Here is a 57,671-nt window from a genome sequence, read left to right on the forward strand (position 1 = left end):
AGATCATCCTATGTGTCGAGGGAAATTATTTACGGAGCTAAATTTTCACCAATGTATTATCCTGACGAAGAAAAAGATTCAACGGTTCTGGATCTTGATAAAATAAATGAATATCAGAAAGTAGAACTTCCGGTTTTTGAGGCGGAAAAATCATAATGAATTTAGAATTATACAAAAAACAGGCTTTAGAAAAGCAGAAAGAGCATAAAAAATTCTTAGAAGGTTTGAAAAAAAAGCCTCCTAAAAATCTTGATTATGTTGTTCAGGGAACGCATGAAGAGGTTTTTGAAAAGATCGACTGTCTTCAATGTGCCAATTGCTGCAAAACAACAGGTCCGCTTTATACGGAAAAAGATATTGAAAGGATTTCAAAGCATCTTCGGATGAAACAGGCAGATTTTGAATCAAAATTTTTGCGTGTTGATGAAGATAATGACAAAGTTTTACAAAACCTACCTTGCTATTTTCTAAATGAAGATAATACCTGCTCAATCTACGAAGTTCGTCCGAAAGCATGCAGAGAATATCCTCATACAGACCGAAAAAAAATCTATCAGATTAATGATCTAATGATAAAAAATACGGTCATTTGCCCTGCTGCTTTTGAGTTTGTTGAAAGGATGATGAAGAATTTGAATAAATAGATCTCAATCTTAAAAATTTCTAAAGTCTTATAAAGTTTAGTTAAAACGAGTGTGAATTGTAATTTTATTGAAACAACTTCGTTTCATAATTAAATCAATCCCCAATTGATTTGCTATTAGAAGTAGTTTTTATATAAGTAAAAATGGAATCCTGAAATTGTAATGTTTCAGGATTTTTTCTGATCAATCTCCATCATTCTAAATTTTACCATTTTTTCAATCAGATCTAAAGGCAAGTCTTCCTTCATCGGAAACTGAACCGCACCTTTTGAAAATTTATATTTTCTTTTCTCAAAATCATTTTCAAAATGTTTGATGGCATCGGGAAGCGGATAAAATCCGATGTGATTTTTATAAGCAGCAAAATAGACTAACGGCTTCTCATTATGCTTAAAAGCCGGCATCTGATAGCCAATATATTCTTCCAAATCAGAAATTAAAGAGTGAATGAACTCCCGCAATTGCTCAAGTTTTTGCTGAGTTTCTTCTGGAAAAAGAAGAAAATATTCTTCAAAATTTTTAAATGTGTTTTTCATCAGATAAAAATAAAAAAAAGCATTGAACTGGACATTCAATGCTTTCACTTTCACTATTACTTTTTTTCCCATTTATAGTCCCGGGACAGGTTGTAAGAAAAAAGGTCGGGAAAACCTCCCGACCTTTATATTTTATACTACTCCCTGAGCAAGCATTGCTTCTGCTACTTTTACGAATCCGGCGATGTTTGCGCCTTTTACGTAGTTCACATAGCCGTCTTCCTCTTTACCGTAGTCTCTACAAGCTTTGTGGATTCCGATCATGATCTCTTTCAGTCTTGCATCAACTTCTTCTGAAGTCCAGTTCAATCTGATTGAGTTTTGAGTCATTTCAAGACCTGAAGTGGCAACACCACCTGCGTTAGAAGCTTTCCCAGGAGAGAACAAAACTTTATTTTCAAGGAAATAATTGATTGCGTCTAATGTAGAAGGCATGTTCGCTGCTTCGGTTACACAAAGACATCCGTTTTCTACCAACATTCTTGCATCTTCTAAGTGCAATTCGTTTTGAGTCGCAGAAGGGATGGCTACATCACACTTCACTTCCCAAGGACGTTTTCCGGCGTGGAATACCGCAGATGGATATTTTTTAGCATAATCTTCGGCTCTGTTGTTTCCTGAAGATCTTAATTCTAATAAATAATCGATTTTTTCTCCGTCGATACCGTCTTTATCATAAACATAACCGTCCGGACCAGAAAGGGTAACTACTTTTCCACCAAGTTCTGATATTTTTTTGATAACTCCCCAAGCTACGTTTCCGAAACCTGAAACAGTAACTGTTTTATCTTTAAAGGTTTGTCCGATAGTCTTTAACATCTGCTCAGCGAAGTAAACAACACCGTAACCTGTAGCTTCAGGACGGATTAATGAACCTCCGTAAGCAAGACCTTTTCCGGTAAGAACTCCTGTAAATTCGTTTCTGATCTTTTTGTACTGACCGAATAGATATCCGATTTCTCTTGCTCCAACACCGATGTCTCCCGCAGGAACGTCAGTCTCAGGGCCAATGTGCTTACATAATTCTGTCATGAAAGCCTGGCAGAAACGCATTACTTCCATATCAGTTTTTCCTTGTGGGTCAAAATCTGAACCTCCTTTTCCACCTCCCATTGGAAGAGTAGTCAATGAGTTTTTAAATACCTGCTCGAAAGCTAAGAATTTAAGTACAGAAAGGTTTACTGTAGGATGGAAACGAATTCCTCCTTTGTAAGGTCCGATGGCAGAGTTCATCTGAATTCTGAAACCTCTGTTTACTTGGATTTCTCCTTTATCATCAACCCATGGAACTCTGAAAATAATAATTCTTTCAGCTTCAGCCATTCTCTCAAGAAGCTTCATGCCGGTATATTCTTTTCTGGTTAGGATAAACGGAATTACAGTTACAGCAACTTCTTTAACTGCTTGTAAGAATTCCGGTTCGTTAGGATTTTTCGCCTCAATTTTGGAGATAAATTCCTGAATTTTCTGGTCAATATTATATTGTTCCATATTAGATAGGGTTGAATATTATGTCAACAAATTTAATTTTTTTTTCAAGATTCACAATAGCTTATTTAATATTTGCTGATAATTCAATAATAATGGGATGGAATATTATTAAATTGATAATTTTAAACTAAAGTTTGTTAAAAATTAAATGTTATATGTGAAATAATGAAATATTAAGAAATCGTTAATTCTTATATTGCTAAAAATTGTCTCCCGGAAAATGATTTTACTTTTCCCAAAAGCTCCAATTCTAATATTACCGGCAGTATTTTGTGTGAAGCCACTGAAATTTTTTCTGCTAAATCATCCAAAGAGACGTGTGGATTTGCTGCAATATTTTGATATATTAATTCTTGACTTTCAGATAATTGAACTGAAATTTCACTGCGTGGAAAAAGTTCTTCAATTTTCTCTTTTGGATCATTAAAACCAACCAAATCAAGTAAATCTTTAATCGTAGAAATGGCTGTCGCTTTATTCTGAAAAATAAGATGGTTGCAACCTTGGCTGTATTTGTCAGTAATCTTTCCGGGTAAAGCAAAAACGTCCCTGTTATAGGTGTTGGCAAATGTTGCGGTACTGATTGAGCCTCCGCCGAATGCTGTTTCTACCACAATCGTAGATGGAGAAATTCCGGCAACAATTCTGTTTCTTTGAATAAAGTTTTCCCGGTCGGGCTTTCTTGAAGAATTAAATTCGGTAAGCAATCCTCCGTTTTCTTCAATTATTTTTTCTGAAAGTTTTCTGTTTTTTGAAGGGTATAAAGTATGAAAACCATGCGCCAAAACTCCAATCGTGGGAATCTGAAGTTTTAATGATTGCTCGTGAACTTCCTTATCAACACCTAAAGCTAAACCGCTAACGGAAATAAATTGATGTGATTTTGCTTCTTCGAAAAAATCTTCGATAAACTTTTTGCCGTAAGCTGTAATATTTCTGGTTCCAACTAAACTTATCGTTTTCAAATTGTTGTCAAAATTTCCTTTCTGGTAGAGAATTGCGGGTGCATCATCACATTCTTTGAGCAGAAAAGGAAGTTCATTTTGATGCCGTAGATTGATTTTTATGGAATTTTTTTCGCAAAATAAAAGTTCTTTTTCAGCAAATTTCAAATGCTCAGGATTTCCAATGTCGGAAACTGTTTTTGTGCCGATTCCGTCGGTTTTGCTGAGTTCTTTTTTTGCTGACTGCCAAACATTTTTTGCGCTTCCGAAACTTCTGACAAGTTTGAAAAAATTAATATCACCTATAAAATTACACTCGCGGAGAGCAATAGAGTAGAGATGTTCTTCAGAATACATTTGTGTGTTATTTTATTCAAATGTAGCAAATTAGGATTTATTTTCGTCGTAATTCTTCCAAATGATCCCAAATATCTTCATTTTTTTTGTAGGGTAATTCTAAAAAGTCATCAGGATGGTTTTCTTTGTATTCCTGCCAAAGCTTGTCATCTTTTTCACTATAATAATTAGGAAATTCCCAAATGAATCTCTTCTTTTTATCACCTACATTTTTAAATATAAAGGCAAGGATAATTCCTACAACAGCTCCTGATAAGTGAGCCTGCCATGATATTTTACTTGGCTCCTGCATATTATAAAAAAGCTCTTCCGGAAACATTCCCCAGATCAAACTTCCGTAATATAAAACAACCAGAAGGGAAATCGTAAGTAACGTCATATTCCACTTAAAAACACCACTGAAAAATAAGAAAAATGCAAGAACATAAACAACTCCGCTCGCTCCGATGGTACAGGTGTATGTGTATTGACCAGTCATAATATCAATTGGTGGAAGAGCCCAAAGTAAAAGTCCTGTCGCAAGCCAGCCAATGATAAAAACTTTATTGGCGACCAAAGGATAAAACTGATATAAAAGGCACATTAAAACGGCAATAGGAATGGAGTTGCTTACGATATGATCAATACTTCCGTGAAGTAAAGGCGAGGTGATAATCCCAAGCAAACCTTCTGGTAACAAAGGAATAATCGCTCCGAAGCAACTTGTAAAAAAGCCCTGCATCTGTAGAAAATATCCCAACCACATGGCACCCAGCATGAGCAGAGGATTGATGATCGCGTTTTTGTGAATTACATTTTTAAACATACCTGAAAACTGTCAAATCAAAAGCCAAGTATAAATTTCGGAAAATTTGTCGATGATTTTTATTTTTTAAAAATATTTAAGACAGAAAGTAATGTTTTTGAAGTTTTACTGTTTTAAAATCATGACGTAAAGTGTTTGATTATAAACCTCTGAAAACGTGTAAACTTGGTGTTTCACATTATATTCCTATTTTTGCATTTGGAAAAATTGAGATTTATGAAAAAGATTTTCGTTTTACTTTTTATGTATCTGAGTGTACATTCATTTGCGCAGGTTGTCATCAGTGACTCTGCAGCCGTTGATACCATAAAAAAACCAAGACACTGGTCTGTCATTGCAAAAAACAGCGTCATGTTTAATCAGGCAGCATTCTCTAATTGGGTTGGTGGTGGAGCTAACAACGTAGGATGGTTAGCTAGTGCAAACTATAATCTTGTTTATGAAAAAGGCCGTCACCTTTGGGAAAATATCATTATCCTTAATTACGGACAAAATACAACCAAAGGTGTCGGGACAAGAAAAACTCAGGATGTTCTGAATATTTCCACCAACTACGGGCGACAGTTTTCAAAGAGTTGGTATGTTTCTACTGGTGCGAGTTTACTTTCGCAATTTTCAGGTGGTTTTGAGGATGGAAATAATCCTGAAGCTAAGAAAATTTCAAACTTTATGGCTCCGGGATATGTGAATGCCGGTTTAGGGATCACTTACAGACCGAATGATAATCTTACGGTTACGCTAAGACCTGCCAATGGTAGATTTACCTTTGTTTTAGATAAAGAATTGCAGCTTGCAGGAAATTACGGTTTAAAAACTGACGGAGATTTTTTCTTGATGCAAATAGGTTTCCTGGGTTCAGCAATTTATAAAGTGAAATTGATGGAAAATATTGAAATGACCAATACTGCGTCGATATTCTCGAATTATCTAGAAAACCCTGATCACATGGTGTTATCGTACAATATGCTTCTAAATATGAAAATCAACAGATTTGTATCATCCATTGTGACTTTAGATTTGATGTACGATCACAATCAGATTCAGAAAACGCAGCTGAAGCAGACTTTAGGAATTGGCTTTGCCTATAATATTGATAATGGTGTGAAACGTTCCGACAGAAAAGACAGCCAGTGGTGGCTTAAAAAATAGATTTAAAAAATCATTATAAAAAGAGAAAGCACTTCAATTGAGGTGCTTTTCTTGTTTGTAAATTAATATAGATACCACTTGTGTTAGGGTAATCTGTTATAAATGATAAGATTGCGATTTATTTCTTGTAATAGTGTATAATTTTTTATTTATCTTGGATATACATTTAAAAATAAATTTATCATGAAAAAAATTCTATTACCACTCTCCGTTTTTTTTGGAATGGCTGTTTCCGCACAAGATTCAAAAACAGATGCAGCAATCGCTGATACTACAAAAGCATGGTCTATTCAGGGACAAAATACTTTAATGCTCAATCAGGCTGCCTTTTCAAATTGGGTAGGCGGTGGAGCTAATAATGTGGGCTGGCTTGCAGGTGCTAACTATAACATGACTTATGAAAAAGGAAAAGATTTATGGGAAAATATTATCATTCTCGGTTACGGACAAAATAATACGCAAGGCGTTGGAAATAGAAAAACTCAAGATGTCATTAATCTTTCAACCAACTATGGAAGAGAGTTTGCAAAAAGCTGGTATCTTTCTGGTGGAGCGAGTTTGCAAACGCAGTTCGCCGGAGGTTTTGAAGACGGAAATAATCCTGATGCAACGAAAATTTCAAACTTTATGGCTCCCGGCTATGTAAATGTTGGCGTTGGGGTTACTTATCGTCCCAATGATAATTTTACAATGACTTTACGCCCTGCCAATGCTAGAATTACTTTTGTATTAGATAAAGAACTGCAGACAGCCGGAAATTATGGGTTGAAAAATGATGGTGATGCTTCGTTATTTCAATTTGGTTTCTTGGGTACCGCAGTTTATAAGTTGAAATTGATGGAAAATATTAATCTGACCAATACAGCTTCTGTTTTTTCAAATTATTTGGATCATCCTGAAAGATTAGTACTTGCATACGGTGCAGTATTGAATATGAAAATCAATAAATATATCTCATCAAATATTACTGTTGATGTATTGTATGATCATAATCAGATTCAGAAAACCCAGTTAAAACAAACTTTAGGTGTTGGGCTAGCATACAATATTGATAATGGAAAAAAGGCTTCTGATAAAAAAGAACAACAGTCTTGGATGAAGAAATAAGAAAAGTTTTCAGGATAAAACCTAAAAAAGCACTTCAATCGAAGTGCTTTTCTTTTATGTATTCAAATGGAAATTTAAAATTCCATTGTAACTTCAAGTTTTTCGGCTAAAAGTTGCTCGATTTTTACTTTTAATGGCTCAATGTCGATATTCTGCATTGCGTCATTGGCAAAAGCGTAAAGCAATAAAGCCTGAGCTTCTTTTTTAGAAATACCTCTTGCTCTCAAGTAGAATAAAGCATCTTTGTTCAACTGACCAACAGTACAACCGTGAGAACACTTCACATCGTCTGCAAAAATCTCTAATTGAGGCTTTGTGTCAATCGTAGCTCCTTCGCTCAATAAAACGTTATTATTTTGCTGATAAGCGTTGGTTTTCTGAGCGATCTTGTTTACAAATACTTTCCCATTAAAAACTCCGTGAGATTTATCTTTGAAAATACCTTTGTAATTCTGATAACTCTGACAGTTTGGAGTATTGTGGTGAACCGCCGTGTGGTGATCGACCAACTGATCTTTCCCGATAATCGTGATTCCGTTCATGAAAGAGTTGATATTTTCTCCGTTATGAATAAAATCAAGATTGTTTCTGATGATCTTTCCTCCGAATGTAAACGTATTAACCGTCGTTAAGCTGTCTCTTTCCTGTTTTGCGAAAGTATGATCTACCAAATAAGAAGTATCGCTGTCATTCTGAATTTTGTGCCAGTCTGCTTTAGCATTCTGATACGTGAAAATTTCAGTTACCGAATTTGTAAATACAAAACTCTTATCAAAATTATGATGACTTTCAATGATTTCTACTTTTGCTCCTTCTTCTACAATCAATAAGTTTCTTGTATTGTAGAATGTGTTTTCTTCCTGATTTTGAGAAAGGTAAAAAACGTGAATCGGTTTTTCGATAATCACATTTTTCGGAACTTTCAGGAAGAATCCGTATTTGCAATATGCTTGATTTAAGTTCGTAAAAGCTAAATCTTTTGCGGCAATCGTATTAAAATATTTATCGAAAACCTCTTTATGATTCTCATCATTCAAAGCATAGTTGAAAGATAAAAATTCTGCATTTTCGATAGAAATGTTTGAAAGCTCTTTGCGAAGCTGACCGTTTACAAAAACAATCCAGTCAAAATTTTCTTCTCCCAAATGCAGCTCATCAAGCTGTTCTTTGGTGATGTTGTGACTTTCTTTCGGGAAAAAATTATAATCTTTCTCCGTGATTTCTTTGATGTTGGTATACTTGTATTCTTCGTCTTTCTTGGTAGGAAAACCTTTGATTGCAAATTTCTGAAGCGCCGTTTTTCTGTCGTCATCTAAAAATCTATGACGCAGACTCTCCAAAAATTCACTGTGATTTTCTATTGTTTGATCGTATAAAGCCATTACTGATATTTCGGCCATCACACCTTTATTATAAATTTAATTTGTATCAATATCGCAGTTTTTCACTGCCTTTTCGACTAAGGATTGATAAAAAACTTAACCAAAAATATTTTATTAGTTAAGCAACCAGTCGTAACCTTTGCTTTCCAATTCTAAAGCTAAAGATTTGTCACCTGTCTTAATGATTTTTCCGTTCGCTAAAACGTGTACATAATCAGGCTCAATATAATTCAGCAATCTCTGATAATGCGTAATCAAAAGAACTGCATTTCCTTCGTTTTTAAACTGGTTCACACCGTCTGCAACAATTCTTAATGCATCGATATCCAATCCAGAATCGGTTTCGTCAAGAATCGCCAATTTAGGATTCAGCATCATCATTTGGAAAATCTCGTTTCTTTTCTTTTCACCTCCCGAAAAACCTTCGTTCAATGATCTTGAAAGAAAATCTTTTTTAATTCCTAATTTTTCAGATTTCTCACGAATCATAGCCAACATTTCTTTCGCAGGCATATCTTCCAATCCGTTTGCTTTTCTGTTTTCGTTTAAAGCAGCTTTAATGAAATTCGTCACAGAAACTCCCGGAATTTCTACCGGATACTGAAAAGAAAGGAAAATTCCTTTGTGTGCTCTTTCTTCAGGAGCATCTTCAATAATGTTTTCACCTTGAAAAAGGATTTCTCCTTCCGTTACTTCGTAATCTTCTTTTCCTGCAATCACAGAAGAAAGAGTAGATTTTCCCGCTCCGTTGGGTCCCATGATCGCATGAACTTCGCCCGGCTTGATTTCAAGATTGATACCTTTTAATATCTGTGCGCCATCTTCAATTCTGGCGTGTAAGTTTTTAATGTTTAACATATATTTTTAATTTATCGCAAGGTTAGACAAAGATTTTTATTTGTCTCCTATGTTATCTTTAAAGATAAACAAAGGCGCTAACGCTTAGCGAGGAAATACTATTTCTTTTTTTAATATTTAAATTTCATCAAGATTGTTTGCTATTCTTCTAACACCGTCCTTAAAAAGTTGAGAATTAAAATTTAAAAGCATCCCTAATTTAAAATTTCCGACTCTCAAATAATTTTTTAACTGTAAAGCATGAAAATTATTTAAGCTTTCTACTGATTTAATTTCTAAAACGACTTTATTTTCAATCAACAAATCCATTTTGAAAGCTTTTTCTAAAATAAGTTCTTCATATTGGATATTCAGGAATTTCTGTTTTTCAACTATTAATCCTTCTTTCCGTAATTCATAAAATAAACAATCTTCATAAATGGTTTCAAATAAACCAACACCTAATTTTCTATGAATCTTTAATCCGCTTTCAAATACAATCTTTGAAATCTCATTTTCTGTCATTTGTTTGTTTTTCGCAAAGATACAAGTTGAAAATTAATTTCGATTGTATTTCTTTCCTAAGCGTTAGCGGCTTAGTTTATCTTAAAATAAGCGATTCGCTTTTAAAAAAAATCTTTGTTTTACTTTGCGATAAAATCAAATTACCCCACAGAACCTTCTAATGAAATCTCCAGTAACTTCTGAGCTTCAATGGCAAATTCCATTGGTAATTTATTTAAAACTTCTTTACTGAAACCATTCACAATTAAAGCAATTGCTCTTTCGGTATCGATACCTCTCTGATTACAGTAAAAAATCTGGTCTTCACCGATTTTTGAAGTGGTAGCTTCGTGTTCTAGCTGTGCAGTAGGATCTTTAATTTCAATATAAGGGAAAGTATGCGCTCCACATTCGTTACCCATTAATAATGAGTCACATTGTGAGAAGTTTCTGGCTCCTTTTGCAGAAGGCATCACTTTTACCAATCCTCTATATGAGTTTTGAGATTTTCCTGCAGAAATTCCTTTCGAAATAATTGTTGATTTTGTATTCTTACCGATGTGAATCATCTTTGTACCTGTATCGGCATACTGATGATTGTTGGTTACTGCGATAGAGTAGAACTCACCAATAGAACCATCACCTTTCAAGATACAAGAAGGATATTTCCAAGTTACGGCAGAACCTGTTTCTACTTGTGTCCATGAGATTTTTGCTTTTGTTTCGCACAATCCTCTTTTGGTTACAAAGTTGAAAACTCCACCTTTTCCTTCTTCATTTCCTGGGTACCAGTTTTGAACCGTTGAATATTTAATTTCAGCATTATCCATCGCAATCAATTCAACAACCGCAGCGTGAAGCTGGTTTTCGTCTCTTGACGGAGCTGTACAACCTTCAAGATAAGAAACATAACTTCCTTCATCTGCAATCACAAGCGTTCTTTCAAACTGACCTGTTCCGGACTGATTGATTCTAAAATATGTTGACAATTCCATAGGACATCTTACCCCTTTTGGAATATAGCAGAAACTTCCGTCAGAAAATACTGCGGAATTCAATGCTGCATAAAAGTTATCGCCTCTAGGAACCACTTTTCCAAGATATTTTTTTACTAAATCCGGATGATTTTTAATCGCTTCGGAAATTGAACAGAAAATAATTCCTTTTTCTGCTAAAGTGTCCTGAAAAGTTGTTTTAACAGAGATAGAATCTATTACAATATCAACTGCAACATTTGAAAGCCTTTTTTGCTCTTCAATATTGATTCCCAATTTAGCAAAAGTTGCCAATAATTCAGGATCTACTTCATCTAAGCTTGCCAATTCTGGCTTGGCTTTCGGTGCAGCGTAATATTTAATTGCCTGAAAATCTGGTTTTGTGTATTTGATGTTTGCCCATTCAGGCTCTGTCATTTTCAACCAGATTTTGAAAGATTCCAAACGCCATTCTGTCATCCATTCCGGTTCTTCTTTTTTAGCAGAAATAGCACGGACGATGTCTTCGTTTAGACCAATTGGGAAATCTTCGTAATCGAGTATCGTTTCCCAGCCGAATTCGTATTTTTTATTTTCTAAATCGACTCTTAAGTCGTCTTCAGTATATTTACTCATTTTAATAGATTTTAGAGATTAGATTTAAGATTTAGAGTATTCTAAATCAGTACTTCCAATGTCTAATTATAAGCTAAAACTCTCACCACAACCACACGTTCTGGCTGCATTAGGATTGTTAAAAACAAATCCTTTTCCATTCAATCCACCTGAGTATTCGAGGATAGTACCTGCTAAATAAAGAATAGATTTTTTTTCTACCACAATTTTGATGTTATTGTCTTCGAAAATCTGATCGGCATCTGTTTTTTTGTTGTCAAAACCCAAAACATATTCCAAACCAGAACAACCTCCGCTCTTTACCCCAACTCTTATATAATCTTCTGCCGGATTAAAACCATCTTCTGTCATCAGTTGAATGGCTTTTTCCTTAGCATGATCTGAAACTTTTATCATTGTATTTATTTAGAATGATTTAATCTTGCAAAAATACGAACTTTAATCAGTAAATAAAAATCGTCGTTTTTATTTTATCGATTTTTATCATCGATGGTTTAACTTTGATGCATATTTAAAATCAAAACTATAAATCAGGAAAATAATGAAAAAATTAGGCATTCTTGCTGTAGTCTTGCTTGCACAGGCTACTTTCGCACAGACCAACAGATTTGTTTATCAGGTAACTTCAAAACCAGATGTCAATAACAAAACTGATATTAAAACTGAAAATGCATATTTAGATATATCAGCAGAAAAATCTATGTTCTATTCTGAAAACAGGATTAAAAGAGATTCTGTAATGAAAGCCAATTTTCAAAGCGGTGGTGCGAGAGGTTTTAATAGAGAACAAATGGAAGGTTTGAGAACGAATATGAATTATTCCATTGAAAAAGATAAAAAAAATCAGAAAACCTTATATAAAGATCGTTTGGGAAGAGATCAATATTCATATGAAGAAGATCGACCTCTGAATTGGAAAATTTTATCTGAAACCACTAAAATTGGTGAATATAAAGTACAGAAAGCAGAAACTGAGTTTGGCGGAAGAAAATGGACGGCATGGTTTACAACAGATTTGCCTTACCAAGATGGACCATATAAATTCAGCGGACTTCCAGGTTTGGTGGTGAAAGCAGAAGATGCTAATGGAGATTATTCTTTTGATTTAATGAAAAATTATAAAATTGCTGATTTTCCTGAAATGACTACATTCGGAAATGTTATTAAAGTTAAAAGAACTGATTACATAAAGCAGCAGGAAAAATATAAAAGCGATCCCGCTTCTTTTATGAATAGTCAACGTGGCGGCGGAATTTCTCCTCCAATGAGAACCGGAGGTGGTGGTGGAAACCAAAATCCTGCAGAAATGAGAAAGCGAATGGAAGAAAGAGCTAAAGAAGAAGCAAAAAGAAACAGCAATCCGATTGAACTGAAATAAAATAAAAGGTCTGAAGAAATTTTCTTCAGACCTTTTTGTTATCTTAAAAGTTGATTAAAGGTATCTCCTTGTTTGATGTCTCCGGAGTTGTATCCTTTCATAAACCATTCTTTACGTTGTGCTGATGAACCGTGAGTAAAACTTTCCTGATTCACGTAGCCTTGTGATCTTTTCTGAATATTATCGTCACCTACAGCTTCTGCTGCTTCAACTGCAGATTCTAAATCGCCCGGTTCAAGAAACTTTTCTCTTTCGTTAGAATATCTAGCCCAAAGTCCGGCATAGAAATCAGCCTGAAGTTCAGTAGCTACAGAAACCTGATTAAGCTGAGCTTCAGAATATCTCCCGCTTCTTCTTAATTGGTCTGTTTTATCTAAAGTTCCTAGAAGATTTTGTACATGATGTCCCATTTCGTGAGCCATTACATAAGCAATGGTAAACTCGGTTACTTTAGCCCCGAATTTCTCCTGAAGTTCTTGGAAGAAACTCATATCCATATAAACAGATTGATCGGTTGGGCAATAAAATGGTCCCATTGCGGACTGTGCTTGTCCACAACCGGAATTTGTACCTTCTCTAAACAAGACAACTCTGGCTGGTTTGTATTGCATACCGTTTTCGGCAAAAATTTTAGTCCAAGTTTCTTCGTTTTCAGCGGTAATCATTTTAACGAATTCCCCCACTTGCAGGTCTCCTTGACTCAGTTCTCGCTGCTCGGTTCTTGGTGATGAACTTCCACTTGAAGAAAGAATTGCTGAGGGATCTCCTCCAAGAAAAAATACGATTGCAGCAATGATGATTGTTCCTAAACCGCCTCCTACAATTGCGCCACCGCCGCCGCCGGATCCTCGTCTGTCATCTACGTTGCCACTTCTGTCGTCTGTCCATTTCATTTGTTTGTTATTTTTATATGTAAATTTAAAATATTAAATAATATTTTTGTCAAAAATAACAATTAAAGTGAGAAAAATTCAAATTGCTCTTTTGCTTTTAAGTTTAATGAGCGTCACCGCTTGTAGTGACGGGGAATCCAAGGAAGATGAAGTGGAAAATGTCGATAAAAAATCTGCCATCGAAACCGAACTTTCTGTGCAACATATTGATACGGCAGATGTTTTAGTTACAAAGCACAAAATTTGGAAAAACAATAAACTCTTTAAAGAAATTATAAAAAGAGATACCATTCCGAGTTTGGGAGATACTTTGCAGATTGTGGAAGATGAAAGTGGTAACGAGCACAATGCTAAGGTGAAAAAAGATTACGAATTTTATATAACCGTGCAGTAATGAAAAAATCAAGTTCTATAAAATTGCTTTTTGTCACAGGAATTCTTGCGGCTTGTTCTCAGGAAAAACCAAAAGAAGAGTGGGGGAAAGAAAAAAAGGTTTACATGAGATCAGATTCTACAGCATCATATTCAAGATCACATGGTTTTATGGCTGGTTTACTGTTATATCATGCATTCCGTCCTTATGGTGCTTACAGCAACGGCGCTTATCAAAGAGCGGGATATTACAGTGATGCCATCAGTACCAAATCGAATATCGGCAGAAGTTCTTACAAAGGAAATGTTGTGAGAGAAGGATTGGGTAGAAGTGGTTTCAGAGCATCGTCGTAATTATGAAAAGAATACAATCACAATTCCGGAAAAACTGGGAACATAAGCTTGAAAACTTAGGCTTTGGCTATCATTCGCTGGAAGGACTTTACTGGGATGAAAGTCATTATTATGAGTTTTCGATGGATGAAGTCAACCAGATTGAACATGCAACAACCGAATTGTGGCAGATGTGTCTTCAGGCTGTTGATTATATTATTGAAAAAAATCTTTGGGACAAATTTAATATTCCTGAATGGTTTAGAAATTATATTATTACAAGCTGGGAAGAAGATCATCCTTCGATCTACGGAAGATTTGATTTTGGTTTTGATGGTGAAAATTTGAAACTTCTTGAATTTAATGCAGATACGCCGACCTCTTTATATGAAGCTTCGGTCATTCAGTGGTATTGGCTACAGGAGATGTTTCCGTACAAAGATCAGTTCAATTCAATTCATGAAAAACTAGTTGATTATTGGACGTATCTTAAAAAATACATGAATCCGCATTATATTTATTTTGCTTCATTAACCAATATTGAAGATGTAACGAATGTGGAATATTTGCGGGATTGTGCTACACAGGCAGGTTTCGAAACCGAATTTATTCCCATACAGGACATCGGCTGGGCAGAAGATATTCAAGAATTCATTGCAGAAGACCGAACAATCATGGAATATATTTTTAAATTATATCCTTACGAATGGATTCTGCAAGATGGTTTTGGCGAAAAGTTAATCAGTAATAATTTCAGATCTCAATGGATGGAGCCGGCATGGAAAATTCTGCTTTCCTCAAAAGCTATTTTACCAATCCTATGGGAAATGTTCCCCAATCATCCCTATTTATTGGAATGTTATTTTGAACCAAAACATTTGAAAGATTTCGTTAAAAAACCAATTTATTCAAGAGAAGGAGCCAACGTTAGTTTATTTAAAAATAATGTTGCGATTGAAGAGAATGATGGCGATTACGGAAAAGAAGGTTTTATTTATCAGCAGTTATTTGAACTTCCAAACTTCGACGGAAATTATCCTGTCATAGGAAGTTGGGTGATTGGTCAGGAACCTGCCGGAATTGGGATCAGAGAAAGTTTACATTTGATTACCAATAATCAAAGTAGATTCGTTCCTCATTTGATAGACTCTAATAAAATTTACATAAAAGAAAAGGAGCTGTAAAAATCAGCTCCTTTTTTATTTCAATAGTTTCTGGTTTATTTCCCAAAACCGATGTTTCCTTTTTTATCAGAAAGATTTCTTTTAAAATTAATCATGCTTAAAGCTGTTACTGCTGCTTCAACCCCTTTATTTCCAAGGTCACCGCCGCTTCTTGCGATCGATTGTTCTTTAGTGTCATCTGTCAAAACACAGAAAATAGTTGGAGTATCTGTCAAGATATTACAGTCTTTAATTCCCTGTGCGACTGCGTCACACACAAAATCAAAATGCGGAGTTTCTCCTCTGATGACACATCCGATAGCGATTACCGCATCGAATTTTCTTTCTTTACAAAGCTGCATGCTTGCATAGTTTAATTCAAAAGCTCCCGGAACGGAAAATAATTTGATGTTTTCAGACTTTACACCTTCTTTCTCAAGAATTTCTAAAGCCGCATCACGTAGATTATAAGTTACAAAGTCATTCCACTCAGAAAAAACAATGCCGATAGAAAAATCCTCGGCATTATTTATATGAAGTGGCTTGTAATCTGAAAGATTAACTGTTGCCATGTTAGTAATATTTAGTCATTTCAATATAAGAATCAGACATTCCGTTGTCGTAGTCCTGATATTTTTCGTCAATTGCTGCGAAATATTTTTTAGCTTCTGCATTTTTCTTCATTCCCAAAGCAACGATTCCTGCTTTTCTTGTGAAGAAATAAGAAGTATAAGGATCGTCTGAAGCTGAAGCCGCTTGGTCTAATAAAGATAACGCTTCGTCATTTTTGTTAAGACCAGATTTTGCATCTGCCATTGCGCCATATTTCATTGCCATCAATGTCTTGTTATCAGAAGAAAATTTATCTAAAAGATCAAAAGCCTCCTGGAATTTTCCTTCTTTAAATTTCAATAAACCAGCATTGTAAGCAGAAAGTTTACCGATTTTAGTTGAAGAATATTCGTTGTACGTTCCTAAGTAACCAGGATTTGCAGCAGATTTTCCACCTAAAGCTTCTTTATCTTTACCTTCTGTAAGGTTTTTCTGAGCAGCTAAATACGTTTTTACCGCTTCAGCATTCTTTGGAGCTACCACAAATTGCTGGTATCCGAAATAAGCTAAAACTCCTACAACTAAACCAATAAAAGCAGCACTTAATGGTTTTTGATATTTTTCTAAGAATCTTTCTGTGTTTAGAGCCTCTCTGTCAAGGTCTTTAAAAAATTCTACTGTTTCTTTACCTTCTTGCTCATTTGGAGCATTTTTTCCCAATTTTGCCATAAATTCTTAAAAAATTGAACTGCAAATTTAATTGTTTCTGAGTGATTTACAAAATACTTTGCAGGTATTATTAAATGAATTGTAATTTCTTTATTTTTCCATTAATTTTTCTATGATTTAAATAAAAGAATTAATGATTGTAAATTTTTAATATTCTAAAGTATGATAAATTTCCGCATCAAATTTCTTGAGCTTTTCTTCACCTTTTAGATCTTTTAAACCAATCAAAAAACTAAACTGAACGACTTTTGCTCCTTGCTTTTCAACCAATTTTGCTGCTGCTTCTGTAGTTCCTCCTGTTGCTAAAAGATCATCATGAATTAAAATTCTCTGACCTTTTTTGATCTGGCCTTCACGGGTTTCAATTTCTGCACTTCCATATTCCAAATCATATTTTTCTGAAATGATAGGTGGCGGAAGCTTGCCTCTTTTTCTGATTAAAATAAACGGAACATCCAAAGCTACTGCGATGGCAATCCCAAAAAGATAGCCCCGGCTTTCAATTCCGCAGACAGCATCTACTTTTCCTTTGCTGAATTTAACCAAATCTTCAATAACTTCTTGGTAAAGTTTTGGATCCAAAAAAATAGGCGAAATATCTTTGAACTGAATTCCGGGAATTGGAAAGTCTGCGATATTTTCAATCGTGTTTTCCAATTTTTGTATCAGTTCTTGTGATGCCATTTTTTAAGGATTGATTTTATAACTTGAAATTTTCCATTCTCCGTTGACGCTTTTCAGTCCAAAAGTCGCTTTTAGAGAAGTTGTTCTTCCGTTTTTATCCGTCACGTCGTACGTTGCATTTACACTTGCAGCGTTAGGATTTGTGGCATTTGTTGTAATGTTCTTAACACTCACATTTTTTACAGCTCCAAAGCCTGATGTCGGGTTTGAGAATGATTCATAGGTTCCCCAGCTTGGGTTACTTGACGAATCAAATGCTGCTTTTAAATTTTGCGAGCTTACATTATTTAAAAATTTGCTTACTGTATTTTTCGGATCAGCTGTTGGTTGCTTTGGCTGAGTCGGTGTAGTAGTATTTGGATCTGTAACAGTACCAGTTGTTCCTGTTGGATTAGCCGGGTCAATTACTGCGTTCGGATCTTGTACCACCATTGTTGAATCTGTTTTTGGAACTTCAGGAACTTTCAATGCATTAGGATTTACATCCAATCCGATTTTAGACATTTTGAAAGTCTTCGCTGTTGTTTTTACAGAAACCGTGATGTCAATTTTATTGTCAACAATTTTAGATGCCAATAAAGATGAAAATCTAAGATTAAAACCTCTGAAATTATTATCCAGCATCAGATTTTTAGCCGTTGAAAGCTTCACACCATTGCTGAAAACTTCTAAAGTAGTTTCTAAAGCTGCACCATTGAAAACAATTGGTCTTCCTGCATTATCCACCAATCTAGGAATGATTTGTATAGCTGTCGGTCCGTTTCCGGCATCACCGCTTAATTGAGTTACAATATTTAGAGAGTTTGCTTTTACATCATTCGGGTCGCTTTCTTTTGCCGTTTCATCACCGAAAATATTCATTTCTCCTAATGATGGTGGAGCTGTACTTGCCCACTCAATACCGTTTTTTTGAGCCACCTGATCTGCCATTGATAAAATCTCCGGAACTTTTTTTCCATCAATCAGCTGTCCTAAAGCTTTCAACTCATTCACATCACCTTCAGCTTCTACACCGAAAGTTTTTAGAATATACAAAGCTTCATTAAATTTGATTTGTTTAATGGTTGTAAGGCTTGATGCCATGTCATTGATGCTCGATTGTAAAGTCTGAGTCGTAGTTGCATCGGCATGGTCTTTTTTACAAGCTGTAAAAAGAAGCAAACTAAATAGCAGTAGAAAAGTTACCTTTTTCATTTGTTTATGGTTTGATGCAAATTTAGTAAAACCTTTATGAATACAGATTTTTTATTTTTTGTTTTCTTTTTCCTTTAAATCTTCTTTGAAGAATGTACTAAAAATGGTCTGCATATTCGGGAACGATGCATCCTGCCAATACTTGGTTTTGTAGTTGCTGACGTTTTTGTCATATTTCACTTTTTCTACATCATTTTTATCACTAAAATCTAACTCTGTAGGATGGAAATTTCTGTAAACGATAACTTGGTTATAATCTGGCTCAGTTTTATGTTTCAGTTTGATGAAGGCAATTTCATTTGATTCTAATAAATCTCTTAAAGTTTTCTTTGAGTCTTTTTCGTAGGAAATATTAATGATTCCTCTTACGTCAAAGAAACGGTAGCCAAAAAACGCGAATTCTTTTTCCTGTAGAGCTTCGCCGGTAATTTCGATTTCATCTTTCGTTGTTCCTTTAAGTTCTTTTACTTTTGTATTTTTTTGTTTGTATTCTTCGATGTTTCCTACACTTTTCAATTTTGGGAGATCAAGAAACGAATTGTAATCCCAAGAACTCATTTCTTTTTTCTCGTTTTTAGCACCTTCTAATCTGAAAATTCTATACTGCTCAATATTTGTGCTTTTTACTTTTTTGGTTTTATTATCGAAAACGTAGGTCACGATTCCATCTACATAACAGTTTAATTTATTGTTTAAAGTAACATAAGCATTAAAGTTTCCTTTTACTAAAACATATTTTGCAGGTTTATTGTTTTTGATGACAACGGCTTCAATATCTTTTACTCTGTCATTTAGTTTTACCACATCTTTAACCAATTCTGCATAAGAAAATGCTCCAAGTGATATATTCTCATAGACTAGTTGAAATTTTTCCTGTGATGGAGTTAATGTTTTTCTTTCAATTTTTCCGTCAATGTCAGAATAGGCCACAATGCTTCCATCTTTTCCGAATACGGAAACTTTAGGTAAAGGTTGGTTTGTTTTCTCTGAAAGGAAAGTTGTGGTTTGTGCGCTTACAAAGTTGAGCAATAAAATAAATAGCAAAGAGAGCAGTTGAGTTTTTTTCATGGCTTATTATTTAGGTTTATTTATTATTAAGACAACGAATTTTAGAAAAGGTTGCCTTAGATTACAAAAAAAAGACTGATTTATTATAAATCAGTCTTTTAAAGTTTTATTTTGTTACAAGTCCTTAGAAAGGATACTCATAAATTTCAGATTCGTGAAGGTAAGGATTACCTGTCGGAATTAATTTCAATTTAGATAATGCAGACATTACTGTGAAGATAAATAATCCTGCAACAAATAATACAGATCCCAATACTAATAAAAGTACTTCTGGAGTGTTCCAATATGGACCAACTGTTCCCGGCATTACCATATTAAAGTAATCTAATAGGTGACCTAAGATTACGACAACAGCCATAATAGTAACCACTTTGTAGTTTCTCTTGATGCTAGAACTTACCAATACCAATAGTGGTAATAAGAAGTTGATGATCAACATCGGCAAGAAAGTAACTCCGTAGTGTTGGAATCTTCCAAAGAAGTAATTTACCTCTTCCGGTACGTTTGCATACCAATATAGCATAAACTGTGCGAACCATGTGTACGTCCAAAGCATACTTGTAGCAAAAAGGAAAACTCCTAAATCATGCAAGTGATTGTCATTGAACTGTGGCAAGAATCCGTTTTTCTTAAGATAAACACTTAGTAAAATAATTACTGCGATACCACTTGAAAGACAACTAACCATAGAATACCAAATGTACATTGTAGAATACCAGTGAGGGTCAATAGACATCAACCAGTCCCAAGCCCAAGCTGCAGAAGCAAACCCGAAGAATGCGATATATCCTACTGCCCATCTGTAAAGGAACTGATACTCAACCAAAGATTTTGTATCATCTACTTTTTTAGACTGTGCTTTCAGTTTCCATGCGAAGAATGAAGCCCCGATTACGTAGATCAAAGTTCTGATTGCATAGAAAGGAATATTTAAGAATCTTTTCTTTTCAAATAAGATCACATCAAAATGAGCTGAATTAGGATCTGTCAAATCCGGATCCATCCAATGGAATAAGTGACCTTGGTGGAAAATATTCAATAACATTAATATTATTAAGATAGCTCCTCCGTAAGGAATATAAGAAGCAATAGCTTCCATTACTCTTGTAATAATAATTGGCCATCCTGCGTGAGCTGCGTGCTGAATACAGTAGAAAAACAATACCGCACAACTTACTCCGAAGAAAAACACTGCTACAAAATGAATTGCTGCTAAAGGTTGGTTATGAACCTGCATTGTAGCATGTTCAAGATGTGAAGCGTGATCCTGAGGTCCTATCATCTCACTAGAGTGAGTAGGTGCATCGTGACCTGCAGAGTGTACTGCCTCCATCATATGTTCTATTTTTTCTTGAGTCAATCCATGATTCATGAAATAACCAATTCCAAATAGAACTAAACCTACAACAAGAAGTATTATAGAAGTTGATTTTAATTTTGGTGAAAAACTATACATTTCTTTTCTTATTTTTTAGTTGCGGTAGAATCTGTTTTTGCTGCTGTAGCTGAAGCTGCTGCTGCTGCGGGTGCGCCTTTTTTGAAAGCGTTGATCACATACATTGCAACTCTCCATCTGTCTCCAGCGTTCAATTGCCCTGCATAAGAACCCATTGCATTTCTACCGTTAGTTAATACATAATGAACAGAACCTACAGTGATTTCTCTGTCTGCATAATTTGGTACACCTGAGTATGCTCCGCTTTGAACGATTGGCCCTTGTCCGTCACCACCAGTTCCGTGGCACGCTGAACAAGTACGATCAAATAACATTTTACCTCTTTCGATATCTTTCGCAGCGTTAGCAGGATTCAAAGGAGAAGAAGTTAATGATTTTGAAGCATCATAACCTGCGTTATACTCATCCGGATTTTTTGGAAGTTTACCTTCTTCAAAAACACCGTCTTTATTTTGAGCAACAGAACCTTCTACTGGAGAAAGACCTGTAGCACCATTATTTTTAACAAATGCAGGAATCTCATTTTCATGATCTGAATATGCATCCTGAGCTTTCATCAAAGGATCGTAAGCTACCGGAAAGTACATATCCGGGAAATATACCAATGGTGTATTTTCTTTCGGTCCGCAAGAATTAAGTAAAACTGACGCTAAACCTAAAACTGCTGTAATTTTTAGTACATTCTTTTTCATTTTAAGCATCTTTAACAGTTATTTCTTCAACTCCCGTATCAACAAGCAGCTGCTTAATAGATTCTACATCTTCAGTAATAAATTCCATCATGAATTTATCATCTGTAGTTCTTGGATCTGGGTTCTGAGCCGGAGCACCAGGATACATTTTGTTTCTAACTAAGAAAGTTAGAGACATCATGTGTGCTGCACAGAATACCATTAATTCAAACATTGGAACTACAAATGCAGGCATGTTTCTGGACCATTCAAAAGCTGGTTTACCACCAATATTCTGAGGCCAGTCATGATTCATAACGTACCAAGTAACTGTTGCGCCAATACTTACACCATACAAAGCGTAGATAAATGCAGCATCAGAAATTCTTGTTTTCTTTAAACCTAAAGCTTTATCTAGCCCGTGAACAGGGAATGGAGTATAAACTTCGTTTATTGCGATTCCTTTATCGTTGAATGCTTTAACTCCGTTCATTAGATCGTCGTCGTCCGCATAAAGTCCGTATACAATTTTAGTGGTGCTCATCTCCTTCTTTTGCTTTATAAGTTTCACCTGAGATTTTCAAAATCGATTTTAATTCGGCCTGTGCGATTACAGGGAATGTTCTTGCATATAATAAGAATAATACAGAGAAGAATCCGATAGTTCCTAAGTATACACCTACGTCGATAATGGTTGGTTTAAACATCGTCCAAGATCCTGGCAAGTAATCTCTTGAAAGGTTGATAACGATGATGTCAAAACGCTCAAACCACATACCGATGTTGATGATCAATGCGATAACAAATGTTGCAATAATATTTGTTCTTATTCTCTTGAACCAAAATAATGCAGGAATAATCAAGTTACATGTAATCAATGCCCAGAAAGCCCACCAGTACGGTCCTGTTGCAGCACCCGGAGAAAGATAAGTAAAATCTTCATATCGAGAACCAGAGTACCATCCGATGAAATATTCTGTTCCGTAAGCTACCGTTACCATACCACCTGTTAAGATGATTACGATGTTCATAATTTCAATATGATACATTGTGATGTAGTCTTCTAAGTGACAAACTTTTCTAGCGATCAACAATAGGGTCTGTACCATTGCAAATCCTGAGAAGATTGCTCCTGCAACGAAGTAAGGAGGATAAATCGTAGAGTGCCATCCTTTAATTACTGACGTAGCAAAGTCAAAAGATACCGTAGTGTGTACCGAGAATACTAATGGAGTAGCCAAACCTGCCAATACCAAAGATAATTCTTCGAATCTCTGCCAGTGTTTCGCTTTACCACCCCAACCAAAGGCAAGGAATGTATAAATTTTCTTAGTCCAAGGAGTTTTTGCTCTGTCTCTGATCATTGCAAAGTCAGGAATCAATCCCATAAACCAGAATACTGTTGATACTGAGAAATATGTTGAGATTGCAAATACGTCCCAAAGTAGAGGAGAGTTAAAGTTCCCCCAAAGAGAACCAAACTGGTTAGGAAGAGGGAATACCCAATATCCTACCCAAACTCTACCCATGTGGATAACCGGGAAGATTGCTGCCTGTACAACTGCGAAGATCGTCATCGCTTCCGCTGAACGGTTTACAGACATTCTCCAACGCTGTCTAAATAATAATAATACTGCGGAGATAAGTGTTCCGGCGTGACCGATACCTACCCACCATACGAAGTTGGTAATATCCCAACCCCAGTTAATAGTTCTGTTAAGCCCCCATGCTCCAATACCTGTCCCGATAGTGTAGGCGATACAGCCGAATCCGTAGATGAATAGAACTAAGGCTGCATATAGTGATACCCACCATAATTTTCCTGCTCTTTCTTCGATAGGTCGTGCAATATCTTCTGTGATATCGTGATAAGTTTTGTGACCAATAATCAGAGGTTCCCTTATCGGAGCTTCGTAATGTCCTGACATTTTTTACCTATTTATTATTTAAACTTTAATTTTCTGCTCTGTTTCTTACTTTAGTGTGATAGAACACATTTGGTTTTGTGCCAATCTCTTCAAGTAAATGATATCTTCTGTTGCTAGAATATAATTCTCTCACTTCAGATTCTTTGTCATTCATGTCTCCAAACATCAGTGATCCTGTTGAACAAGCCGAAGCACAAGCTACTGAATTTTTAAATTCATTATCTGTTACTTTTCTGTTTTCCTTCTTAGCATTTAAGATGGTTGCCTGAGTCTGTTGGATACACATTGAACATTTTTCCATTACCCCTCTTGTTCTTACAACAACATCCGGGTTAAGTACCATTCTTCCTAAATCGTTATTTTGATTAAAATCAAAACGGTCATTCAGGTTATATGTAAACCAGTTGAAACGTCTTACTTTGTACGGACAGTTGTTTGCACAATATCTAGTACCGATACATCTGTTGTAAGCCATGTGGTTTTGACCTTGCTTACCGTGTGAAGTAGCCGCTACCGGACATACCGTTTCACATGGAGCGTGGTTACAGTGTTGACACATTACCGGCTGGAAGATCACATCTGGACTTTCATTTGGTTCAATCAAGATGTCGTACAATTGAGGAACATTTAAGCCTCTTTCAACACCTTCTTTAGTCTCGATTTTTTCTTTTGCAGAATAGTAACGGTCAATTCTCAACCAGTACATATCTCTAGACATTCTGATTTCTTCTTTCCCTACAACAGGAACGTTGTTTTCTGCCTGACAAGCAATAATACATGCTCCACAACCAGTACAAGAGTTCAAGTCAACTGATAAGTTGAAGTGAGGACCGTCTGTATCATCAAATGCATCCCAAAGGTCAATTTTACCTGCTGGTAATGCACCGCTGATCGTATGATATTCCAATGGCTTGTTCCATCCATGGTGTTCATCATCAAATGCTACATTTAAGTATTCCGTTAACGGAACTTCTTTAGCAATATCATAACGACCCATTAGAGTGTTTTGAAGCTGAATACCTGCAAACTCGTGGCTTTCACCTGTTTTTTCTATTTTAACATTAGAAATAACAAGGTTAGAACCATCAAATAAAGGATAAGCATTTACCCCAGTATCTGCAGTTGCTCCTGAATCTTTTTTACCATAACCAAGCGCAAGACCTACTGATCCGTCTGCTTGTCCCGGCTGAATAAATACAGGAACGTCCTTTATCGTTACTCCATTTACTGTAAGATTTACAATAGAACCGTCTAACTGCATTCTTGCATTCAGGTCATTTTCTATACCTAAATCTTTCGCATCTTTCGGAGAAATCGTTAAGTAATTGTCCCAAGACATTCTTGTCAATGGATCTGGTAATTCCTGCAACCAAGGATTGTTTGCCTGAGTTCCGTCACCAATTGAAGTCTTTGTATACAAAACTAATTCTAAATCTGAAGCTTTAAAGTTTCCTAATTCAGCAACAGCCTGTGCAGCGTTTCCGCCAACGTAAGATAAAGTAGTTGCATTAGTAGAAGCTACTATACCATTATACAAAGCTTTATTGAATGAAGTCCCACCTAAAACAGAAGCTGAATTCGCTTTTAAATAATCGTAATAATTGTTTGCTGCGTTGTTCTTTCCGTTTTTCCAAACCAATAGAGATTCTTCAATCTGTCTTGATTTGTAAATTTTCTGGATCGTTGGCTGCATTAATGAATAAACTCCAGACTGAGGCTCAATATCACCCCAAGATTCTAGCCAGTTAGCTACCGGAATTACAGCTTTCGCTGCTTTATACATTTCGTTTTTCTTGTCTGCAACAGCAATAACATAAGGAACTTTAGCTAAAGATTTTTTGAAATCTTGTCCTTTGTGATGAGAATAAATCGGGTCAACATTGTTTGTGATTAAAACACCAACTTGTCCGCCATTTACCCATCCTAAAAATTCCTGGAATCTTGCTTTGTCAAACTCTTTTAAGAAGTTTGCTTTACCAGTGAAAGCTACTGAACCTAGTTTTTGGTTGATTAAGTGAGCTAAAACCTGAGCACCTTTAGAACCGTCAGCGAAAACAACAGCTTTGCTTCCTTTTGCTGATAATTCTTTAGCAAGTTCGTTAGCTAATTTATCTGAAGAGCCACCTCCAACAATTGCGTTGTAAACTTCAACCAAAGTTTTGTTTACAGCACTTGGCTTTAATCTGTATCTTGAATCTGCATTAGCTCCAGTCAATGACATGTTTGATTCCACTTGAATGTGTCTCAACATGTTTGCTCCCGGCTTTCTTGCTGCAGCGTAAGAAGTCTCTAAACTTGCTGCATTGTATTCTCCTAAGAAATCTGCCTGGAAAGCAACCACCAATTCAGAACCTTTAAGGTCATAAACAGGTAAAGCTCTCTGTCCGAATACTTCCTGTGCAGCATCCAAAGAAGCAGCGTAAGGAATTGCATCATAAGTTACCAGTTCAGCGGTAGGATATTTAGCTTTAAATTCAGCAAATAGTTTTTTGAATGTAGGTGAAGCAAAAGAGTGAGATAATAAAACAATTCTTTTACCTGAAGCTTTAGCCTCTTCTAAACCTTTGATTACAAAATCATCTACTTTATCAAAAGTTTCGTCTTTCCCTTCAAACTTAGGCTGCTTTACTTTATCGTTATCATAAAGAGAAAGTACACTTGCCTGAGCTCTTGCGTTAGTTTTACCTAAATCACCAGCTGCCGGATTTGGATCAATTTTGATAGGTCTTCCTTCTCTGGTTTTTACTAAAACACTTGCGAAATCGAAACCGTCAAAATATGTTGAAGCGTAATAATTAGGAACTCCCGGAATAATATCATGTGGCTTTACCACATAAGGAATTGTTTTGATTACCGGTGCCTCACAAGCTGCTAAAGTAACTGCTGCAGTAGAGAATCCTAATAACTTCAAGAAATCTCTTCTTGTTGTACTAGCATCACTTTTCTCAGCATCTCCTAAGAAATCTTCTACCGGAATTTCTTCTTGGAACTCTTTAAGAGCCAGCTTTCCGTTTAGGGAAGGGTCTTTAAGTTCGTGAATACTTCTAAATTGTATTTTGTTTGAAGCCATTTATACTTCTGATTTTTTAGTTATTAATAATGACATTTACCACACTCAAGACCTCCAATTGCATCTACAGTAATCTTACCGCCATCTTGAGGGTATTGCTTTTTAAGCTTTTCGTGTAGATTTTTGAAGTATTCTTTATTATAACCGTTGTTCATATCAACTTCTGTTGTTCTGTGACATTCGATACACCATCCCATAGTGAAGTCATTTGCCATTTGTACCACATTCATTGTATCAATTTTTCCGTGACAAGCTTTACATACAACATCAATCTTGTTGTCAGGATTTTTCTTGTTGAATGAGTTGATAATCGCTTGCTCACCTGCTACTACGTGCTGAGAGTGGTTGAAGTACACGAAATCTGGCATGTTGTGAATTCTTGTCCATTCTACAGGAGTTGTTTTACCTGTGTACTGTTGTTTTTCTGCATCCCAACCAGTTGCAGCATAAATTTTCTGGATTTCTCCATCGTAGAATGCTTTATCTTTTCCTGGCTCAATGTATTTACCTTTGTACTCAGAAATTGTTCTGTGACAGTTCATACAAACGTTCATAGAAGGAATTTCAGAAACCTTACCGTATTTAGCACTTGAGTGACACAATTGACAGTCGATTTTATTTTCTCCAGCGTGAATTTTGTGAGAGAAGTAGATAGGTTGTTCAGGCTTATAACCTTTGTAAACACCGATCCACATGATCCAGTTCCATACACCGTAAGTTGCTAGTATAGCCAAAACAGCTAAAAGACCTTTACCGATATAGTGGTATTTTTCGTAGATTTCACTGAAAGATTTTACTCTTGTTTCGTTAAGTCCTGCTAAATCGTCAGACTGACCTAGTTTTACTAACTGTCTCAGTTTGACTAAGATCCAAACCAATAAAGCAGCAATTGCTAAAAGTGAAATAATGACAATACTTGAAGTCGTGTTATTTGCCGGTGTTCCTGCTGCAGGTGCTCCCGGTGCAGGAGTTTCTGCCACAGCAGCTACAGGTGCAGGAGGATTAGTTGTGTACTCTAAAATGTCGTCAATATCCTTATCTGTAAGATTAGGAAAGACCTGCATTTCAGTCTTGTTGTACTTTTCAAAAACTTCGTTGGCATACTTATCGCCAGAAGCTCTGAGTGCTTTGTTGTCTTTAATCCACTTGTGAAGCCATTCTGTGTCTAGTCCCTGCTCAGACTTAAGTCTTTCTACCACACCTTTCAATGCTGGTCCTACAACTTGTTTGTCTAAAGCGTGACATGCCGTACAGTTTGCCTTAAAAAGTTTCTCACCGTTTGCAGGATCGCCTTGCCCGTAAATTGAAGCACTTGTTGATAGCAATAAACCTATCGCAATCAGCCCTTTTTTATAATGCTTTCTCCAACTAATCATTTAAATTGTCTTATGTTAGTAAATATTGAATGTGTAATCAATCCCGCAAAAATAATATTTTTAACATGAATTTAACGGCATATACAAAGGGGAAAATGTCATTATGGTTTAATTTGTAACTATTCTAAATAACTATGGTTGCTGTATTTTCAAATTATTCTAAATTTGCAGAAACAAGTTTAAATGAGAAATTTCATAAAAATATTTTCGGCACTTTCATTCTTTGGTTTTTATACCTTTGATGCCCAACAGGTTGTAAAGAAAGATACTTTGTCCGGAACAGAGCTGGTAATGACGATGGATTCGCGAGTGAGTGATGCAATGAGCAGTCTCGAAGAGAAATGTGCACGAGTTGCGATGAATAATTCTACGCCTACAGATTACGATGCTCCGGCGAGACCACCTAAAATTTTTGTTCCAAGTAGGGAGTTGACGAATGCAGAAGTTTGTAGAAAAAACCCAAGAATTTTAGGATTTAAAATTCAGATTACGACGGTAAAAAGTAATGAGGAAGCAAACGAAGTGAAAGCCTATTTCAGAAAAAGATTCCCGAATCTTAAGGTTGAGACAGATGCTTCTTTAAGACCAAATTATAAGATTTTAGCAGGAAGTTATTTCACAAAACAAAGTGCTGCGGCTGATCTTTCAAGAGTAAGAGAATACTTCAAATCTGCGGTTGCAGTACAGTACAGAATTTTTTGTGCAGAGGCAAAATAGATTTTAAAATATTTTAAAAAGGGCGGAGAAATTTAAATTTCTCCGCCCTTTTTTTATTGGTAGTATTTGTTTAGAAATTCAAAGAAATCTATCATTCGGTGGTAATTGTTTAGTAGCAAAAAAACAGTTAAAGCACCGATACTTATTGTTAGAAAAGATAATGTTTTTGGTGAATTCCCGTAAGCGAAAAATAACCAGCCCAGCAGTAATGGATAAACAAAAACGAAGTGTCCGCCGTAGATATATGAGGTGTGAAGGCCAAATCTGAAGATGCAGTGAATGGCAATATCGACCAAAAAAGAAATCATAAGAATCTGAATCAATTTGTTTTTGAAATTTTTAAAATAGCTCCACAAAACAAAACTTAAAATCAGTCCGATGAAAATGTAGGCAAATGCGGTAGAGTAAGTCTCCATGAAGATGGCTTTAAAGTAAAAACCTTTCATATTGTGCTTTTCTCGGATGAAAAAACTAGGGAAAAGAATGTTTCCTCCAAAAAAATAAGAATAAATCATATCCCAAATTGGCGTCGACTTCACATTCGAGAACTTTTCATACTGTTCACCAGATTTCGAAAGGATGTTTTGGTACTTAAAATCAATCCGGTTCAAATATAAAAGAATAAAAACTCCACAAGATAGGATTACTCGGAAAGCTGCATTTCCAAATTTTTTCCAGCTCTTAAATAGGCCTTTTTCAAAAATAACAGGGATGAATATTTTAACAATATTTGTTACAGTCAGTCCACCAATTGTTACTCCGGCAAGTACCAATGCAGAACCCGCAATTTTTCCGTCTTTTTTAAATCTGATAGCGGTGTAATAATTGAATAGGACCAATAGAAACAGCGTGTAGGTATATGTTTCCGGCGTGAAAGAAAGAAGAATATTCGTTGAAAATAAACTGAAAAAGAAAACAATCAGTAAGCTAATTATCAGCGGAAGTCTGATGATGTTTTTTAAATATTTATAAATCTGAACCAAGCTTAAACTGATAATAAAATTGCTTAACCAAGCCAGAATCAATCTGAAACTCACATCCGTTTTTCCATTCGTAAAAAACAAAACAGAATCTCGCATCCAATTAAAAAAGTAATAGGAGAGAGGGTGTCTTTCAAAGCTGCCACCGGTCATGATGATGGCTTTATTATCGAAACTGAAGTACGCATCCCAAGGAATTCTGCTGTCGAAAATAATTCGGTAGTTGAGCGCAATGTATGAGCCCAGAATTCCGTAGGCAGTTAAAAAGAAGATGAAAATTCCCAACTCAAAAAATGTAGAAGGAAAAACAATTTTAAAAAAGTTTAAAAATTTTGATTTAATAGACACGTATTTAAATTTCTGCAAAAATAAAATAAAAAAACTCACCGATGAGGGTGAGTTTGATATTTAATTCTGCTATTTTTTTGTCATTTAAGAACTACAAGAAAGCATTGAACATCCAGAAATATCATCATAATTGGAAGGTCTTTTCACCGAGAACTCAGGAAAAATTTCTTCATAGGGATTTTCTAAAGCCTTTGTTAATTTTTCTAGCATTTCTATTTTTCCTTCGTTAATTTCTTCGATGCATTCAAATAAAAGATAGTTTCTCAAAAGAAATTTCGGGTTTGCTTTCTTCATTAAATTTAATGAATCTTCTTTTGAAATTGAGTTACTTTCTAATCGTGACTGATATTGTTCAATGAAATTTTCAATCTTTCTGATTTTAACCTCATCCAAAATAGTGTAAGAAATTTTCTGAAAATCTGTTTTAAAATCAGTAATAAAATCAATTTTTTCCAATAAATTGAAAAATAATGTATAGTCGAGTTGAAGTTCCTGCATCAAGCCTTGCCAATTGGTGAAAAATTCTTCGTCGGTTTCTTTTAATTCATCAAAACCAAATTTATTGCAAAGCATTTCGTCATGCGCTTTCCAAAAATAGCTTCCGTAAGAATTCAAAGTTTCTTCGAGGAATTTTTCATCCTTAATTAATGCAAAAAGGGCATTGGCCAATTGCCATAGGTTCCATTGAGAAATTTGACCTTGTTTCCCGAAAGCGTATCTTCTTCCCGGTAAATCTGTTGTGTTTGGAGTGAAATTTAAATCATATTCATCCATCATCGAAAACGGTCCGAAGTCAATTGTCAAACCGAGAATCGACATGTTGTCGGTATTCATCACACCATGTACGAAACCAACTCTGAACCATTCAACCATTAAATCTGCAGTTTTAGTACAAACGGATTGGAAAAAGTCTTTATATTTTTGTTCGCTTTCGGAAGTGATTTCGGGGAAGTAATTTTTGATTGTGAAATCTGCCAATTTCTGTAAAGTATCGATTTCTTTTTGAGCAGACATTAGTTCAAAATGTCCGAAACGCAGAAAACTTTCTGCAGTTCTTACCACCACTGCGCCTTTTTCTTCTTGTGGATTTCCACTGTACATCATATCACGTACTACATTTTCTCCGGTGAAGCACAAACTTAATCCTCTTGTAGTAGGAATTCCTAAATGATACATCGCTTCGCTCATTAAATATTCTCTGACAGAAGATCTTAAAACTGCTCTTCCGTCAGCGTGTCTGGAGTATGGTGTTGCTCCCGCGCCTTTCCATTGGATTTCAGTTTTCAGACCTTCATTGTTTTCTATTTCCCCGGCAAGAATTGCTCTTCCGTCACCCAATTGTCCTGCCCAGTTTCCAAATTGATGTCCGGCGTAGGCGGTGGCATAGGTTTTTATATTCTCAGGTAAATTATTTCCGACAAGAAAATCAAGATCGTTGTCATTCAATTTTCCCAAACCTATTTCTTCGGAAAGTTTTTCGTTAAAAACAATCAGTTTAGGCTTATCAAATCCCACAGGATCTATGGTAGAAAACAAAACTTTAGGCGTATTTCTCTGGATTGGATTTTTGGAAAAATCACCTGGAAAAATTTCAAGAAATGGTTGTTTGATATTTTGAAGATTCATGGTTCAAATTTATGAAAACAAGGCCAAAAAAAGACCTTTCAGTGATTGAAAGGTCTTATTATAATTATTAAAAATTTTATTTATTAAAATCTATATCGTCTCCGGTATTGAGATTCTCATTGACATTATCCTCTTTTTTACCCGAATTGTTTTTCGGCGTAGGATCTGCCTGTTTTGGATTCTTAATTTGATCAATGGTTTGTAATCCGCCATCATCACCATAACCACCGCTCAGTCCCTGAAGATTGCTACACCCATCTTTCCATTCGCTAGGTTTTACAAATTTATCTTCCTGAGAAATCTTAAGCGATTTGTCTGCCCAGACTTTCTTCATGAAAATCGCCCAAATTGGTAATGCCATTTTTGCCCCCTGACCTTCACCGGTTCCCCAGAAGTGGGTTGCTCTGTCTTCCCAGCCTACCCAGGCTCCGGTTGCTAATTTCGGAGTAATTCCCATAAACCAACCATCAGAGTTGTTTTGTGTAGTACCAGTTTTACCTGCTATTTCCACATCTTTAGAAATTCCTCGTCTGCTAAGCTCCCCAGAGGCAGTTCCATATTGAGCAACACCCTTCATCAATTCAATCATGGTGTATGCGTAGTTAGGATTCATTACTTCTTTCGGCTCAGAATTAATTTCTTTTATCACTCTATTGTTGGCATCTTCAATTCTCCAGATCATCTCGGGCTTATTGTAGTTTCCGTAGTTGGCGAAAGTGCTGTAGGCTCCTAACATTTCGTAAATGGTAATATCAGAAGAACCTAACGCAATTGTATTGTTTCTTGGGATTTCTTCTGTTACACCCAGGTCTCTTGCGGTTTGAATTACAGCATCTGCACCAGTCATTTCAATCAAACGTGCTGCCACCGGGTTTTGAGAGTGTGCTAATGCATCTTTTAAAGTAATCATTCCACCACGACCTCCACCAACATTCCAGCCGTTGTGACTGTATGGAGCATTTGATATGGTTGAACAAGGTGTTAAACCTAATTTCATAATTGCCGTAGCATAAACGAAAGGCTTAAATGTAGATCCTACCTGTCTTTTTCCTTGTTTAATGTGGTCATATTGGAAATGTTGCCAATCGATACCCCCCACCCAAGCTTTAATTTCTCCAGTTCCGGGAACCATAGACATTAAACCTGCTTGTGCAATTTGTTTATGATATCTAATAGAATCCCAAGGAGACATTTCTACCTCTTCCTCTCCAGCCCAAGTAAAACGTGAAGTTTTTATGGGTTTGTGGAATTCAAGCATGATAGAATCTTCCGGTACACCAGCTCTTGCGAGTTGTTTGTAACGTCCGGTTCTCTTTACAGCCTGCATCATTACTGCATTTGCCTGCTTGTCATTTAAGTAATAGAAGGGTCTGTTTTTTCTTCCTCTCTGCTCTGCATCGAATCTTTTCTGAAGGTCAGTTAAGTGTTCTTTGATTGACTCTTCAGCGTATTTCTGCATTTTAGAATCAAGGGTCACATAAATTTTCAAACCGTCTTTGTAAAGATTCAGTTTTTTACCTTTTGCTTTCTCGTAATCTTCAAGATATTTATCAATTTCTTTCTTTAAATAAAACTTAAAGTAAGCAGAATGATTATCATTGATGTTTTTAATCGGAGTATAATCTGTATTGATTGGAGTTGCGATTGCTTTGTCATATGTTGCTTGGTCAATATAACCTGTTTCAAGCATTTGAGAAAGTACAACGTCTCTTCTTCTTTTTGCTCTATCCGGATTTCTCAAAGGATTATTTGCAATCGGAGCCTCCAACATTGACACGAAAACCGCGGCTTCGGGTAATGTAAGCTGCTTCGCAGATTTGTTGAAGTAAATTTTTGAAGCCATTTCAATACCATTGGCATTATAAGTGAAGTCAAATTTATTGAAGTAAAGAGTAATAATTTCTTCTTTGGTATACCTTTTCTCTAAGCTTACCGCAACAACCCATTCTTTAAGCTTTTGAATGGCTCTTTTTACGGGATTTTTAGAAGGTTCTTTTGTGAAAAGAAGTTTTGCTAACTGCTGAGTAATCGTAGAACCTCCACCTCTGTCACCTCCAAATCTTACAGCTCTTAAAATAGATTTTAAATCAATACCAGAATGCTCTTTAAATCGCTCATCTTCTTTAGCTTGAAGCGCATAAATAAGATGTGGCGGAAGTTCCTGATAAGTAACTGGTTGAGTTTTTTCTTTCTCAAATTTACCTAAAAGCACTCCGTCTGCAGAAAAAATCTGCGATGCAACATAGATGTCTGGATTTTCAAGTTCTTTTACATCAGGCATTTCACCAAGAAAACCTTGGGAGACCGCAAAAAAAAGCCCTGAAATTCCTAAAACTACTGCGATAAAGCTAACCCAAATAAATTTGACCCACCTTTTCCAAGCAGTACTTTTAGCATTCTTTTTAGGAGGAAGCGGGAATGTTTTTCCTCTGTTTCCTGTATTTTGTCTGTTTTCTTCCATGTAAATTACGGTTTAGCCGTTTCTACTTTTATACCTAAGTCTTCAATTCCCGGAAGTGCATCGTTTCGCATTGCCTGGGCAACGCCAATTTCATACGTTCCTTTTTCAGGGAATTTATAATTTGTTTTGTACTGAAATAAAGTTTCCTTTGTTTCTCCAAATCCCGTTCCCAGCCACTCGCCATTTGGTTTTGCCAAAATATAATTCAGCGTGTCAACCTGAGCGATTTTGCTTTTTGGGTTTTTAAAATTAACAATAAATCTAATATTGCTGTAAGGATAATCATTATTATTCCTTACAACAAATATAATATTTTTAGGATTTTGCGGATCCGTAATTTCAAGTTTAAATTTCTGTTCGGCTTTTTTACTCCATTTGCTATCAATAGGATTCATGATGACATCTTCGCCTGAAGCGTTGCATCCTACTAAAAAAATAAGCATTATTACCCCTAAAACTCTATGCATTGTTATCTTTTTTGGGCGGGAATTTCTTTTTAAATTTCTTTTTTGGAGGTTGCTGTGGTTTTTGCTCTGCATTTACATTAGCCTCTGCTTTTTCTACCTGAACCTTTGGCTGTTGTTGCTTTGGCGGTCTTTGATTTGGGTTCTGGTTCGGATTAGGTTTAGCGTTCGGGTTTGTATTTTTTGGTCTTTCAGAATTTACAGGTCTTTCAGCTGTAGGACGATCCGTTTTTTGAGGTCTGTCATTTCTGTCAGTCCTTTCCGGGCGATCTTTTCTCGGTCCGGGATTATTATTAGGTCTGCTCTGATTTGGGTTTTGATTCTGATTAGGATTTCTATTTTTATTGAAACCTCCTCTGTTTTTCTTCTCAAATCTGTCAACACTGTTCTCCTGAATAAGATCTACACTTGGTAAGGCAATATCCGGTACCTTCAATTCTTCAAGCGGAAGTATTCTTTCGCCTTTTTTATTTTGTGCAATCAGTTTTTTAACTAAATCGATATCGAAATCGTACCAAGCCATTGAGCTATCAACGTAAGCAAACCACATTTTCTTTTTGAAAACGTCGATTTTTATACAAAAAGCTCTTCCTTTTTCCGTATCCAACATTGTAGATGAAGATGGGAAATGACTTAATGCATCCAAGTAACTATCAAGCTCATAATTCAAACAACATTTCAGTTTTCCGCACTGTCCTGCTAATTTCTGAGGATTGATGCTTAATTGCTGATATCTTGCAACGTTGGTATTTACTGATCTGAAATCTGTTAACCATGTTGAACAGCACAGTTCTCTTCCACATGAACCAATTCCACCGATTTTTGCGGCTTCCTGTCTGAAACCAATTTGTTTCATATCGATTTTGGTTCTGAAAGTTCCTGCGAACTCCTTAATCAACATTCTAAAATCTACACGGTTATCTGCTGTGTAATAAAATGTGACTTTTGAGGCATCGCCCTGATATTCCACATCTGTGATCTTCATTTCAAGACCTAATCTGTGAGATATTTTTCTTGCGTCGACCTTTACGGTTTCTTCTTTTTTTCTTGCTTCCTGCCAGACTTCGATGTCTTTTTGGTTAGCCAGTCTGTATATTTTAAGTGGGTCTTCAGTTGAAAATCTTTTCTTTTTCATCTGAATTTTTACCAATTCTCCTGAGAGACTTACCACTCCTACATCGTGTCCGGGGCTAGATTCTACTGTTACTACGCTACCTATATGTAAAGGAATATTGTTTACATTTTTATAAAACGATTTTCTGTCATTTTTAAACCTAACTTCCACAAAATCAAATCGGTTAGACACCGGGTTTTGTACGTTAGATAACCAATCGAAAACACTTAATTTATAACTATTACCACAGGTATTTACACTTTCACAGCCATTCGCGGATTTCGTTCCGCAAGAATGTGCAGAATCGCCGGATGTTTTGCATCCACAACTCATATATTATAATTTATTTAATCTTGCAAATTTATTGATTTTTATCTTTACACAATTCCAAAAATAGTAAATCTTTATTTTGTAAAATGTTTAAACTTAAACATTGTGAATAATATATGACTGTTTGTTTTGTAATATATTTAAAGATAGTTACTTAGCGGGTGATTTATGCAAAGTATTATTTCAAACATAGTTTTCTTTTGTGACTTTGTTTAAAAAATTAAGATTATTTAACAAGCATAGTCAAAATAATTTTATATTTGGAATATATAATAAATGTCTATGAAAAAAATATTAGTATCAACTGCTTTGTTGGCTGGGGTTCTATCTTATGCGGGGGGCTTCAGAGTTTCTTTGCAAGGGGTAAAGCAATTGGCAATGGCGCACACCAGTGCTCATGCTGAAGATGCGAGTGTTGCATTCTTTAACCCTGCAGGTATGTCATTCATTCCTTCGAAACTGAGTATCGTTGCCGGAGGTTTTGGAGCGAGTAATAAAGTTACTTTTCAAAATTTAAATACTTTACAGAGTACAGAAACAGATAACCCAATGGGTACACCAATTTATGCTGCGATTGCGTACAAGCCAATCGACAAATTATCTATTGGTTTCAGTTTTTCTACGCCTTTTGGTAGTACAATTCAATATCCTTACGATTGGGAGGGTAGAGAAATGGTGCAAAAACTTGAGTTGAAAAGTTTCTATTTTCAGCCAATGGTTTCTGTAAAGATGGCAGATTGGTTGTCTTTTGGTGCAAGTTATATCTATGCTAGAGGACAAGTAAATTGGGATAAAGCTGTTACACAGTTTGGTGGTACAGTAAATATTAATGATGAGAAAGCAAGCGGACATGGTTATGGTTTTGGTTTTTATTTCAGACCCGACCCAAAATTTGACATGAGTATTGCTTATCGCTCACCAGTTGATATGAAAGCTAAAAAAGGAACTGCAACATTTACCGTTCCTGCACAAAATACTGTGAATACTTTATTAGGATTAAACGGTGCCGGACAAGACGGTTTTACTGCTACATTACCTTTGGTGGATGAATACACAATCGGTATGACCTATAAAGTAACTCCTAAATGGTTGGTTTCGGCAGATTTTAATTACCACGGATGGTCTAGATACAGCAAGCTGACATTAGATTTTGCAAATGCTCCAATCGGAAATCAGGCAGACCCAACAGTACTTGTTGCTCCTAAAAACTTTAAGAATTCTAAAACCGTTAGACTTGGTACTCAGTACATGTTCAGCAATATGGTCTTCGGGCGTTTGGGTGCTTACTATGATGAATCTCCTTATGAGGACGAAAACTTTATCCCTGAGACACCTTCCTTTGATTCTTTTGTACTTACGGGTGGTTTAGGATTTAAATTTAAACAATTCGGAGTTGATGTTGCCGGTGGATATGTAATGCCACAAAGCAGAGACGTGAAAAATAATTACCTTGGTTTCTACGGTCAGGCGAAGGCAAAAGCATTCTATTTTGGTCTAGGTTTATCTTACAACCCTTTTTAATTGAATTAATATGAAAAAAATAATAATATCTACACTTGCTGTTTCTGCGTTTTTCTTTACAACAAGTTGCGAAACGGATTTTGATACTGATGTACAAGACATTGTAGTTACTAGAGGTGAAGCAGATTTCTCAAATTATGTTTCGTTAGGAAACTCATTAACTTCAGGATATAGAGACGGAACGCTTTATAGCGATGGACAAAATGAATCTTATCCGAGCATGATTGCTATGCAGATGAAACTTGCAGGCGGTGGTGGGTTTAAACAACCGATGATGCCAAATAATGTTGGAGGTTTTACAAATTTACCTGGTTTTCCCGGAAAGCTTGTTTTGAAAATGACTAACGGAGCGTTGGCTCCAAGTGCTTCTCCTGCTGCTGCAGCTTTGGATAATGTGTCGGCTGGAAGACCTTATAATAATTTGGGTGTTCCAGGTGCAAAATCTTTTCATTTAGTTGCTCCAAATTATGGTAGTCTCGCTGGTTTGGCAACAGGAACGGCAAATCCTTATTTTGTAAGATTTGCTTCTTCCGCAACTACAAGTGTTTTGGCAGATGCGATGGTACAAAAGCCAACATTCTTCTCTCTTTGGATAGGAAATAACGACGTACTATCTTATGCAACAAACGGAGGAACAAATTCACAAACCACCGGAGGTGTAACTACTTATACGGCTGCAACAGTTCAAACTGGAAATACTAATCCGGCGACTTATAAATCAAATGATATTTCAGATGCTAATGTTGTGGCAGGTTCTATAAAGGCTGTTCTGGATGGTTTAAAAAGTGTAGGATCTACAAAAGGAATTATTGGGAATATTCCGGATGTTACCAATATTCCGTTTTTTACGAGAGTGCCTTATAATGCAATTCCTTTAGATGCTGCAAAAGCTCAGGCTTTAAATACACAGCTTTATGGACCGTTGAAGGCTGCTCTTACAGCATTTGGACAAGGAGACAGAATTAATCCTGTTGTAGCAGGAAATAATCCTGTTCTTATTATTGATAATAAATTGGCAAACCTTTCAGCTCAGCTTACGGGTGCATTAACTGCAGGAGGTGTTCCTGCTGCTCAGGCTGCATTTATAGGAAATGCTTTCGGAAGAGCACGTCAGGCAAAACCGGGAGAATTAATGCTTCTTACATCTAGTGCTTTATTAGGTTTAGATGCGACGACTAATCAACCGGCAACACCTAGTTCAGTGTTTATTTATGGTGCGAGTTTCCCAATCGGAGATCAGTATTCTTTAACAACAGATGAAGTAAATAATATTGGTACAGCCGTTAAAGCTTACAATACTTCAATTAAGGCAATGGCAGATTCTTATGGTCTTGCTTTTGTTGATATGAATGCAAAAATGTCAGAATTGAATTCCAAATCAGGAATTTCTTGGAATGGCGTGAAATATACTGCGACATTTGTTACCGGAGGAGCATTCTCTCTTGATGGTGTACACCTTACGGGTAGAGGCTATGCTATCGTTGCTAATGAATTTATAAAATCTATCAACAATAAGTATAAATCTACTTTACCACAAGTAGATCCTAATAAATATTCGGGAGTTACATTCCCGTAAAATTTAATAAAAAATAAAAAACGAAACCACAGGATTGATTCTTGTGGTTTTTTTTTAAATTTGCAAAATCTTTTAAAAAGTAAAAATGGCCGAGCAACAAAGTTATCTATTTTCGACAAGAACTAGTAAGGAGCTAGCAGAAAAAATTGCCCATCACTATGGGAAAGAATTAGGGAAAATCATCATCCAGGAGTTCAGCGATGGTGAATTTGAGCCAGTGCTAGACGAATCTGTAAGAGGAGGAAGGGTTTTCCTAATTGCTTCTACATTTCCGCCGGCAGACAATCTTTTAGAGCTTCTTCTAATGATTGACGCTTCCAAAAGAGCTTCTGCTAAAAGTATTACCGTTGTGCTTCCGTATTTCGGTTTGGCAAGACAAGACAGAAAAGACAAGCCAAGAGCACCTATCGGGGCAAAATTGGTAGCAAATCTTTTAACTGCTGCCGGAGCAACAAGAATCATGACGATGGATCTGCACGCAGACCAAATTCAAGGGTTCTTTGAAATTCCTGTTGATCATTTGTATGCTTCTACAATATTTGTAGATTACATCAGAGATATGAATCTTGATAATTTGACCATTGCATCTCCGGATATGGGTGGAGCAAAGAGAGCGAAAAACTATGCAGGTCACTTAGGTGCAGACGTTGTAATTGCTTACAAAGAGAGAAAAAAGGCAAATGTAATTGAAGAAATGTTCCTTATCGGGGATGTAGAAGGTAAAAACGTTATCCTTATTGATGATATGATCGATACCGCAGGAACACTTTGTAAAGCTGCGGGTATTTTAATGGAAAAAGGAGCGAAATCTGTAAGAGCAATGGCAACTCACGGTGTGCTTTCAGGAAAGGCTTATGAGAATATTGAGAACTCGCAATTGCTGGAAGTGATTGTAACTGACTCAATTCCTGTAAAAACTAATTTGTCATCTAAAATAAAAGTGCTATCTTGCGCCCCATTATTTGCTGATGTTATGAAGATGGTGCACGAGCATCAATCAATTAGCAGTAAGTTTGTTATTTAATTGATAATTAACAGATTGTAAATTAAAATCAAAACAATTTTTAAATTTTTATAAATGAAATCTATTACAATTCAAGGTACAAAAAGAGAAAGCGTGGGCAAAAAGTCGACAAAAGCTTTACGTGATGCTGAATTAGTTCCTTGTGTTGTTTACGGAGGTGGCGAGCCATTGAACTTCTCTGCATTAGAGAAAGCGTTCAAAGGTTTAGTGTATACTCCTGAAGCACACACGGTATCTATTGAAGTTGACGGACAGGTAATTCCTGCTGTTCTTCAGGATATTCAGTTCCACCCAATTACAGACAAGATTATTCACGCAGACTTCTACAGATTATCTGACGATAAGCCAGTAGTAATGGAAGTTCCTGTAAGATTAACAGGTCGTTCTAAGGGTGTTGTAGCTGGTGGTGTTTTACGTCAGTCTTTCAGAAAGTTGAAAGTAAAAGCTATTCCTGCAAACTTACCAGACGAGGTAGTTGTAGACATTACTGCATTGAAGATTGGTAACAAACTTTATGTAGGAGGTCTTAAAGCTGAAGGATTCTCTTTCGTACACCCAGACAATGCAGTTGTTGTAGCTGTTAAAATGTCTAGAAATGCAGCGAAAGGTGGTGCAATGGCAGACGATGACGATGAAGAAGTTGCAACTGAAGTTGAAGGAGAAGCTCCGGCAACTGAAGAAGCAGCAGCTGAATAAGAAATTTCTTAATCACAATACAAGACCTGTCAATTTATTGGCAGGTTTTTTTGTTTTAAATGAAATCTATCACTCTATTGATCTGACAGACTTTTGAATAAAATGTCGTAAATTTGAGGTGTTCTAAATAAGAACGTTTAATCATAAAAATTGTAATAAATGTTTGACATTCAGGAAATAAGAAGTCAGTTTTCTATATTAAACCAGCAGGTGAATGGTAAGCCATTGGTTTACTTAGACAATGCAGCAACATCACAGAAGCCAAATTCAGTTCTTGAAGTTTGGAATCAATATTATACAGAAATCAATGCTAACGTACACAGAGGAATTCATACGTTGAGCCAGTTGGCAACCGAAGAAATGGAACTTTCAAGAAGAAAAATCCAGAAATTCATCAATGCTAAAAATGATTTTGAAGTCATTTTCACTAAAGGAACCACAGAAGGGATTAACCTCATCGCTTATATTCTAACAGGAAAATTAAAAAAAGACGATGAGATTATTATTTCTTACCTTGAACATCATTCGAATATCGTTCCGTGGCAATTGTTGTGTGAAAGAACCGGAGCTAAACTTCGTGTCATCCCAATCGATGAAAACGGAATTCTACAGTTGGATTATTTAGATGAATTTTTAAGCGAAAAAACGAAGGTTGTCTCTGTGAATCAGGTTTCCAATGCTTTGGGAATCGTTAATCCTATTGAAGAAATCATTGCGAAAACAAGAGCCAATTCAGATGCGTATATTGTCATTGACGGTGCGCAGTCTGCTCCGCATTTCAAAATAGATGTTCAAGCTTTAGACTGCGATTTCTTTGTGTTTTCAGGTCACAAAATGTATGCTCCGATGGGAACAGGTATTTTGTACGGAAAACAGGCGATTCTTGAAAATCTGCCGCCATTCCACGGAGGCGGTGAGATGATTGCGGTTTGTTCATTTGATCAGACCACTTACGCAGGTTTACCTTTTAAATATGAAGCAGGAACTCCCAATGTAGGTGGAAATATCGCTTTAGGTGCAGCTGTTGATTTCATCAATAAAGTTGGTCATGAAAATATTCAAAAGCACGAAAATGCTTTATTGGAATATGCTCAAAGACATCTTCTCGAAATTGAGGGTTTGAAAGTGTATGGTGAAAATGCCAACAGAACCGGAGTTGTTTCTTTTAATCTGATTGGAATGGGAATTTCTTCAGATGTCGGAATGATTCTCGATAAAATGGGCGTTGCCGTAAGAACTGGACATCACTGTACTCAACCGATTATGGATTTCTTTAATATTGCAGGAACGGTGAGAGCAAGTTTTGCAGTTTATAATACATTTCAGGAGATTGATTTGTTGGTGGAAGGTGTTAAAAAAGCACAAAGAATGCTGGCGTAATTTTTCAGAAATTTAATTTAGACATAAAAAATCCCTTTCAGCTTTTCGTTGAAAGGGATTTTGCTTTTATAGTTTTTGCTAAATAAAATCTGTGTTAATCTGTGTGATTTGCGGGAGATTTACATTAATTATTCGGCTTCCAATCTACCACCGCTCTGATAAACGCTTCTGCATTTTCCAAAGGAATGTTAGGTAAAATTCCGTGACCAAGATTGGCGATATATCGGTCTTTTCCGAAACGGTTGATCATTTCGTTCACCATTTTCTTAATGGTTTCCGGAGTAGAATGTAATCTTGCAGGATCAAAATTTCCTTGCAAAGTCATTGTGTGATTCGTTAATGTTCTAGCCAATTCCGGTTTAATCGTCCAGTCAACACCTAAAGCAGAAACCGGCGACATTGTCATATCTTCCAACGCAAACCAGCATCCTTTTCCGAAAACAACAACGTGCGTCAAAGGAGCCAATGCTTCAACAATCTGACTGATGTACTGCCAAGAAAATTCCTGATAATCCTGTGGAGAAAGCATTCCGCCCCAAGAATCGAAAACCTGAACTGCAGAAACTCCTTTCTCTACTTTTCTTTTTAAGTAAGCAATCGTAGTATCTGTGATTTTCTGAAGCAACAAATGCGCAGCTTCCGGCTGCTGGAAACAGAAAGATTTCGCAATATCAAAAGCCTTACTTCCTTTTCCTTCCACGCAGTAGCAAAGAAGCGTCCAAGGCGATCCCGCAAAACCAATCAATGGAATATCGTTGTCTAATTTGATTAAAGTGAGTTCGATCGCATCAAAAACGTAGCCTAAAGTATCATTCACATCCGGAACGATTACATTCTGCACATCTTCCATCGTTCTGATCGGGTTATCCAACCACGGACCAACGTTTTCTTTCATTTTAAAATCAATTCCCATCGCTTGAGGAACCACCAAGATGTCTGAAAATAAAATCGCAGCATCCAAAGGATATCTTCTGATGGGCTGAACGGTGATTTCAGAAGCCAGTTCCGGAGTTTGGCATCTTGTGAAAAAGTCGTATTTGTCACGCAATGCAATGAATTCCGGTAGGTATCTTCCTGCCTGTCTCATCATCCAAACCGGTGGTCTTTCTACAGTTTCTCCACGAAGTGCTTTTAAATATAGGTCGTTTTTAATCATATCTTTTAGTTGGTAGTTGTTGGTTTTGAGTTGATTGCTTTAAAATTAGTTATTCTTTAAAGCATCTTTTATAGCCGACAACAGGTTTGATAAAGTATTTTTTTTACTTGTAAAAATCTCTGATTCTGTATGTTTTCTTAACTCTTTTGAAGTAGTTTCTCCTATTGAAAAGAGAGCTGAATTTTCTAAAGAATTATTTTTCGCAAAACTACGAACTCCGCTTGGGCTAAAAAAAACTATTGCATGATATTTTTCAGGTATTACAGGATTCAGCTCTTCTGTCTTGTAAACAGTAACTTTTTTGTAGCTGATATTTTGTAGCGGAAGGTTGTTATCTAATACATCAATCGCCAGATTTCCACAAAAATGAATGAATTTTTCGTGAACACAGTTGTCAATAATGAATTTTGAAAGTGTTTCAGCGTTTTTTAAAACTTTAAAAGTCCCGAAACCATTCTTTCTGATTTCTCTTTTTGTTTTCTCGCCGACGCAGTAGATTTTATTGTAGTTTTTTGCGGCAAAATCTTCGTTTGGTTTAAATTGATTCTCAAAAAAAGATTTCACACCATTTGAACTTGTGAAAATCAGCGAGTAATTTTTTAAATCAAATACTTCAACTTTTAAATTTTCTATTAGAATGACCTCAATACATTCAGCCGAAATATCGTTTCCCAATTCTTTGGAAAGCAATTCTGAACCTATGTTTTTGGTGAATAAAATTTTCATTAAGGTTTGTCTTTCAAACGTAAATCAGCGACTTGTAATCTTACCTTGTTCATAAAATCTTTTCCGGGATCTTCTTTTCCGGTGAAATATTTCGGGTCAGATTCTTTCCAAAGCTTAGAATTTCTGAAAACACCGTACTCCGAATGGCCGATTAAATATTCTATCTTGTATTTTTTCGTTAAATATCTTACTAACTGAGCATTTGCTGCAACTTGCTTTTCTGTGAGAGGCTGTTTTTTACTTCCGATATTTTCAACTCCGATGGCGCAATAATTTAAGCCGATGGTGTGTCTTGCAAATATATTCGGTTCAATCAATTGATAGATCGTTCCGTCTCGATCGACGATGTATTGCGAAGATACGTTGAGTGTACTTTGTTTTTTTAAAGTATTTCTAGCGCTTTCGAGATGTGTATTGTTGAAGTATTTAAAATTACTTTCCACGGTTCCGCCGGCGGTATAATGCAGAACAATCACTTTCGGAACAATCGTTGGCGTTTTTTGAGTCAGTCCGTGATGGTCTTTCAAATATTCTAGGCTAAGACGAATTCTCTCCTCAGAATAATTGATGGGTTTATTGACTATTTTAAACTCACTTTGTTGTGCAGGCGAAAAGTTTAATATCAATAAGAATAAGAGGTAAATCAGATTTTTCATGAATAATTATTTCTGATATTGATAATGTCCTGTTATGGTAAATCTAAACAGACAATCTTCAATCACCTGCCCGCCACCGATGTTGTGAACAATCAGATATCTTTTTCCGTCAGCCGATTTTTTATTCACTACAATTCCGATGTGTGTCAAATTTCCGGGTAAAAGCCATGTGACAATGTCGCCGGGAGCATAAAGCGCAGGATTTTTTTCAGTAGATTTTGACTGCCCGAATTTTGCAAAGAAAACTCTCAGATTAGGAACTCTTCTGTGGTCGATATTGGTATCGGCTCTTTTCAGACCCCAGTTTTTAGGATATTTAGAAAAATTCTTCTTCATATCTTCATGCACTTCTTTTTGCAAATCAATCCCCAATTTTCTGTACGCTCTGATGACAACATCTGTACAAACACCTTTGTCTGCGGGGACGTCACCGTTTGGATATTTGATGGTAAAATAAGCAGGATCGTAAGTGACTCTGTCTTTTGTTAAGCTTAAAGCGGCATCAGATAATTTTTGAGCAAACTGATTCTGAGCATTCGCTGTAAAAACAAAAAACAGGAATAAGATTATGGAAAAGTACTTTTTCATAGACTTGAAACTTTGAATTAAAAACAGTTTTGTAAAGTTCAAAAATTAATTTTAAACACTAAGAAACTTTAGACATAAAGAAATGTTGAGATTCAGATGCATCTCAATTTAGCGGTCTGCTAAATAAATTTCTTTAGAAATTCACTTAAATTATCTTTAAAACTTATAAATCTTAATGGTGAAAAATATTTAAAAATTACAGCTGGCTTTTAATCTCAGCCATCAATTCTCTTCCACCATTTTCTAATACGATGTTCGCAAATTTTTCACCGAAATTCTCTTCTTCATTATATTCAAAACTTTCGTCGATAGCGATATAGTTTTTTCCGTCAAGCGAACAAAGCGCTCCTTTAAAACGAATCTGGTTCCCAATTTTTTCCGCAAAAGCGCCAATCGGAGCTGTACAGCCACCTTCAAGCGTGCTCAGGAAATTTCTTTCCATTTCTATGCAGATTTGGGTTTGCTTGTGATTGATCGATTTTAAAATCTCGTTGATTTCAGGCTTTTCAGAATGTCCAGCAATGGCAATCACACCTTGCGAAGCAGCAGGAATCATTACGGGAAGCATCTCGTAATTGATATCCATATTCATTCTTTTGATTCCGGCTAGAGATAAAATCGTTGCATCAAAATCCTGTTCTTCCAGTTTTTGTAATCTCGTCTGGATATTTCCTCTGATATCAAAAAACTGAGTGTCGGGATAATGTTTTGACCAAAAAGCACGTCTTCTCAAGCTACTTGTTGCCAGTTTCAGTTCGTGAAATTCTTTGTCTTGTGCAGATTTTCTTCTGATTAAAACGTCCTGCGGATAATCTCTTTCAAGATGCGCAATCAGTTCAATATTGTGTGGAAGTTGCGTGGGTACATCTTTCAAAGAGTGTACGGCAATGTCAATTTCGTCATTTAATAAAGCGACATCCAAATCTCTTGTGAAAACGCCTGTAATTCCTAAAGAATAAAGTGGCTGATTGAGATTTTTATCTCCTGAAGAAATGATGGGAGTGATCTCCGTAAGGTAATTATTGTTCTGTAAGTGCCTGGCTACTTCTCTGGCCTGCCAAAGTGCAAGTGCCGAATTTCTGGTTCCTATCCTAATGCTTTTCATTGAATTCGTTATTGGGTTGTTCAACTAATATTTCGTGCATTAATTTACTAATTTCTTCGGCTTTGAGAGGGTTATCAATGATATATTTTGCAAAACGGTTGGTAATTTTCTGAATCATTTTCTCAGAAAGCTCCATGTCGTTGATATTGATGTACTTATTTTTTCTGTAGAAATTGTGCATCTCATTACGCTCCATATTTTTCAAGACCGCTTTGAAGTGATGGATGTTTGGTGCCAGTTTTCTTTTTTTCTCCCATTCAAGGAAGTCTTTGGTCATTTCCTTGATGATTTTTTCAGCTTTGGGGATTTCTTTTTCTCTCTGCTGTATGGTTTCCTGAATTTGTTTCGAAAGCTCATCAACATCAATCAAAGTTACGTGACTAAGTTCTGAAACGCTTTTATCAACATTATGCGGGATCGAAAGATCAATCACCAAAGTTTCTCTTCCGTTTTGAAAATGAGATTTGTTGATGATGGGGGTTTTTGCACCAGTGGCTACAATCAAAATATCGGTATTCTCAATTTCTTTATCAAAATCAGTGTAATCAATATTAGGAATATTGTATTTCTCGGAAATTTTTGCCGCAGTTTCCTGAGTCCTGTTGGCGATTTTAATTTTAGGCTGATAAACGTGTTTTACTAAATTTTCAACCGTGTTCTGTCCGATTTCACCAACTCCGAGAAGTAAGATGTTTTTTTCGTTCAGTTTTTTTTGATTGTTTAAAATATAATGAACTGCCGCATAAGAAACCGAAGCCGCACCGTTGGAAATTGCCGTCTCGTTTTTGATTCTTTTAGAAATCTGAATCGCAGAGTTGATGGATCGTTCCAAATAAGGATTCGAGTTCTGTCGTTCTTTCTTAAACCGGGCGTACGCTTTCTTGATTTGTCCGATAATCTCAAAATCACCGATGATCTGACTTTCCAAACCGGCTGCTACTCTGAACAAATGTTTCAGCGCTTCTTCTTTTGTTAAAATATTGGCAAAAGGCAGGAAGTCTGAAAGGTTGACGCCAATCGTTTTGCAATACTCTTCGGCCACAAAAAGATAGTTGGATGTCGTTGTATAAATCTCAGTTCTGTTGCAGGTGGAAACCACAAAGGCATCCCCCAGATTTTCGTCGTGAATTCGGGAAACAAAGTTTTTGATATTTTCGTCGAAGAATGCAAATTTTCCCCTCGTTTCTACATCTGCCTTCTCATAACTCACTGAAAGTACAGCGAAATTTGTCGTCTGATGTATGTTAGAATACTGTATCATAAGCGTTGCAAATTTAAGTATTTTTAAATTAAGCTCCTGCTGATATTGTGTATGATAAATATCGTAAAAAGCTATAAATTATATTGAAAAAGCTCTAAGAATCAGATAAACGAAAGATTAATGAAAAATTAAAAATTTAATAAAATTTTAACCAAATTATATTCATGATATTATTCATAAGTAGTCATTAATTTATATCTTTGTAAACTTAAATCAGGACAAAATTATGAGTATATTCGATATGTTTACGCAAGACATTGCGATAGACCTTGGAACTGCCAACACGCTTATCATCCACAATAACAAGATTGTTATTGATCAGCCATCAATTGTTGCAATTGAGCGTTCTACAGGTAAGCCAATCGCAGTAGGTGAGCAGGCGAAACATATGCAGGGTAAAACTCATGAGGATATCAAAACAATTCGTCCGTTGAAAGATGGTGTTATTGCAGATTTTCATGCTTCTGAGCACATGATCAAGGAGTTTATCAAGAAAATCCCTGGTATTAAAGGAAGATTTATTCAGCCTGCTTTAAGAATTGTAATCTGTATTCCATCAGGAATTACCGAAGTTGAAAAGAGAGCGGTAAGAGATTCTGCTCAAAAAGTAAACGCTAAAGATGTAAGGTTAATCTATGAGCCAATGGCAGCTGCAATAGGAGTTGGTATTGATGTTCAGAAACCTGAAGGAAATATGATCATCGACATAGGTGGTGGTACTACAGAAATTGCAGTAGTTGCTTTGGGTGGTATCGTTTGTGATAAATCTGTGAAAATTGCAGGTGACGTATTTACCAATGATATTGCTTATTTCCTGAGAACACACCATAACCTTTATATCGGAGAAAGAACTGCTGAAAGAGTGAAAATTGAAGTAGGTTCTGCTGTTGAAGATCTTGATGTGGATATTGAAGATATTCCGGTGCAAGGTAGAGACTTGATCACAGGTAAACCAAAAGAAATTATGGTTGGTTACAAAGAAATCGCTCGTGCTTTGGATAAATCGATTATCAGAATTGAAGATGCAGTAATGGAAACACTTTCTCTTACGCCTCCAGAATTGTCAGCCGATATTTACAAAACAGGTATTTATCTTGCTGGTGGTGGTGCTTTGTTGAGAGGTTTGGCAGACAGACTTCACAAGAAAACAGGTCTTCCGGTTTTTGTAGCTGAAGATCCATTGAGAGCCGTGGTACGAGGTACGGGTATCGCACTTAAGAATATGGATAAATTCAATTTCTTAATTAAATAATTTTAACTTTTTACGACTCTTTATCTGAATGGGATTTTTGCTGAGATTATTTTCAAAGAATGCTCTTCTTGTCTTCTTTATTTTCCTGCAAATTATTGCTCTTGTTCTGATATTCTCTAAAAACGCAATGCAACAATCCTGGCTTGCAGGTCAGACGGCTGCGTTCAATTCATGGGTTTCGGGGTATATTGATGAAGGAGTTTCTTATTTAAAACTAAAACAAACCAACGAAGATCTTGTCGCTCAAAACAAAGCATTGATGCTTGAGCTTTACGGAAAACAGGGAGCGAAAAATCCTCTATTCAGAAAAGTACATGATACTTTGGGTGGCGGACAGATCTATACATTCGTTGACGGTGAAATTGTTTTCAACAGTATCAACCGACGAAACAACTACTTTACCATCAACCGCGGTAGACGTGATGGAGTTCTTCCTCAGATGGGCGTCATGGCGCCAAAAGGAATTGCCGGAATCGTCATCAATTCTACAGACAGTTATGCTTTGGTACAATCTGTATTGAGCGTTAATAAAATCAGAATCAATGCTGCTCTAAAAAAATCCGGGTACTTTGGTACTTTGACTTGGAAAGGGGACAATTCAAGAGTGATGCACTTGTCTGATGTTCCTAAATATGTTTCCCTGAAAATAGGAGATACCATTGTAACAGATGGTAAATCAGCAATTTTCCCTAAAGGGATTATGATTGGTACTGTCGCAGGATATACAGTAGATAACCAGACCGGATTTTGGGATATTTCTGTGGAGTTGAGTGAAAAAATGGGCGCTTTGAATAAAGTTTTCGTTGTTAAAAACCTTAAGAAAGCTGAGGTTCAGAAAATCAGCGACACGATGCAGGCCGTAATAAAAAAAGAAAATGATTAGCAGAACTTTATTTACAGATCTTTTGATCATGATTTTTCTGGTTGCATTACAGATATTTGTTTTGAACAGGATTACGCTGTTCGGAAAGTATACGCCGGTTTTGTATCCTGTTTTTGTGATGTTCTATCCTTTTTTTAGAAATAAATTTCAGTTCTTAGCTTTAAGTTTTTTAATTGGGTTGGCGATTGATGCTTTCCTCTATTCTTGGGGAATCAATGCTTTGGCAATGACTGTTGTAGCTTATTTCAGAACTTTAATCTTCAGAACTTCTACAGATACTTCTACCGATTTCTTCTCATTTCAGTCTCTGCAATGGACTCAGTTTTTGCTGTTCCTCTTCTCAAGCATATTTTTACATCAGCTTTTGGTACAGTATATTGAGTTTTTTAAATTCACCAGAATTTTTGAAATCTTTCTTAATGTGTTGGTAACTAGTGTAATTTCTTTTATATTTATCATTATTTACGCATTAATCTTTAAAATCAAACAGAAAGTTTGAACACACGCCATATAAAAATCTTAACTGTTCTCATCGTACTTGCTCTCATTTTTGTGGCAAGACTTTCTTATTTACAGTTGTTCACAGACCGATACGCATTAAATGCTGCCAACACTTCAATCAAAACTGAATATGTTATTCCGCAACGTGGAGTTATTTTCGACAGAAACGGCAAAATTATGGTGGGAAATCAGCCTGCGTACGAGATTTCTTTCACTCAGGCATTGATGAAACCTGATTTTGATACCTTATCTTTCTGTAATTTAATGAAAATTGATAAAAGAGATTTTATTAAACGAATTAATGTCATCAAAAAAGAAAAATATTATTCTAAACTGACCCCGATGACTTTCATCAAAGACCTCAGCAGAGAGGAAATTGCGAGAGTTCAGGAGATTATATTTAAATATCCCGCTTTCAGTATCGTTCAGCGTCCGCAAAGACAGTATGAAGTTTCCACTTCCGGAAACCTTTTGGGATATACTAGTGAAGTCAATGACAGAGAAATCAAAAAAGATTCTACTTATTATCTTCCCGGCGACCTCATCGGGAAAACCGGAATCGAAAAATCTTATGAAAAAGAACTGCGTGGGGTAAAAGGAATTAAATACATTCAGAAAGATATTAAACTTAGAAATGTCGGGCCTTACAAAAATGGTTCTTTAGATCGGGACGTTATAACGGGAAAAGATATTACACTGACAATCGATTACGATTTACAGAGAATGGCAGAGGAAATGCTGGTAGATAAACATGGTGCTGTGGTTGCAATTGATCCTAATAACGGAGAAGTTTTAGTCGCCGCAACCGGTCCGGATATTGATCCTAATCTTTTTACTGGTCCTAATAAGTCTAGAAATCTGTATGCACTTTCAAGAGATACCATTTACGAAAACAAACCTACATTCGATAGATCATTACAGGCAGGTTATCCACCGGGATCGACTTTCAAATTGCTGACCGCTTTGGCGGCCATGCAAATGGGTGTGATGACTGATAAAACAATTTTTCCTTGTGGCGGTGGTTTTTATTATAAAGGAAAAAGAATAAAAGGTCACGGTGGGGCTGATCCGTTGATTCCATCGATTCAGGTTTCAAGTAACTGTTTTTTTACCTATGCATTTATTGCAATTATTAAAAAATATCCTGGAAATCCTTCAAAAGGTGTTGACGAGTGGAAAAAAATCATGAGCAGCTTTGGCGTTGGTGAATTTTTAAATAATGATTTTGCGGTAGGTGCAAAAGGCAGAATTCCTTCAGGGGATTTTTATGAAAGGAGATTTAGAGCAATTATTAAAGCAAACGGTTCTAAGAAAGACGATTATAAAAATTGGGACGAAATGTCTACCGGAGCTATCTATAACGGAATGGGACAAGGTGATGTCATGGTAACGCCTCTTCAGTTGGCAAACTATGTTTCTGCAATTGCCAATCGCGGTTGGTACTACACGCCTCATATCGTAAAATCAATCGATGGAAAACCAAATCCGGATCCTCGATTTAAAAAAAGACATCAAACTTTAGTTGATCCAAAACATTTTGAACCTGTCCTCAAAGGGATGGAAGCGGTAGTTTTGCGAGGAACGGCGAGAGGTCTAATGTCTAAAGATTTTACTCAATTGGCCAAAACCGGAACGGCACAGGTGCCTCAGGGAAAAGATAATTCGATTTTTGTTTTGATTGCTCCTGCAGATAAGCCAAAAATTGTAGTAGTTGCTGTAATGGAGCATGCAGGATTTGGTGCTACTTGGGCAGGGCCAGCTTGTACGGTAATTGCCGAAAAATATATTACCGGAGATCTTAAACGTGAACATCTCTACAAAAAAATGATCACTTCGAGCTTCATGCCAGAATATAAAAGACAGTGGATTGCTGATCTCAAAAGAAAAGGGCTTTACAAAGAGCCCAAACCAGATTCTCTAAAACTTAAAAGAATACAGGATAGCTTAAACCTGGTCAAAAAAGCAAAAGAAAAACTGAACGCTAAGAAAGTTGAACCCAAAAAAACCGCAAAACCATGAAGTGGACGGAAGGAATAGATAAATTGGGGATTGGCTTGTATCTCTTGCTTTGCATTTTTGCGATTGCCAATATTTACAGCGTAGATGAAGGTTTAGGAAAAAAACAGCTTTTGTTTTTCGGGATTTCTTTATTTGTCGGATTGATTATTTTCTTCAGCAGAAGCAAGTTTTTTGAAAATATGTCCGGGATCATTTATGTAGGAGGAGTTCTGATGCTTGCAGGTCTTCACGTTTTCGGAACAGAAATTCTGGGTCAGAAGAATTGGTATAAATTTGGAAGTTTTACCATGCAACCAGTTGAATTTTCTAAGATTGGGGTGGCTTTGATGCTTGCTAATTATGTTTCAGGATCAGAATTTAACTTAAAAAATAGAACATCACTCATCGCAGTTTTAGCAATTATAGGCATTCCTGCAATTGTGGTGCTTTCAATTCCTGATGTAGGGTCACTATTGGTTTTTACGGCATTTTTTATTGCTTTGTATCGTGAAGGTCTCAGCGGAAAACTTTTTCTGATTGGTGGTCTTTTCGGAGTTGTTTTTCTTTTGGCTAATTATCTCAATGATCCCCTGCAGTGGAGTTTATGGTATTTTACTGGATTTATTATTTTTATTGGCGGATTATGGTTTGCGTTTAACGCAGCTTTTCTTCGTAAAAATATATACACACTTTTACCGGGTGTCGGAATTGTTCTTCTTTTGGCGGCATTATCATTTATTTCGCCTGTTATTTTTGAAAAACTTCCAAAACACCAGCAGGAAAGGGTGGAAGTTTTGTATAAAGGAGAGCGTGAATTCCGTGATACATCAGGATATAATCTTTTGTATTCAAAAACGGCGATCGGTTCCGGTGGATTTTTTGGAAAAGGTTTTCGTGAAGGTTCTGTAACTCAGGGAAAATTTGTTCCGGAGCAGGAAACTGACTATATATTTTGTACAGTTGGTGAAGAATGGGGTTTTCTTGGAAGTACCATTTTGGTTCTTGCGTATATGGTTTATATCGGACGAATCTATTATCTCGCAGAAAAGCAGAAATCGACCTTTAACAGGGTTTTCGGGTATTCTTTTGCCTCAATCCTGTTGATGCACTTTTCGATCAATTTAGGGATGGTTATGGGCTTGTTTCCGACGGTGGGTATTCCGTTGCCATACTTCAGTTATGGTGGAAGTTCGTTGCTTGCCTTTTCAATGATGACTTTTATTTTCTTTAAATTAAATTACGCAGATAAAAACAGTTTAGTATAAGCTGGGAGTTAACAGCGTGACGAAGGAAGTTTACATTCATGTTGCGAATTTTTCGAAAATAAATCTGTACAGTTTGCTCTCAGTCAGTGAAATGAAATTTCTATTATTTTCCTTTTTTTTCAAATAAATCTTAAAGTCGATGAACGAAGCTTACGTCTTAGATCAAAATTATGCTCATTTAAATTTTGCTGAATCATCTTTGCAGATTGGCGAGTACGAAAACTGTACATTTCAAAATAGCAATTTTGAATATGCTAATATTTCTCAATTTAAATTTACCAATTGCGAATTCACAGACTGTAATTTAAGCATGACTAAGCTTAGCGGAACTGCCTTTCGTGATGTATTTTTCAAAGAATGCAAAATGTTCGGGATGCACTTTGACGACTGTAACGAGTTTGGAATGTCTTTCAGATTTGAAAGCTGTGCTCTTAATAATTCTGTTTTCTATAAAACTTCCATCAAAAGAACATTGTTTAAAAATTGTAAGCTGATTGAAGTTGATTTTGCTGAAGCAGATTTGTCGAATTCAGTATTTTCAAACTGTGATTTCAACGGCGCCACATTCGAAAGAACCAATTTAGAGAAAACAGATTTAAGAACATCTTTCAGTTACACGATCAATCCTGATTCTAATAGGCTAAAGAAGACGAAATTTTCACTTTCAGAAGTTCACGGACTCTTACGGCGATTCGATATAGAAATCGATAAAAACAGCTGATTTGAATTATCTTAAGCGAAAGCTTATCTACCAGATGAATCAATAGGAATGCGCTTCAGCCCGTTTAAAAATGTCAGCGCAATAGATGGCTTTAGCCGAAACTTATAATCTTATTGTAGGCTTTGGCTTAGTTTTTAAGCAAAAATTAAAGCCATCAAATTTTGATGGCTTCGTTTATATAAATCAATTATTTAAAACTAAAAACTAGTAGAGGCTAAGTTGTTGTAGCTTTCTCCGTTCTCATTGATTACTCTTTTTGCAAACCTGAATTTTGGTCCCCAATAAGAATCATTCAGTGAAGAGATCATTACACCTTTTGAAGTCGCTGCATGAATGAATTTTACTTCTCCTTCTTCAGTTACGCTTTCTACAATTCCTACGTGAGAAATTCTTCTGCCGTGAGAAAAGAAAATTAAATCTCCTTTCTGAAGGTTTTCTTTATCGATAGCTTCTCCTTCCTGAGACTGAGATGCTGCTACTCTTGGTAATGTAAGACCGGCTGCTGCTCCGAATACTGATAATACAAATGCTGAACAATCGATTCCGTTTCTTGTAGTTCCCCCGTATCTATAAGGAGTTCCTAGGTAGGTTGAAGCTTCTGTTAAGATGTTATCAATGGTCTTATTGTGTTTGATCGCTTTTGCGATTTCAGAATTTTTTAAAGAATTTTTTGCGTTTGAGATGGCCACTGCTTTTTCAGATATAAAAGAGTTGATTAACAGCTTCTTATCATTCTCTATCTTAGTGTCTAAAGCAACTAGTTTGGCATCTGTTTTGTACTCTTTAGTGTAAGTTGCCGGTTTTGAAACTACGTAATTAGTAACGCATGATTGTAGTGATATTGTTGAAACAAAAGCAACTAAATAAAACAAAACTCTTTTCTTCATATTTTTTAATTTCCGGTTGAAAAAGAAATATTTATTTCTCTAAAGCCCTACAAAAGTAGAGATTCCATCTAAGACAGCCTCAATATGATTATTGTCATGTTTGTGTTTTAACACATTTTAACATCTCGTAGAAGTATGTTAAAGAAAATGCAGCTGTTAAGCGCCTGTTTCGGTGAGTGTACTGTTTTTTTTATTAAGATTTTTTAACATAGTATATTCGCTTTCCTTTAATCGAGGTTCTATTAATTATACTCCTTAAAAGTATCTGTTAAAAAGGCATAAAAAAAGTTCCCCGAATAATCGGAGAACCTTCACTAATATGGAACTTTACAGATGTTATCTTGTAAATAACATTTCTCTATATTTCGTCATTGGCCAAAGTTCATCATCAACCATCATTTCAAGATCGTCTGATGCATCTCTGATTGCGTCAAATAAAGGCTTTACTTTATTACAGTAGTCTTCTGCCTGTGTTTGGCTTTCAGATACTGCTTTTGCGTTCGCTCTTGCTTCAAGAAGCTGTTCAACACCCAATTTGATTGTTGAGATATTTTCTGAAATATTGGTAATCAAACTTATTTGCTCCTTAGCTAAAGTTTTGAATTCTTTTTCTCCGAAAATGTCTTTAAGACCTCTGACGTTTTCAATCAGTCTGTTCTGATAATTTAAAGCCGAAGGAATGATGTGGTTTCTTGCGATGTCACTCAATACTCTTGCTTCGATATCAATAACAGTTGAATATTTTTCCAATTTGATTTCGTTTCTAGCCTCAACTTCTCTGTGGTTGAATATTCCGATTTCTTCATATAAATCAAGGAATTTCTGGTTCATTTCCTGCTTCAAAGCTTCAGGAGTGGTTTTCCAGTTGTTTAAGCCTCTTTTTTCAGCTTCTACAGCCCAGTCATCAGAATATCCGTCACCTTCAAACATAATGTTTTTACACTGCTTGATGTATTCTCTCAATACGTTGAAGATCGCTTCGTCCTTCTTAAGGCCTGTTTCAATTAAAGCATCAACTTCTTTTTTGAAGTCACCCAATTGTTTTGCAGCAATAGTGTTCATCACAGTCATAGATTCTGCACAGTTTGCAGAAGAACCTACCGCTCTGATCTCGAATTTATTTCCAGTAAATGCAAAAGGAGAAGTTCTGTTTCTGTCAGTATTATCCAACAAAATTTCAGGAATTTTTCCAACTACATTTAATTTTAAATCAGTTTTTTCGTCTGGTGAAAGTTTTCCTTCCGTTACTTTTTCGAGCTCTTCCAAAACTCTGAACAACTGGCTTCCGATAAATACAGAAATAATTGCTGGTGGAGCTTCGTTTGCCCCCAATCTGTGATCGTTGCTTGCAGAAGCGATACTTGCTCTTAAAAGATCCGCATATTCGTGAACTGCCTTAATTGTATTCACGAAGAATGTTAAGAACTGTAAGTTTTTCTTAGGGTTTTTTCCCGGGCTTAAAAGGTTTTCACCTGTATCAGTTGCTAAAGACCAGTTGTTATGCTTTCCGCTTCCGTTTACTCCAGCAAATGGTTTTTCGTGGAATAAAATATGGAAATGGTGTCTGTGAGCAATTCTTGCCATTACGTCCATCAACAATGAGTTGTGATCAACTGCAACGTTTACTTCTTCAAACATCGGAGCCAGCTCAAATTGGTTTGGAGCTACTTCGTTGTGTCTTGTTGTAACAGGAATTCCCAACTTCATACATTCAACTTCCAATTCTTTCATGAAGTTCATTACTCTTGTAGGAATTGAACCGAAATAATGGTCATCTAACTGCTGTCCTTTTGCAGGAGAATGTCCTAACAAAGTTTTACCTGTTAAAACTAAATCCGGACGAGACTGATACAATGCTGAATCAACCAAGAAATATTCTTGCTCCCAACCTAAAGTAGGAGTTACTTTTGTTACATTTTTGTCGAAATACTGCATTACGTTGGTTGCAGCTTCGTCTACAGCGTGCAAAGCTCTCAATAGAGGTGCTTTGTAATCTAAAGTTTCTCCTGTGTAAGAGATAAAAATTGAGGGGATACATAAAGTAGTTCCCATGATGAATGCCGGAGATGTAGGATCCCAAGCAGTGTAACCTCTTGCTTCAAACGTGTTTCTGATTCCACCGTTCGGGAAAGAAGATGCATCAGGCTCTTGCTGAATCAATAAGTTTCCACTGAATCTTTCGATTGCTCTACCACCTTCAAT

At 36.1% G+C, this 57,671-nt stretch carries 54 protein-coding genes (2 of these 54 cut by a window edge); 20 read left to right on the forward strand and 34 right to left on the reverse strand.

What is annotated here, in order from left to right:
* Both MQX03_RS16640 and MQX03_RS16645 read left to right on the forward strand, forming a co-directional pair.
* A protein-coding gene (locus MQX03_RS16640) for an ion channel (protein ID WP_242804394.1) crosses the window boundary here: on the forward strand, positions 1–156 show its final stretch. Its footprint begins 816 nt before the window's first position; only the last 156 of its 972 coding nucleotides appear in the window; its start codon lies off the left edge, out of view; it ends in the stop codon at positions 154–156.
* Positions 156–644 (forward strand): YkgJ family cysteine cluster protein, encoded by a 489-nt coding sequence (locus MQX03_RS16645; protein WP_242804395.1) that lies wholly within the window; start codon positions 156–158, stop codon positions 642–644. The genes MQX03_RS16640 and MQX03_RS16645 overlap by 1 nt, the downstream gene beginning before the upstream one ends.
* Positions 645–811: 167 nt before the next feature.
* Here the strand turns inward: MQX03_RS16645 and MQX03_RS16650 are convergent, their stop codons facing one another.
* From MQX03_RS16650 to MQX03_RS16665, 4 genes are all read right to left on the reverse strand, one after another.
* On the reverse strand, positions 812–1,252 hold the full coding sequence (locus MQX03_RS16650; protein ID WP_242804396.1) for an iron chaperone: 441 nt from the start codon (positions 1,250–1,252) through the stop codon (positions 812–814).
* A gap of 60 nt (positions 1,253–1,312) precedes the next feature.
* Positions 1,313–2,671 carry an NADP-specific glutamate dehydrogenase gene (gene gdhA, locus MQX03_RS16655; protein WP_129535367.1) on the reverse strand — a complete coding sequence of 453 codons (1,359 nt, stop codon included), beginning with the start codon at positions 2,669–2,671 and terminating at the stop codon, positions 1,313–1,315.
* Positions 2,672–2,862: 191 nt separating this feature from the next.
* Positions 2,863–3,972: a DNA-processing protein DprA gene (dprA, locus tag MQX03_RS16660; RefSeq protein WP_242804397.1), complete on the reverse strand. Its 1,110-nt coding sequence runs from the start codon at positions 3,970–3,972 to the stop codon at positions 2,863–2,865.
* A 37-nt stretch (positions 3,973–4,009) separates the two neighbouring features.
* Positions 4,010–4,777 (reverse strand): rhomboid family intramembrane serine protease, encoded by a 768-nt coding sequence (locus MQX03_RS16665; RefSeq protein ID WP_242804398.1) that lies wholly within the window; start codon positions 4,775–4,777, stop codon positions 4,010–4,012.
* A 216-nt stretch (positions 4,778–4,993) separates the two neighbouring features.
* Between MQX03_RS16665 and MQX03_RS16670 the strand changes: the two genes are divergently transcribed.
* Together MQX03_RS16670 and MQX03_RS16675 are read left to right on the forward strand one after the other, a co-directional pair.
* Entirely contained in the window at positions 4,994–5,926 is a 933-nt protein-coding gene (locus MQX03_RS16670) for a DUF3078 domain-containing protein (RefSeq protein ID WP_242804399.1), read from the forward strand.
* Positions 5,927–6,109: 183 nt separating this feature from the next.
* A complete protein-coding gene (locus tag MQX03_RS16675) occupies positions 6,110–7,033 on the forward strand; it encodes a DUF3078 domain-containing protein (protein WP_242804400.1) in 924 nt (307 codons plus the stop codon).
* Positions 7,034–7,107: 74 nt separating this feature from the next.
* Here the strand turns inward: MQX03_RS16675 and sufD are convergent, their stop codons facing one another.
* The 5 genes from sufD to MQX03_RS16700 form a co-directional block, all read right to left on the reverse strand.
* Positions 7,108–8,415, reverse strand: coding sequence for a Fe-S cluster assembly protein SufD (sufD, locus tag MQX03_RS16680; protein ID WP_242804467.1), 1,308 nt, complete (start codon positions 8,413–8,415; stop codon positions 7,108–7,110).
* Between the two features lie 114 nt (positions 8,416–8,529).
* The gene (gene sufC / locus MQX03_RS16685) at positions 8,530–9,273 is read right to left on the reverse strand and encodes a Fe-S cluster assembly ATPase SufC (protein WP_059135694.1); all 744 of its coding nucleotides are present in this window, start codon (positions 9,271–9,273) and stop codon (positions 8,530–8,532) included.
* A gap of 117 nt (positions 9,274–9,390) precedes the next feature.
* A complete protein-coding gene (locus MQX03_RS16690) occupies positions 9,391–9,777 on the reverse strand; it encodes a GxxExxY protein (protein ID WP_242804402.1) in 387 nt (128 codons plus the stop codon).
* Between the two features lie 140 nt (positions 9,778–9,917).
* Positions 9,918–11,366, reverse strand: coding sequence for a Fe-S cluster assembly protein SufB (gene sufB, locus MQX03_RS16695; RefSeq protein WP_242804403.1), 1,449 nt, complete (start codon positions 11,364–11,366; stop codon positions 9,918–9,920).
* Positions 11,367–11,432: 66 nt separating this feature from the next.
* On the reverse strand, positions 11,433–11,762 hold the full coding sequence (locus MQX03_RS16700; RefSeq protein WP_242804404.1) for a HesB/IscA family protein: 330 nt from the start codon (positions 11,760–11,762) through the stop codon (positions 11,433–11,435).
* A gap of 145 nt (positions 11,763–11,907) precedes the next feature.
* Between MQX03_RS16700 and MQX03_RS16705 the strand changes: the two genes are divergently transcribed.
* Entirely contained in the window at positions 11,908–12,744 is an 837-nt protein-coding gene (locus MQX03_RS16705) for a GLPGLI family protein (protein WP_242804405.1), read from the forward strand.
* A gap of 38 nt (positions 12,745–12,782) precedes the next feature.
* Here the strand turns inward: MQX03_RS16705 and ypfJ are convergent, their stop codons facing one another.
* Positions 12,783–13,637 (reverse strand): KPN_02809 family neutral zinc metallopeptidase, encoded by an 855-nt coding sequence (gene ypfJ / locus MQX03_RS16710; RefSeq protein ID WP_242804406.1) that lies wholly within the window; start codon positions 13,635–13,637, stop codon positions 12,783–12,785.
* 46 nt (positions 13,638–13,683) lie between these two features.
* On the opposite strand from ypfJ, the gene MQX03_RS16715 reads away from it, so the two are divergent.
* From MQX03_RS16715 to MQX03_RS16725, 3 genes are read left to right on the forward strand one after another with little or no spacing between them, the layout of a single operon-like run.
* Complete coding sequence (locus tag MQX03_RS16715; protein ID WP_242804407.1) at positions 13,684–14,031, forward strand: hypothetical protein; 348 nt, start codon at positions 13,684–13,686, stop codon at positions 14,029–14,031.
* Positions 14,031–14,363, forward strand: coding sequence for a hypothetical protein (locus tag MQX03_RS16720; protein ID WP_242804408.1), 333 nt, complete (start codon positions 14,031–14,033; stop codon positions 14,361–14,363). Before MQX03_RS16715 ends, MQX03_RS16720 begins: the two co-directional genes overlap by 1 nt.
* Before the next feature lie 2 nt (positions 14,364–14,365).
* Positions 14,366–15,526: a glutathionylspermidine synthase family protein gene (locus MQX03_RS16725; RefSeq protein ID WP_242804409.1), complete on the forward strand. Its 1,161-nt coding sequence runs from the start codon at positions 14,366–14,368 to the stop codon at positions 15,524–15,526.
* Positions 15,527–15,561: 35 nt separating this feature from the next.
* Here MQX03_RS16725 and ribH read toward each other — a convergent pair whose 3' ends face one another.
* The 11 genes from ribH to MQX03_RS16780 form a co-directional block, all read right to left on the reverse strand.
* Positions 15,562–16,077 carry a 6,7-dimethyl-8-ribityllumazine synthase gene (gene ribH / locus MQX03_RS16730; RefSeq protein WP_129535355.1) on the reverse strand — a complete coding sequence of 172 codons (516 nt, stop codon included), beginning with the start codon at positions 16,075–16,077 and terminating at the stop codon, positions 15,562–15,564.
* A 1-nt stretch (position 16,078) separates the two neighbouring features.
* Positions 16,079–16,786 (reverse strand): YfgM family protein, encoded by a 708-nt coding sequence (locus MQX03_RS16735; RefSeq protein WP_242804411.1) that lies wholly within the window; start codon positions 16,784–16,786, stop codon positions 16,079–16,081.
* Positions 16,787–16,933: 147 nt separating this feature from the next.
* On the reverse strand, positions 16,934–17,470 hold the full coding sequence (locus MQX03_RS16740) for an adenine phosphoribosyltransferase (RefSeq protein WP_242804413.1): 537 nt from the start codon (positions 17,468–17,470) through the stop codon (positions 16,934–16,936).
* A gap of 3 nt (positions 17,471–17,473) precedes the next feature.
* Positions 17,474–18,664 (reverse strand): hypothetical protein, encoded by a 1,191-nt coding sequence (locus MQX03_RS16745; protein ID WP_242804415.1) that lies wholly within the window; start codon positions 18,662–18,664, stop codon positions 17,474–17,476.
* A 51-nt stretch (positions 18,665–18,715) separates the two neighbouring features.
* On the reverse strand, positions 18,716–19,732 hold the full coding sequence (locus tag MQX03_RS16750) for a hypothetical protein (RefSeq protein WP_242804416.1): 1,017 nt from the start codon (positions 19,730–19,732) through the stop codon (positions 18,716–18,718).
* A 124-nt stretch (positions 19,733–19,856) separates the two neighbouring features.
* The gene (locus MQX03_RS16755; protein ID WP_129535350.1) at positions 19,857–21,188 is read right to left on the reverse strand and encodes a quinol:cytochrome C oxidoreductase; all 1,332 of its coding nucleotides are present in this window, start codon (positions 21,186–21,188) and stop codon (positions 19,857–19,859) included.
* An 8-nt stretch (positions 21,189–21,196) separates the two neighbouring features.
* On the reverse strand, positions 21,197–21,889 hold the full coding sequence (locus MQX03_RS16760) for a c-type cytochrome (RefSeq protein ID WP_242804417.1): 693 nt from the start codon (positions 21,887–21,889) through the stop codon (positions 21,197–21,199).
* Entirely contained in the window at positions 21,882–22,403 is a 522-nt protein-coding gene (locus MQX03_RS16765) for a DUF3341 domain-containing protein (RefSeq protein WP_129535348.1), read from the reverse strand. The genes MQX03_RS16760 and MQX03_RS16765 overlap by 8 nt, the downstream gene beginning before the upstream one ends.
* On the reverse strand, positions 22,390–23,787 hold the full coding sequence (gene nrfD / locus MQX03_RS16770) for an NrfD/PsrC family molybdoenzyme membrane anchor subunit (RefSeq protein WP_129535347.1): 1,398 nt from the start codon (positions 23,785–23,787) through the stop codon (positions 22,390–22,392). The genes MQX03_RS16765 and nrfD overlap by 14 nt, the downstream gene beginning before the upstream one ends.
* A 25-nt stretch (positions 23,788–23,812) precedes the next feature.
* Positions 23,813–26,857, reverse strand: coding sequence for a TAT-variant-translocated molybdopterin oxidoreductase (locus MQX03_RS16775; protein ID WP_242804418.1), 3,045 nt, complete (start codon positions 26,855–26,857; stop codon positions 23,813–23,815).
* Positions 26,858–26,880: 23 nt separating this feature from the next.
* The gene (locus tag MQX03_RS16780) at positions 26,881–28,233 is read right to left on the reverse strand and encodes a c-type cytochrome (RefSeq protein ID WP_242804419.1); all 1,353 of its coding nucleotides are present in this window, start codon (positions 28,231–28,233) and stop codon (positions 26,881–26,883) included.
* Between the two features lie 183 nt (positions 28,234–28,416).
* Between MQX03_RS16780 and MQX03_RS16785 the strand changes: the two genes are divergently transcribed.
* Positions 28,417–28,950 (forward strand): SPOR domain-containing protein, encoded by a 534-nt coding sequence (locus MQX03_RS16785; RefSeq protein WP_242804420.1) that lies wholly within the window; start codon positions 28,417–28,419, stop codon positions 28,948–28,950.
* A gap of 53 nt (positions 28,951–29,003) precedes the next feature.
* Here MQX03_RS16785 and MQX03_RS16790 read toward each other — a convergent pair whose 3' ends face one another.
* The 5 genes from MQX03_RS16790 to ricT form a co-directional block, all read right to left on the reverse strand.
* Positions 29,004–30,278: a DUF6080 domain-containing protein gene (locus tag MQX03_RS16790; protein ID WP_242804421.1), complete on the reverse strand. Its 1,275-nt coding sequence runs from the start codon at positions 30,276–30,278 to the stop codon at positions 29,004–29,006.
* A gap of 84 nt (positions 30,279–30,362) precedes the next feature.
* Positions 30,363–31,904, reverse strand: coding sequence for a protein adenylyltransferase SelO (locus MQX03_RS16795; RefSeq protein ID WP_242804422.1), 1,542 nt, complete (start codon positions 31,902–31,904; stop codon positions 30,363–30,365).
* A gap of 76 nt (positions 31,905–31,980) precedes the next feature.
* Positions 31,981–34,365 carry a penicillin-binding protein 1A gene (locus MQX03_RS16800; protein WP_242804424.1) on the reverse strand — a complete coding sequence of 795 codons (2,385 nt, stop codon included), beginning with the start codon at positions 34,363–34,365 and terminating at the stop codon, positions 31,981–31,983.
* 5 nt (positions 34,366–34,370) lie between these two features.
* The gene (locus MQX03_RS16805; protein ID WP_242804426.1) at positions 34,371–34,832 is read right to left on the reverse strand and encodes a gliding motility lipoprotein GldH; all 462 of its coding nucleotides are present in this window, start codon (positions 34,830–34,832) and stop codon (positions 34,371–34,373) included.
* The gene (ricT, locus tag MQX03_RS16810) at positions 34,825–36,276 is read right to left on the reverse strand and encodes a regulatory iron-sulfur-containing complex subunit RicT (RefSeq protein ID WP_242804428.1); all 1,452 of its coding nucleotides are present in this window, start codon (positions 36,274–36,276) and stop codon (positions 34,825–34,827) included. Before ricT ends, MQX03_RS16805 begins: the two co-directional genes overlap by 8 nt.
* A 279-nt stretch (positions 36,277–36,555) precedes the next feature.
* Between ricT and MQX03_RS16815 the strand changes: the two genes are divergently transcribed.
* From MQX03_RS16815 to MQX03_RS16835, 5 genes are all read left to right on the forward strand, one after another.
* Positions 36,556–37,794 (forward strand): OmpP1/FadL family transporter, encoded by a 1,239-nt coding sequence (locus MQX03_RS16815; protein WP_242804429.1) that lies wholly within the window; start codon positions 36,556–36,558, stop codon positions 37,792–37,794.
* Positions 37,795–37,804: 10 nt separating this feature from the next.
* A complete protein-coding gene (locus tag MQX03_RS16820; RefSeq protein WP_242804430.1) occupies positions 37,805–39,370 on the forward strand; it encodes an SGNH/GDSL hydrolase family protein in 1,566 nt (521 codons plus the stop codon).
* Positions 39,371–39,455: 85 nt separating this feature from the next.
* Positions 39,456–40,394 (forward strand): ribose-phosphate pyrophosphokinase, encoded by a 939-nt coding sequence (locus MQX03_RS16825; protein ID WP_129535336.1) that lies wholly within the window; start codon positions 39,456–39,458, stop codon positions 40,392–40,394.
* 54 nt (positions 40,395–40,448) lie between these two features.
* Positions 40,449–41,090 carry a 50S ribosomal protein L25/general stress protein Ctc gene (locus MQX03_RS16830; RefSeq protein ID WP_242804431.1) on the forward strand — a complete coding sequence of 214 codons (642 nt, stop codon included), beginning with the start codon at positions 40,449–40,451 and terminating at the stop codon, positions 41,088–41,090.
* Positions 41,091–41,249: 159 nt separating this feature from the next.
* A complete protein-coding gene (locus MQX03_RS16835) occupies positions 41,250–42,470 on the forward strand; it encodes an aminotransferase class V-fold PLP-dependent enzyme (RefSeq protein ID WP_242804432.1) in 1,221 nt (406 codons plus the stop codon).
* 124 nt (positions 42,471–42,594) lie between these two features.
* Here the strand turns inward: MQX03_RS16835 and hemE are convergent, their stop codons facing one another.
* The 6 genes from hemE to hemA form a co-directional block, all read right to left on the reverse strand.
* Positions 42,595–43,626 carry a uroporphyrinogen decarboxylase gene (gene hemE, locus MQX03_RS16840; protein WP_242804433.1) on the reverse strand — a complete coding sequence of 344 codons (1,032 nt, stop codon included), beginning with the start codon at positions 43,624–43,626 and terminating at the stop codon, positions 42,595–42,597.
* Between the two features lie 45 nt (positions 43,627–43,671).
* Entirely contained in the window at positions 43,672–44,352 is a 681-nt protein-coding gene (locus tag MQX03_RS16845) for a uroporphyrinogen-III synthase (protein ID WP_242804434.1), read from the reverse strand.
* Positions 44,352–45,008 carry a peptidoglycan recognition protein family protein gene (locus tag MQX03_RS16850; protein ID WP_242804435.1) on the reverse strand — a complete coding sequence of 219 codons (657 nt, stop codon included), beginning with the start codon at positions 45,006–45,008 and terminating at the stop codon, positions 44,352–44,354. Before MQX03_RS16850 ends, MQX03_RS16845 begins: the two co-directional genes overlap by 1 nt.
* 6 nt (positions 45,009–45,014) lie before the next feature.
* Positions 45,015–45,596, reverse strand: coding sequence for a DUF1287 domain-containing protein (locus MQX03_RS16855; RefSeq protein ID WP_242804437.1), 582 nt, complete (start codon positions 45,594–45,596; stop codon positions 45,015–45,017).
* A gap of 196 nt (positions 45,597–45,792) precedes the next feature.
* Positions 45,793–46,701 (reverse strand): hydroxymethylbilane synthase, encoded by a 909-nt coding sequence (gene hemC, locus MQX03_RS16860; protein WP_242804438.1) that lies wholly within the window; start codon positions 46,699–46,701, stop codon positions 45,793–45,795.
* Complete coding sequence (gene hemA, locus MQX03_RS16865) at positions 46,688–47,962, reverse strand: glutamyl-tRNA reductase (RefSeq protein WP_242804439.1); 1,275 nt, start codon at positions 47,960–47,962, stop codon at positions 46,688–46,690. Before hemA ends, hemC begins: the two co-directional genes overlap by 14 nt.
* A gap of 226 nt (positions 47,963–48,188) precedes the next feature.
* Here hemA and MQX03_RS16870 point away from each other — a divergent pair, with 226 nt between their 5' ends.
* From MQX03_RS16870 to MQX03_RS16895, 6 genes are all read left to right on the forward strand, one after another.
* Positions 48,189–49,214, forward strand: a complete 1,026-nt coding sequence (locus MQX03_RS16870) for a rod shape-determining protein (RefSeq protein ID WP_129535330.1) — start codon at positions 48,189–48,191, stop codon at positions 49,212–49,214.
* Between the two features lie 28 nt (positions 49,215–49,242).
* On the forward strand, positions 49,243–50,097 hold the full coding sequence (gene mreC, locus MQX03_RS16875) for a rod shape-determining protein MreC (RefSeq protein WP_242804440.1): 855 nt from the start codon (positions 49,243–49,245) through the stop codon (positions 50,095–50,097).
* Entirely contained in the window at positions 50,090–50,596 is a 507-nt protein-coding gene (locus tag MQX03_RS16880; protein WP_242804441.1) for a rod shape-determining protein MreD, read from the forward strand. The genes mreC and MQX03_RS16880 overlap by 8 nt, the downstream gene beginning before the upstream one ends.
* Positions 50,593–52,617: a peptidoglycan D,D-transpeptidase FtsI family protein gene (locus tag MQX03_RS16885; RefSeq protein ID WP_242804442.1), complete on the forward strand. Its 2,025-nt coding sequence runs from the start codon at positions 50,593–50,595 to the stop codon at positions 52,615–52,617. The genes MQX03_RS16880 and MQX03_RS16885 overlap by 4 nt, the downstream gene beginning before the upstream one ends.
* Positions 52,614–53,861 carry a rod shape-determining protein RodA gene (gene rodA, locus MQX03_RS16890; RefSeq protein ID WP_242804443.1) on the forward strand — a complete coding sequence of 416 codons (1,248 nt, stop codon included), beginning with the start codon at positions 52,614–52,616 and terminating at the stop codon, positions 53,859–53,861. The genes MQX03_RS16885 and rodA overlap by 4 nt, the downstream gene beginning before the upstream one ends.
* 139 nt (positions 53,862–54,000) lie before the next feature.
* Positions 54,001–54,582 carry a pentapeptide repeat-containing protein gene (locus MQX03_RS16895; RefSeq protein WP_242804444.1) on the forward strand — a complete coding sequence of 194 codons (582 nt, stop codon included), beginning with the start codon at positions 54,001–54,003 and terminating at the stop codon, positions 54,580–54,582.
* A 197-nt stretch (positions 54,583–54,779) separates the two neighbouring features.
* Here MQX03_RS16895 and MQX03_RS16900 read toward each other — a convergent pair whose 3' ends face one another.
* On the reverse strand, positions 54,780–55,469 hold the full coding sequence (locus MQX03_RS16900; RefSeq protein WP_129535324.1) for a C40 family peptidase: 690 nt from the start codon (positions 55,467–55,469) through the stop codon (positions 54,780–54,782).
* 336 nt (positions 55,470–55,805) lie between these two features.
* Positions 55,806–57,671, reverse strand: the 3' portion of a protein-coding gene (locus MQX03_RS16905) for a glutamine synthetase III family protein (protein ID WP_129535323.1). It continues 330 nt past the right edge of the window; the window shows 1,866 of its 2,196 coding nt (coding positions 331–2,196); its start codon lies beyond the right edge, outside the window; it ends in the stop codon at positions 55,806–55,808.

Source organism: Chryseobacterium aahli (genome assembly GCF_022699665.1).
GTDB classification, from domain to species: Bacteria; Bacteroidota; Bacteroidia; order Flavobacteriales; family Weeksellaceae; genus Chryseobacterium; species Chryseobacterium aahli.

Excerpts from the sequence above, each read along its gene's own strand:
- mreC (WP_242804440.1), top strand. The coding sequence starts at position 49,243 with ATGGGATTTTTGCTGAGATTATTTTCAAAGAATGCTCTTCTTGTCTTC.
- MQX03_RS16665 (WP_242804398.1), bottom strand. The coding sequence starts at position 4,777 with ATGTTTAAAAATGTAATTCACAAAAACGCGATCATCAATCCTCTGCTC.
- MQX03_RS16785 (WP_242804420.1), top strand. The coding sequence starts at position 28,417 with ATGAGAAATTTCATAAAAATATTTTCGGCACTTTCATTCTTTGGTTTT.
- MQX03_RS16830 (WP_242804431.1), top strand. The coding sequence starts at position 40,449 with ATGAAATCTATTACAATTCAAGGTACAAAAAGAGAAAGCGTGGGCAAA.
- MQX03_RS16750 (WP_242804416.1), bottom strand. The coding sequence starts at position 19,732 with ATGAAAAAAACTCAACTGCTCTCTTTGCTATTTATTTTATTGCTCAAC.
- MQX03_RS16670 (WP_242804399.1), top strand. The coding sequence starts at position 4,994 with ATGAAAAAGATTTTCGTTTTACTTTTTATGTATCTGAGTGTACATTCA.
- MQX03_RS16755 (WP_129535350.1), bottom strand. The coding sequence starts at position 21,188 with ATGTATAGTTTTTCACCAAAATTAAAATCAACTTCTATAATACTTCTT.
- MQX03_RS16900 (WP_129535324.1), bottom strand. The coding sequence starts at position 55,469 with ATGAAGAAAAGAGTTTTGTTTTATTTAGTTGCTTTTGTTTCAACAATA.
- MQX03_RS16725 (WP_242804409.1), top strand. The coding sequence starts at position 14,366 with ATGAAAAGAATACAATCACAATTCCGGAAAAACTGGGAACATAAGCTT.
- MQX03_RS16690 (WP_242804402.1), bottom strand. The coding sequence starts at position 9,777 with ATGACAGAAAATGAGATTTCAAAGATTGTATTTGAAAGCGGATTAAAG.
- hemE (WP_242804433.1), bottom strand. The coding sequence starts at position 43,626 with ATGATTAAAAACGACCTATATTTAAAAGCACTTCGTGGAGAAACTGTA.
- MQX03_RS16780 (WP_242804419.1), bottom strand. The coding sequence starts at position 28,233 with ATGATTAGTTGGAGAAAGCATTATAAAAAAGGGCTGATTGCGATAGGT.
- MQX03_RS16745 (WP_242804415.1), bottom strand. The coding sequence starts at position 18,664 with ATGAAAAAGGTAACTTTTCTACTGCTATTTAGTTTGCTTCTTTTTACA.
- MQX03_RS16740 (WP_242804413.1), bottom strand. The coding sequence starts at position 17,470 with ATGGCATCACAAGAACTGATACAAAAATTGGAAAACACGATTGAAAAT.
- MQX03_RS16870 (WP_129535330.1), top strand. The coding sequence starts at position 48,189 with ATGAGTATATTCGATATGTTTACGCAAGACATTGCGATAGACCTTGGA.
- MQX03_RS16650 (WP_242804396.1), bottom strand. The coding sequence starts at position 1,252 with ATGGGAAAAAAAGTAATAGTGAAAGTGAAAGCATTGAATGTCCAGTTC.
- ricT (WP_242804428.1), bottom strand. The coding sequence starts at position 36,276 with ATGAGTTGTGGATGCAAAACATCCGGCGATTCTGCACATTCTTGCGGA.
- MQX03_RS16795 (WP_242804422.1), bottom strand. The coding sequence starts at position 31,904 with ATGAATCTTCAAAATATCAAACAACCATTTCTTGAAATTTTTCCAGGT.
- MQX03_RS16735 (WP_242804411.1), bottom strand. The coding sequence starts at position 16,786 with ATGGCAAAATTGGGAAAAAATGCTCCAAATGAGCAAGAAGGTAAAGAA.
- MQX03_RS16835 (WP_242804432.1), top strand. The coding sequence starts at position 41,250 with ATGTTTGACATTCAGGAAATAAGAAGTCAGTTTTCTATATTAAACCAG.
- MQX03_RS16855 (WP_242804437.1), bottom strand. The coding sequence starts at position 45,596 with ATGAAAAAGTACTTTTCCATAATCTTATTCCTGTTTTTTGTTTTTACA.
- MQX03_RS16880 (WP_242804441.1), top strand. The coding sequence starts at position 50,090 with ATGATTAGCAGAACTTTATTTACAGATCTTTTGATCATGATTTTTCTG.
- MQX03_RS16720 (WP_242804408.1), top strand. The coding sequence starts at position 14,031 with ATGAAAAAATCAAGTTCTATAAAATTGCTTTTTGTCACAGGAATTCTT.
- MQX03_RS16825 (WP_129535336.1), top strand. The coding sequence starts at position 39,456 with ATGGCCGAGCAACAAAGTTATCTATTTTCGACAAGAACTAGTAAGGAG.
- sufC (WP_059135694.1), bottom strand. The coding sequence starts at position 9,273 with ATGTTAAACATTAAAAACTTACACGCCAGAATTGAAGATGGCGCACAG.
- MQX03_RS16775 (WP_242804418.1), bottom strand. The coding sequence starts at position 26,857 with ATGGCTTCAAACAAAATACAATTTAGAAGTATTCACGAACTTAAAGAC.
- MQX03_RS16645 (WP_242804395.1), top strand. The coding sequence starts at position 156 with ATGAATTTAGAATTATACAAAAAACAGGCTTTAGAAAAGCAGAAAGAG.
- MQX03_RS16705 (WP_242804405.1), top strand. The coding sequence starts at position 11,908 with ATGAAAAAATTAGGCATTCTTGCTGTAGTCTTGCTTGCACAGGCTACT.
- ribH (WP_129535355.1), bottom strand. The coding sequence starts at position 16,077 with ATGGCAACAGTTAATCTTTCAGATTACAAGCCACTTCATATAAATAAT.
- MQX03_RS16675 (WP_242804400.1), top strand. The coding sequence starts at position 6,110 with ATGAAAAAAATTCTATTACCACTCTCCGTTTTTTTTGGAATGGCTGTT.
- hemA (WP_242804439.1), bottom strand. The coding sequence starts at position 47,962 with ATGATACAGTATTCTAACATACATCAGACGACAAATTTCGCTGTACTT.
- rodA (WP_242804443.1), top strand. The coding sequence starts at position 52,614 with ATGAAGTGGACGGAAGGAATAGATAAATTGGGGATTGGCTTGTATCTC.
- MQX03_RS16800 (WP_242804424.1), bottom strand. The coding sequence starts at position 34,365 with ATGGAAGAAAACAGACAAAATACAGGAAACAGAGGAAAAACATTCCCG.
- hemC (WP_242804438.1), bottom strand. The coding sequence starts at position 46,701 with ATGAAAAGCATTAGGATAGGAACCAGAAATTCGGCACTTGCACTTTGG.
- ypfJ (WP_242804406.1), bottom strand. The coding sequence starts at position 13,637 with ATGAAATGGACAGACGACAGAAGTGGCAACGTAGATGACAGACGAGGA.
- MQX03_RS16700 (WP_242804404.1), bottom strand. The coding sequence starts at position 11,762 with ATGATAAAAGTTTCAGATCATGCTAAGGAAAAAGCCATTCAACTGATG.
- sufB (WP_242804403.1), bottom strand. The coding sequence starts at position 11,366 with ATGAGTAAATATACTGAAGACGACTTAAGAGTCGATTTAGAAAATAAA.
- MQX03_RS16805 (WP_242804426.1), bottom strand. The coding sequence starts at position 34,832 with ATGCATAGAGTTTTAGGGGTAATAATGCTTATTTTTTTAGTAGGATGC.
- sufD (WP_242804467.1), bottom strand. The coding sequence starts at position 8,415 with ATGGCTTTATACGATCAAACAATAGAAAATCACAGTGAATTTTTGGAG.
- MQX03_RS16765 (WP_129535348.1), bottom strand. The coding sequence starts at position 22,403 with ATGAGCACCACTAAAATTGTATACGGACTTTATGCGGACGACGACGAT.
- MQX03_RS16820 (WP_242804430.1), top strand. The coding sequence starts at position 37,805 with ATGAAAAAAATAATAATATCTACACTTGCTGTTTCTGCGTTTTTCTTT.
- MQX03_RS16760 (WP_242804417.1), bottom strand. The coding sequence starts at position 21,889 with ATGCTTAAAATGAAAAAGAATGTACTAAAAATTACAGCAGTTTTAGGT.
- MQX03_RS16845 (WP_242804434.1), bottom strand. The coding sequence starts at position 44,352 with ATGAAAATTTTATTCACCAAAAACATAGGTTCAGAATTGCTTTCCAAA.
- MQX03_RS16895 (WP_242804444.1), top strand. The coding sequence starts at position 54,001 with ATGAACGAAGCTTACGTCTTAGATCAAAATTATGCTCATTTAAATTTT.
- dprA (WP_242804397.1), bottom strand. The coding sequence starts at position 3,972 with ATGTATTCTGAAGAACATCTCTACTCTATTGCTCTCCGCGAGTGTAAT.
- nrfD (WP_129535347.1), bottom strand. The coding sequence starts at position 23,787 with ATGTCAGGACATTACGAAGCTCCGATAAGGGAACCTCTGATTATTGGT.
- MQX03_RS16850 (WP_242804435.1), bottom strand. The coding sequence starts at position 45,008 with ATGAAAAATCTGATTTACCTCTTATTCTTATTGATATTAAACTTTTCG.
- gdhA (WP_129535367.1), bottom strand. The coding sequence starts at position 2,671 with ATGGAACAATATAATATTGACCAGAAAATTCAGGAATTTATCTCCAAA.
- MQX03_RS16815 (WP_242804429.1), top strand. The coding sequence starts at position 36,556 with ATGAAAAAAATATTAGTATCAACTGCTTTGTTGGCTGGGGTTCTATCT.